Source organism: Neobacillus solisequens, assembly GCF_051233465.1.
Classification (GTDB): domain Bacteria; phylum Bacillota; class Bacilli; order Bacillales; family Cytobacillaceae; genus Neobacillus.
Window position 1 is genome coordinate 57,672 of sequence record NZ_JBKFGJ010000013.1, and the last position, 57,671, is coordinate 115,342.

Annotated in this window: 63 protein-coding genes and 1 riboswitch (2 of these 64 cut by a window edge); of the genes, 16 read left to right on the forward strand and 47 right to left on the reverse strand. The window is 38.6% G+C overall.

Translation table 11 applies throughout. The annotated features are described in order from the left end of the window. Positions 1–16, forward strand: the 3' end of a protein-coding gene (locus tag ACI3K6_RS14015) for an SIMPL domain-containing protein (protein WP_435555316.1). It extends 656 nt beyond the left edge of the window; the window shows 16 of its 672 coding nt (coding positions 657–672); its start codon lies beyond the left edge, outside the window; its stop codon occupies positions 14–16. A 53-nt stretch (positions 17–69) separates the two neighbouring features. On the opposite strand, the gene ACI3K6_RS14020 is transcribed toward ACI3K6_RS14015, so the two are convergent. The 17 genes from ACI3K6_RS14020 to ACI3K6_RS14100 form a co-directional block, all read right to left on the reverse strand. Further along, positions 70–576: a TlpA family protein disulfide reductase gene (locus ACI3K6_RS14020; RefSeq protein WP_335476238.1), complete on the reverse strand. Its 507-nt coding sequence runs from the start codon at positions 574–576 to the stop codon at positions 70–72. Between the two features lie 30 nt (positions 577–606). Then, entirely contained in the window at positions 607–738 is a 132-nt protein-coding gene (locus ACI3K6_RS14025; protein WP_335476240.1) for a CcmD family protein, read from the reverse strand. Between the two features lie 12 nt (positions 739–750). Further along, positions 751–1,512 carry a cytochrome c biogenesis protein gene (locus ACI3K6_RS14030; protein ID WP_435555317.1) on the reverse strand — a complete coding sequence of 254 codons (762 nt, stop codon included), beginning with the start codon at positions 1,510–1,512 and terminating at the stop codon, positions 751–753. Positions 1,513–1,515: 3 nt separating this feature from the next. Then, on the reverse strand, positions 1,516–2,196 hold the full coding sequence (locus tag ACI3K6_RS14035; RefSeq protein ID WP_435555318.1) for a heme exporter protein CcmB: 681 nt from the start codon (positions 2,194–2,196) through the stop codon (positions 1,516–1,518). Then, positions 2,193–2,897 (reverse strand): heme ABC exporter ATP-binding protein CcmA, encoded by a 705-nt coding sequence (gene ccmA, locus ACI3K6_RS14040; RefSeq protein WP_335476246.1) that lies wholly within the window; start codon positions 2,895–2,897, stop codon positions 2,193–2,195. The genes ACI3K6_RS14035 and ccmA overlap by 4 nt, the downstream gene beginning before the upstream one ends. A gap of 25 nt (positions 2,898–2,922) precedes the next feature. Beyond that, complete coding sequence (locus ACI3K6_RS14045) at positions 2,923–3,915, reverse strand: hypothetical protein (RefSeq protein ID WP_435555319.1); 993 nt, start codon at positions 3,913–3,915, stop codon at positions 2,923–2,925. Further along, the gene (locus ACI3K6_RS14050; RefSeq protein ID WP_435555320.1) at positions 3,912–4,286 is read right to left on the reverse strand and encodes a hypothetical protein; all 375 of its coding nucleotides are present in this window, start codon (positions 4,284–4,286) and stop codon (positions 3,912–3,914) included. Before ACI3K6_RS14050 ends, ACI3K6_RS14045 begins: the two co-directional genes overlap by 4 nt. Before the next feature lie 12 nt (positions 4,287–4,298). Next, positions 4,299–4,799 carry a cytochrome c-type biogenesis protein gene (locus ACI3K6_RS14055; RefSeq protein ID WP_335476252.1) on the reverse strand — a complete coding sequence of 167 codons (501 nt, stop codon included), beginning with the start codon at positions 4,797–4,799 and terminating at the stop codon, positions 4,299–4,301. Between the two features lies 1 nt (position 4,800). Then, positions 4,801–6,783: a heme lyase CcmF/NrfE family subunit gene (locus ACI3K6_RS14060; protein ID WP_435555321.1), complete on the reverse strand. Its 1,983-nt coding sequence runs from the start codon at positions 6,781–6,783 to the stop codon at positions 4,801–4,803. A gap of 21 nt (positions 6,784–6,804) precedes the next feature. Continuing rightward, the gene (locus ACI3K6_RS14065) at positions 6,805–7,260 is read right to left on the reverse strand and encodes a cytochrome c maturation protein CcmE (protein ID WP_335476256.1); all 456 of its coding nucleotides are present in this window, start codon (positions 7,258–7,260) and stop codon (positions 6,805–6,807) included. A gap of 13 nt (positions 7,261–7,273) precedes the next feature. Continuing rightward, a complete protein-coding gene (locus tag ACI3K6_RS14070) occupies positions 7,274–8,326 on the reverse strand; it encodes a hypothetical protein (RefSeq protein WP_335476258.1) in 1,053 nt (350 codons plus the stop codon). 213 nt (positions 8,327–8,539) lie between these two features. Continuing rightward, entirely contained in the window at positions 8,540–9,202 is a 663-nt protein-coding gene (locus tag ACI3K6_RS14075; protein WP_335476260.1) for a c-type cytochrome, read from the reverse strand. A 3-nt stretch (positions 9,203–9,205) separates the two neighbouring features. After that, positions 9,206–9,661 carry a PCYCGC motif-containing (lipo)protein gene (locus ACI3K6_RS14080; protein WP_435555322.1) on the reverse strand — a complete coding sequence of 152 codons (456 nt, stop codon included), beginning with the start codon at positions 9,659–9,661 and terminating at the stop codon, positions 9,206–9,208. A gap of 185 nt (positions 9,662–9,846) precedes the next feature. After that, positions 9,847–10,335: a DUF6803 family protein gene (locus ACI3K6_RS14085; protein WP_435555323.1), complete on the reverse strand. Its 489-nt coding sequence runs from the start codon at positions 10,333–10,335 to the stop codon at positions 9,847–9,849. Between the two features lie 137 nt (positions 10,336–10,472). After that, complete coding sequence (efp, locus tag ACI3K6_RS14090; RefSeq protein ID WP_435555324.1) at positions 10,473–11,030, reverse strand: elongation factor P; 558 nt, start codon at positions 11,028–11,030, stop codon at positions 10,473–10,475. A 20-nt stretch (positions 11,031–11,050) separates the two neighbouring features. Then, on the reverse strand, positions 11,051–12,112 hold the full coding sequence (locus ACI3K6_RS14095) for a M24 family metallopeptidase (protein WP_435555325.1): 1,062 nt from the start codon (positions 12,110–12,112) through the stop codon (positions 11,051–11,053). Positions 12,113–12,191: 79 nt separating this feature from the next. Next, positions 12,192–12,686: a YqhR family membrane protein gene (locus ACI3K6_RS14100; protein ID WP_435555326.1), complete on the reverse strand. Its 495-nt coding sequence runs from the start codon at positions 12,684–12,686 to the stop codon at positions 12,192–12,194. Positions 12,687–12,961: 275 nt separating this feature from the next. On the opposite strand from ACI3K6_RS14100, the gene ACI3K6_RS14105 reads away from it, so the two are divergent. Together ACI3K6_RS14105 and ACI3K6_RS14110 are read left to right on the forward strand one after the other, a co-directional pair. Further along, a complete protein-coding gene (locus tag ACI3K6_RS14105; RefSeq protein WP_435555327.1) occupies positions 12,962–13,909 on the forward strand; it encodes a DUF1385 domain-containing protein in 948 nt (315 codons plus the stop codon). Positions 13,910–13,965: 56 nt separating this feature from the next. Further along, positions 13,966–14,355 carry an SA1362 family protein gene (locus ACI3K6_RS14110; RefSeq protein ID WP_335476273.1) on the forward strand — a complete coding sequence of 130 codons (390 nt, stop codon included), beginning with the start codon at positions 13,966–13,968 and terminating at the stop codon, positions 14,353–14,355. A gap of 19 nt (positions 14,356–14,374) precedes the next feature. Here ACI3K6_RS14110 and ACI3K6_RS14115 read toward each other — a convergent pair whose 3' ends face one another. After that, on the reverse strand, positions 14,375–15,259 hold the full coding sequence (locus tag ACI3K6_RS14115; protein ID WP_435555328.1) for a patatin-like phospholipase family protein: 885 nt from the start codon (positions 15,257–15,259) through the stop codon (positions 14,375–14,377). A 489-nt stretch (positions 15,260–15,748) separates the two neighbouring features. Between ACI3K6_RS14115 and ACI3K6_RS14120 the strand changes: the two genes are divergently transcribed. After that, a complete protein-coding gene (locus ACI3K6_RS14120) occupies positions 15,749–17,554 on the forward strand; it encodes an urease accessory protein UreH domain-containing protein (RefSeq protein ID WP_435555329.1) in 1,806 nt (601 codons plus the stop codon). 59 nt (positions 17,555–17,613) lie between these two features. Here ACI3K6_RS14120 and ACI3K6_RS14125 read toward each other — a convergent pair whose 3' ends face one another. The 20 genes from ACI3K6_RS14125 to ACI3K6_RS14220 all read right to left on the reverse strand — a co-directional run bounded on the left by ACI3K6_RS14125 (position 17,614) and on the right by ACI3K6_RS14220 (position 36,711). Further along, positions 17,614–18,987 (reverse strand): sensor histidine kinase, encoded by a 1,374-nt coding sequence (locus tag ACI3K6_RS14125; protein ID WP_435555330.1) that lies wholly within the window; start codon positions 18,985–18,987, stop codon positions 17,614–17,616. Continuing rightward, positions 18,987–19,673 carry a response regulator transcription factor gene (locus ACI3K6_RS14130; RefSeq protein WP_335476281.1) on the reverse strand — a complete coding sequence of 229 codons (687 nt, stop codon included), beginning with the start codon at positions 19,671–19,673 and terminating at the stop codon, positions 18,987–18,989. Before ACI3K6_RS14130 ends, ACI3K6_RS14125 begins: the two co-directional genes overlap by 1 nt. A 158-nt stretch (positions 19,674–19,831) precedes the next feature. Then, on the reverse strand, positions 19,832–20,098 hold the full coding sequence (locus tag ACI3K6_RS14135) for a hypothetical protein (protein ID WP_435555331.1): 267 nt from the start codon (positions 20,096–20,098) through the stop codon (positions 19,832–19,834). A 386-nt stretch (positions 20,099–20,484) separates the two neighbouring features. Further along, complete coding sequence (locus ACI3K6_RS14140) at positions 20,485–20,754, reverse strand: excalibur calcium-binding domain-containing protein (RefSeq protein WP_435555332.1); 270 nt, start codon at positions 20,752–20,754, stop codon at positions 20,485–20,487. A 612-nt stretch (positions 20,755–21,366) separates the two neighbouring features. Then, entirely contained in the window at positions 21,367–22,101 is a 735-nt protein-coding gene (locus tag ACI3K6_RS14145; RefSeq protein ID WP_335476291.1) for an urease accessory protein UreH domain-containing protein, read from the reverse strand. Positions 22,102–22,126: 25 nt separating this feature from the next. Beyond that, positions 22,127–22,369, reverse strand: coding sequence for a hypothetical protein (locus ACI3K6_RS14150; RefSeq protein WP_335476293.1), 243 nt, complete (start codon positions 22,367–22,369; stop codon positions 22,127–22,129). A gap of 9 nt (positions 22,370–22,378) precedes the next feature. Then, the gene (locus tag ACI3K6_RS14155) at positions 22,379–23,050 is read right to left on the reverse strand and encodes a response regulator transcription factor (RefSeq protein WP_435555333.1); all 672 of its coding nucleotides are present in this window, start codon (positions 23,048–23,050) and stop codon (positions 22,379–22,381) included. A gap of 22 nt (positions 23,051–23,072) precedes the next feature. Further along, entirely contained in the window at positions 23,073–24,458 is a 1,386-nt protein-coding gene (locus tag ACI3K6_RS14160; protein WP_435555334.1) for a sensor histidine kinase, read from the reverse strand. Between the two features lie 148 nt (positions 24,459–24,606). Continuing rightward, positions 24,607–27,021, reverse strand: coding sequence for a heavy metal translocating P-type ATPase (locus tag ACI3K6_RS14165; protein ID WP_435555335.1), 2,415 nt, complete (start codon positions 27,019–27,021; stop codon positions 24,607–24,609). A gap of 28 nt (positions 27,022–27,049) precedes the next feature. After that, complete coding sequence (gene copZ, locus ACI3K6_RS14170; RefSeq protein WP_335476300.1) at positions 27,050–27,256, reverse strand: copper chaperone CopZ; 207 nt, start codon at positions 27,254–27,256, stop codon at positions 27,050–27,052. 150 nt (positions 27,257–27,406) lie between these two features. Beyond that, positions 27,407–28,237, reverse strand: coding sequence for a GNAT family N-acetyltransferase (locus tag ACI3K6_RS14175; protein ID WP_435555336.1), 831 nt, complete (start codon positions 28,235–28,237; stop codon positions 27,407–27,409). 49 nt (positions 28,238–28,286) lie between these two features. Continuing rightward, the gene (locus tag ACI3K6_RS14180) at positions 28,287–29,009 is read right to left on the reverse strand and encodes an amino acid ABC transporter ATP-binding protein (protein WP_435555381.1); all 723 of its coding nucleotides are present in this window, start codon (positions 29,007–29,009) and stop codon (positions 28,287–28,289) included. 50 nt (positions 29,010–29,059) lie between these two features. Next, positions 29,060–29,716: an amino acid ABC transporter permease gene (locus ACI3K6_RS14185; protein WP_435555337.1), complete on the reverse strand. Its 657-nt coding sequence runs from the start codon at positions 29,714–29,716 to the stop codon at positions 29,060–29,062. A gap of 12 nt (positions 29,717–29,728) precedes the next feature. After that, complete coding sequence (locus tag ACI3K6_RS14190) at positions 29,729–30,517, reverse strand: transporter substrate-binding domain-containing protein (RefSeq protein WP_435555338.1); 789 nt, start codon at positions 30,515–30,517, stop codon at positions 29,729–29,731. A 23-nt stretch (positions 30,518–30,540) separates the two neighbouring features. Next, positions 30,541–31,689, reverse strand: a complete 1,149-nt coding sequence (locus ACI3K6_RS14195) for a M20 peptidase aminoacylase family protein (RefSeq protein ID WP_435555339.1) — start codon at positions 31,687–31,689, stop codon at positions 30,541–30,543. Positions 31,690–31,706: 17 nt separating this feature from the next. Beyond that, entirely contained in the window at positions 31,707–32,837 is a 1,131-nt protein-coding gene (locus tag ACI3K6_RS14200) for a mandelate racemase/muconate lactonizing enzyme family protein (RefSeq protein ID WP_435555340.1), read from the reverse strand. A 94-nt stretch (positions 32,838–32,931) separates the two neighbouring features. Further along, the gene (locus ACI3K6_RS14205) at positions 32,932–34,266 is read right to left on the reverse strand and encodes a hypothetical protein (RefSeq protein WP_435555341.1); all 1,335 of its coding nucleotides are present in this window, start codon (positions 34,264–34,266) and stop codon (positions 32,932–32,934) included. Between the two features lie 116 nt (positions 34,267–34,382). Further along, the gene (locus ACI3K6_RS14210) at positions 34,383–34,835 is read right to left on the reverse strand and encodes a C40 family peptidase (protein ID WP_435555342.1); all 453 of its coding nucleotides are present in this window, start codon (positions 34,833–34,835) and stop codon (positions 34,383–34,385) included. 117 nt (positions 34,836–34,952) lie between these two features. Continuing rightward, positions 34,953–35,765, reverse strand: a complete 813-nt coding sequence (locus tag ACI3K6_RS14215; protein WP_435555343.1) for a lipid II flippase Amj family protein — start codon at positions 35,763–35,765, stop codon at positions 34,953–34,955. 259 nt (positions 35,766–36,024) lie between these two features. Further along, a complete protein-coding gene (locus ACI3K6_RS14220; protein ID WP_435555345.1) occupies positions 36,025–36,711 on the reverse strand; it encodes a TetR/AcrR family transcriptional regulator in 687 nt (228 codons plus the stop codon). A gap of 139 nt (positions 36,712–36,850) precedes the next feature. Between ACI3K6_RS14220 and ACI3K6_RS14225 the strand changes: the two genes are divergently transcribed. Further along, a complete protein-coding gene (locus ACI3K6_RS14225) occupies positions 36,851–38,203 on the forward strand; it encodes an MATE family efflux transporter (RefSeq protein ID WP_435555346.1) in 1,353 nt (450 codons plus the stop codon). Between the two features lie 70 nt (positions 38,204–38,273). On the opposite strand, the gene ACI3K6_RS14230 is transcribed toward ACI3K6_RS14225, so the two are convergent. From ACI3K6_RS14230 to ACI3K6_RS14240, 3 genes are all read right to left on the reverse strand, one after another. Beyond that, positions 38,274–39,368: an NADH-dependent flavin oxidoreductase gene (locus tag ACI3K6_RS14230; protein WP_435555347.1), complete on the reverse strand. Its 1,095-nt coding sequence runs from the start codon at positions 39,366–39,368 to the stop codon at positions 38,274–38,276. A gap of 228 nt (positions 39,369–39,596) precedes the next feature. Beyond that, the gene (locus tag ACI3K6_RS14235) at positions 39,597–42,155 is read right to left on the reverse strand and encodes a vitamin B12-dependent ribonucleotide reductase (protein ID WP_435555348.1); all 2,559 of its coding nucleotides are present in this window, start codon (positions 42,153–42,155) and stop codon (positions 39,597–39,599) included. A gap of 319 nt (positions 42,156–42,474) precedes the next feature. Next, on the reverse strand, positions 42,475–43,311 hold the full coding sequence (locus ACI3K6_RS14240; RefSeq protein ID WP_435555349.1) for a lipoate--protein ligase family protein: 837 nt from the start codon (positions 43,309–43,311) through the stop codon (positions 42,475–42,477). Positions 43,312–43,495: 184 nt separating this feature from the next. On the opposite strand from ACI3K6_RS14240, the gene ACI3K6_RS14245 reads away from it, so the two are divergent. Then, on the forward strand, positions 43,496–43,879 hold the full coding sequence (locus ACI3K6_RS14245; protein ID WP_335476315.1) for a rhodanese-like domain-containing protein: 384 nt from the start codon (positions 43,496–43,498) through the stop codon (positions 43,877–43,879). A gap of 48 nt (positions 43,880–43,927) precedes the next feature. Here the strand turns inward: ACI3K6_RS14245 and gcvPB are convergent, their stop codons facing one another. From gcvPB to gcvT, 3 genes are read right to left on the reverse strand one after another with little or no spacing between them, the layout of a single operon-like run. Then, positions 43,928–45,385 carry an aminomethyl-transferring glycine dehydrogenase subunit GcvPB gene (gcvPB, locus tag ACI3K6_RS14250; RefSeq protein WP_335476317.1) on the reverse strand — a complete coding sequence of 486 codons (1,458 nt, stop codon included), beginning with the start codon at positions 45,383–45,385 and terminating at the stop codon, positions 43,928–43,930. After that, the gene (gene gcvPA, locus ACI3K6_RS14255; protein ID WP_435555351.1) at positions 45,378–46,724 is read right to left on the reverse strand and encodes an aminomethyl-transferring glycine dehydrogenase subunit GcvPA; all 1,347 of its coding nucleotides are present in this window, start codon (positions 46,722–46,724) and stop codon (positions 45,378–45,380) included. Before gcvPA ends, gcvPB begins: the two co-directional genes overlap by 8 nt. Before the next feature lie 18 nt (positions 46,725–46,742). Beyond that, positions 46,743–47,846 (reverse strand): glycine cleavage system aminomethyltransferase GcvT, encoded by a 1,104-nt coding sequence (gcvT, locus tag ACI3K6_RS14260; protein ID WP_435555352.1) that lies wholly within the window; start codon positions 47,844–47,846, stop codon positions 46,743–46,745. A 223-nt stretch (positions 47,847–48,069) separates the two neighbouring features. Beyond that, positions 48,070–48,158, reverse strand: a riboswitch (glycine riboswitch). 166 nt (positions 48,159–48,324) lie between these two features. On the opposite strand from gcvT, the gene ACI3K6_RS14265 reads away from it, so the two are divergent. Both ACI3K6_RS14265 and ACI3K6_RS14270 read left to right on the forward strand, forming a co-directional pair. Further along, positions 48,325–50,013 (forward strand): DEAD/DEAH box helicase, encoded by a 1,689-nt coding sequence (locus ACI3K6_RS14265; RefSeq protein ID WP_435555353.1) that lies wholly within the window; start codon positions 48,325–48,327, stop codon positions 50,011–50,013. Then, positions 49,991–50,782 carry a YqhG family protein gene (locus ACI3K6_RS14270; RefSeq protein WP_435555354.1) on the forward strand — a complete coding sequence of 264 codons (792 nt, stop codon included), beginning with the start codon at positions 49,991–49,993 and terminating at the stop codon, positions 50,780–50,782. The genes ACI3K6_RS14265 and ACI3K6_RS14270 overlap by 23 nt, the downstream gene beginning before the upstream one ends. Before the next feature lie 59 nt (positions 50,783–50,841). Here ACI3K6_RS14270 and ACI3K6_RS14275 read toward each other — a convergent pair whose 3' ends face one another. Together ACI3K6_RS14275 and ACI3K6_RS14280 are read right to left on the reverse strand one after the other, a co-directional pair. Then, the gene (locus ACI3K6_RS14275) at positions 50,842–51,084 is read right to left on the reverse strand and encodes a DUF2626 domain-containing protein (RefSeq protein WP_335476328.1); all 243 of its coding nucleotides are present in this window, start codon (positions 51,082–51,084) and stop codon (positions 50,842–50,844) included. Positions 51,085–51,170: 86 nt separating this feature from the next. Next, positions 51,171–51,866: a helix-turn-helix transcriptional regulator gene (locus ACI3K6_RS14280; protein ID WP_335476330.1), complete on the reverse strand. Its 696-nt coding sequence runs from the start codon at positions 51,864–51,866 to the stop codon at positions 51,171–51,173. Between the two features lie 259 nt (positions 51,867–52,125). On the opposite strand from ACI3K6_RS14280, the gene comGA reads away from it, so the two are divergent. Genes comGA through ACI3K6_RS14320 form a run of 8 tightly spaced genes read left to right on the forward strand, consistent with a single transcriptional unit; the run spans position 52,126 to position 56,383 of the window. After that, on the forward strand, positions 52,126–53,208 hold the full coding sequence (gene comGA / locus ACI3K6_RS14285; protein ID WP_335476332.1) for a competence type IV pilus ATPase ComGA: 1,083 nt from the start codon (positions 52,126–52,128) through the stop codon (positions 53,206–53,208). Continuing rightward, positions 53,195–54,226: a competence type IV pilus assembly protein ComGB gene (comGB, locus tag ACI3K6_RS14290; RefSeq protein WP_435555356.1), complete on the forward strand. Its 1,032-nt coding sequence runs from the start codon at positions 53,195–53,197 to the stop codon at positions 54,224–54,226. Before comGA ends, comGB begins: the two co-directional genes overlap by 14 nt. Before the next feature lie 17 nt (positions 54,227–54,243). After that, positions 54,244–54,561 carry a competence type IV pilus major pilin ComGC gene (gene comGC / locus ACI3K6_RS14295; protein WP_335476336.1) on the forward strand — a complete coding sequence of 106 codons (318 nt, stop codon included), beginning with the start codon at positions 54,244–54,246 and terminating at the stop codon, positions 54,559–54,561. After that, complete coding sequence (gene comGD / locus ACI3K6_RS14300) at positions 54,558–54,998, forward strand: competence type IV pilus minor pilin ComGD (protein WP_335476338.1); 441 nt, start codon at positions 54,558–54,560, stop codon at positions 54,996–54,998. Before comGC ends, comGD begins: the two co-directional genes overlap by 4 nt. Continuing rightward, entirely contained in the window at positions 54,985–55,320 is a 336-nt protein-coding gene (locus tag ACI3K6_RS14305; protein ID WP_335476340.1) for a hypothetical protein, read from the forward strand. Before comGD ends, ACI3K6_RS14305 begins: the two co-directional genes overlap by 14 nt. After that, positions 55,268–55,741 carry a competence type IV pilus minor pilin ComGF gene (comGF, locus tag ACI3K6_RS14310; RefSeq protein ID WP_435555357.1) on the forward strand — a complete coding sequence of 158 codons (474 nt, stop codon included), beginning with the start codon at positions 55,268–55,270 and terminating at the stop codon, positions 55,739–55,741. The genes ACI3K6_RS14305 and comGF overlap by 53 nt, the downstream gene beginning before the upstream one ends. Then, positions 55,741–56,118, forward strand: a complete 378-nt coding sequence (gene comGG / locus ACI3K6_RS14315; RefSeq protein WP_435555358.1) for a competence type IV pilus minor pilin ComGG — start codon at positions 55,741–55,743, stop codon at positions 56,116–56,118. The genes comGF and comGG overlap by 1 nt, the downstream gene beginning before the upstream one ends. Before the next feature lie 22 nt (positions 56,119–56,140). Then, entirely contained in the window at positions 56,141–56,383 is a 243-nt protein-coding gene (locus ACI3K6_RS14320; RefSeq protein ID WP_435555359.1) for a YqzE family protein, read from the forward strand. A 287-nt stretch (positions 56,384–56,670) separates the two neighbouring features. Here the strand turns inward: ACI3K6_RS14320 and ACI3K6_RS14325 are convergent, their stop codons facing one another. Beyond that, a protein-coding gene (locus ACI3K6_RS14325; RefSeq protein ID WP_435555360.1) for a class I SAM-dependent methyltransferase crosses the window boundary here: on the reverse strand, positions 56,671–57,671 show its 3' portion. Its footprint extends 79 nt past the window's final position; the window shows 1,001 of its 1,080 coding nt (coding positions 80–1,080); the start codon falls outside the window, past its right edge; it ends in the stop codon at positions 56,671–56,673.

Below are 57,671 nucleotides of genomic sequence, written 5' to 3' on the forward strand. Positions count from 1 at the left end.
TAGAGCGACCCAATAAAAAAGGGAATGAACCCGTGATGAAGGTTCATTCCCTTTTTTTAGTCTTTATTACTAATCATATTTTTTTACCCATTTGTAAATCTGCATTTCCGTTACTGGTCCATTATAATGTTCTCTGATGACCCCCTGCTTATCAATTACAAATGTTTCAGGCTGGCCAGTAACATTAAATTTTTTGGACACCTTGGCATTATAATCAAATAAATAAGTCATTCCATCCTTATTATTCTCGGATTCTTTTTTTATACGATCAATTGTTTCACCGCGATTGATCATGAGTAAAGGGTATTTGTCGCCATAATCCTTTTGGTAGGCAGCCAGTTCTGGAAATTCTTCCTTACATGGGGCGCACCAGCTTGCAAAATAATTTAAGATTACTACTTTGCCCTTGTAATCAGATAGTTTGGTTGTTCCACCATCATAATTGGGCATTTCAAAATTATACGCTCTATCACCAACATCTGTGTGCTTGCCGTTTGTCACCATGCTATAACCAAAAAAACTGAACAACCCAACTATGCCAATCAACACGAGTGATTTAACCACACGCATGTTCATCGAAACTCCTCCTGACAACCTCTACCTAGTTTACTTTTCAATTTGCTTTAAAAATTCTATTTCTTTCTTAAGCTTGCTTTGTTTACGGTCTAAAATGAATAAATAAGCAAAAATGATCACCCAGGCAACAGAATAGGCAGCATACATAAATTCGTAGTTCATCCGAAATTCCTCCTACCGTTCTATACTTTCTCTGATTCTTTCTTTATACTGTTCTACTTTAATTTTCATATTTTCAAGCGTAACGCCCTTGTTTAATAAATAAGCATAAAGGATTGTAAATGTGGCGATCGATACTAATAAGGCCACTAACATCGAAGAAGTAATCCCTCCACCTTGTTGGTTTACACCATCACCGAATACAATGGGGTGTAATTTCGTTTGCCACCAGCGAATCGCAAAGAATACGATAGGAACATCAACAAATCCGATTACGCCAAAAACAGCAGCGAGCCTTGCTTTCTTGTCCCAAGCTCCATCCATATGGCGAACCATGATGTAGGCAACATAGATAAAGAAGAGGATTAAAGTTGTAATTAACCGCGGTTCCCATACCCACCAAGTATTCCAAGCTGATTTGGCCCAGATCGGCCCTGTTGTTAATACGATTAAGGTAAATACGATCCCAATTTCGGCAGAAACATAGGCATAGGTATCATATATTCTTTTTCGCTTTATTAGAAACAAGACACTAAAAACACACGTGACAAAGAAGGCAAAAAAGGCAACCCAAGCTGAACTTACATGAAAATAAAAGATTTTCTGAGCAGCGCCCATTGTTTTTTCTTCTTCCGCATAAAGGAAAATTAAATAAAGGGATGCCAACATGGATATAACGGTTCCACCAAATAAAATTTTAGGTAAATTGGAAAACCTAGTTTCAGGCAAAGCTGAATCAGGAATTTCCGAATTCTCCCGTTCAAGATTTATACTCATGGCCTATACCTCCAGCACATAATCAATTAATAAAAGTGAAATCACAAAGAAAATAATATCGTAGGCTGTTACCATTTGTGTCCAAGCCAAAGCGCTGGATAATTTGCTCATATCTGATAAGATAATCCTGGTTGCTTGTGTTACACCAATCAGGATGGGGCTTGTAATTGGAAAAAGCAATAATGGAAGGAGCATTTCACTGCTTTTAGAATTGGCTGCTAAAGCAGCCAAGAACGTTCCAATTGAAACAAACCCAAAGCTTCCTACGAAGATGACGAGAATGAAATATGGGATGCTACCAAGCATTTTAAAATCAAATAATAAGAACAAAAAAGGAATTGAAACAAGCTCAACGACTAAGATCATGACGAAGTTGGCTAAAAACTTCCCCAAGAAAATGCTGGCAGCTTCCATTGGTGCGACTAACAAGCCTTGAATGGTATCATTTCGCTGTTCTGTGATAAATGAACGATTTAACCCCAAAATGCCGGCAAATACGATAATGACCCAAATAACCCCTGGAATCACTGCTCTCATCGTATTGTTGGAGGGATCAAGGGCAAAGCTGAAAACAACGATGACCAGTGCTGCAAAGATAATTTGCGTGACAAGGATTTGCTTTGTTTTTAACTCAGAGAGTAGATCCTTTTGCGCAAGAATGAAGGCTGACTTTAAGAGATTCATGATACCCCCTCCATCAGCTGTTCATATTTTTCGGATACAATATGTAATGCTTGTTTTTCAATCTTGAAATCGTCTACCATTTTTCCGTTTTTCAGAATGATAATTCGGTCGCAAATCTCGGCCGCTTGTTTAAAATCATGCGTTACCATTAATGTGGTTGTTCCTTTTTCTTTCATATTCAGAATGACATGATTTAGAATGGCAATAGCTCCTTGGTCTAAACCAGTATGTGGCTCGTCGAGGAGCAGAATTTTTGGTTCGTGAATAATCGCCCGTGCAATCGCAATTCTTTGAATCATCCCCCTTGAAAAGTTCTTAACAGGTTCATTTAAAAAGAAGGATAAGCCGACATCTTTTACTAGACTAATAGCTTTTTCTTCCACATTATGAACCCCGTAGAGCTTTCCGTAAAAAACAAGATTTTCTAAAGGAGAATAATGATCATATAACAGGCTGGAATGAGGTAAATAACCTAATAATTTTTTAATTTCGTTTTGTTGCTTTTTTAAGTCCAACCCATTCATTCGGATCGTTCCTGAAGTTGGCTTGATTAAGGAAGCAAGCACCTTTAAAAGGGTACTTTTACCTGCACCGTTTGGCCCCAATAAAGCTACCGTTTCTCCTTTTTGAATCGAGAGGTCCACGCCACGTAAGATCAGCTTATTATCAGCCTGCTTCGTTAGCTTGTTTATCTCTATCATTTTCAGTCCCTCCCCTTCGGAGCTGTTACTCTATGAAATTGCGCAAATTCATTTTTACTTGGACTAAATGTTGTTTATAAGCTTCTAGCTTTGCGTGGTATTCTTCCTCTGTCAGCTTTCCATCTCCAAAGGTTTCTTCAAGTTCTATAATCTTATCCATAATCGCCTTTTGCTTCGCCATCAATAGCTTAAAGGCTTGTTCTTCCTTGTCTGCTCCAAGTCTTTCCTCTTCCAGTTTTGCTTTTCTTCTGAAATAGATATAGTAGGAAATGCCTGCAAGCATCACCACACCAATGATGATGAGGAAAATATGCGGGTTAAATCGGCGCAATGGTGATTGTTCCCACATTCTTATATGACCTGGATTATGGAAAGCCGGTGCTGTATGAGTTACAGAGCTATTACTAGAGTTTGTGCTTGTGTCTGTTTGGGTTGTGGTACCTGCCGGCGGCTGTTTATCCTTGTCATATACAAGTGTGAAGGCTTGCTTTGCCTGCAAGTTTTCAATACTGTACCCGTTGTAATTTTGGTCCTCAAACTTGAAAAGTCCTTGATTGGTCGCCTGTACTCCGTTTACTTCAATGCTTCCTCTGCCTTCCGGAACAAGAATTTGCAAGGTTTGGACAGGATAGTCGACTGTTAATTTGATTTCCTTGCCTTTAGGAATTCGGTAGCTGTATGGCAGAACAGTCGTTTGATTTCCAGGTACCGGAGTTGTTGTAATAAACCCTCCATCTACCTGTTTAAAAGCTATTTGATTATCAAGGAAATTTAAGTCCTTGGCACCTTGAGGAAGAGTGACGTTTAAGACTGCCTCCCCCTGTCCATCACCTTTATATTCGTCTGCAGATGTATTGGTGTAATTCACCATGTTCATCATATTGGTAGACCCATCTTCAGCTGGGCTGACAACAATATAATGCATATCAATCAGAATTTTTGAATCAGTTGCTGCTAAACTATTCATCGGGATCAGCAGCATCAATCCTAGGAGGAGAACGGTGATTTTCCTGATCACTTTCCTTCCCCCTTTTTATGTTTATACATCTTCATTTGCTCTTCAATTTCACGTTCAACCTCTGCCATTAAGTCTTTGTCGGCTCGAACATGGGTCAGTTGCTCTTCTTCTTTCATGATATTGGCAACTTCAGTTTCATATTGTTTTTTCAAAATTTTATAATCTGTCGGTGAGATTTTATCCATCTTAAACTCAAATTCCAGTTCATTTAAAGTTGTTAACAACGATTCTTTTGTGGAAAACAAATTTGGATGATTGACCTTGTAACTAAATAATGGTTGCCACTTAAAAAACGGAGTCAAGATTAGAAATATACAAATGAGCGCCAAAGCGGCGGTGAAAATGATTGAGACAATCGTGATATCGTGCATCTGGTTCACATCCTAAAGATACTTTTTGCGTTCCTCGTCAATGATGGAAGAAAGAATTTCTTCTTCAATTTCAACCTCGGTAGTTTGATTTTCAACAAGTTCCTCAGGCCCTTTCTTTTTCACCCATTTACGAATAACAAAGAAAAGAGCTGCAGCTGCTGCACCTAAAGCGGCAAATGGCAAAATCCAAGCGGTTAAACTAAAACCGCTTTTTTCAGGAGCTGTGAGGATTTCTTCCCCGTAGATTTTGACATAGTAATCTCGGATTTTGTCCTTGTCCCAGCCCTTGTTCATCATGCCAGCAAGATCCTTTTTAAACTCTTTGGTTTCATTACAGGTATTGGGATCACATTCGAAATGATCCTGTCCACATCCGCATGTACAACGAAACTGCGAAGCCACCGCTTTAAATTCCGCCGATTTATAATCGAACTCCTTAGCTTCTACCCGAAGAAATGATCCCTGGAAGATAACTACAAAGATGAATAGTCCTATATAAAATTTATATTTCATATTAAGACACCTCTTTACGTACCCCAGTATATCTAGGAGTAACATTTCCATATTTTCCATTCCAAATAGCAAAAAGTGCGCCAATCACGATGATAAAGGAACCAAACCATAACCAGTTCATCATTGGATTTACCTTAACTACAAAGGTAGCTTTTCCGTCATCTTCCCAAGCACTCAAAACAATGTATAAGTCTTCCTTCCATGAGGATATAATGGCTACCTCTGAGGAAGGCTGTTCCCAGTTTCCGTAAAACACTTTTTCTGGCTGATAAATACCAAGCTTTTTACCATCTCGAAATACGGTAATATCCGCATAGACAATATCGTTGATGCCTTCTTTCTTCTGATCCAGGCGTTCATAATTTAAACGATAATTGTTAATTTCAAGCGACCCGCCTAACGGAATGGTTTTCATCGTTTCTACATCATAATTTTGAGAACCGATGATTCCCATTGTGATGAAGGCAATTCCCAAGTGAACCATATATCCGCCATATCTGCGGCGATTTCTAATCATTAAGCGATATAAGGCAACGAGTGGCTTTTCCTTCGTCATTTTTCTTCTGGCCTTTACACCACGGTAAAATTCCAAAAAGTGAGTAATAAATAACAAAATAATAACTCCGTACCCAATGACAGCCCATGCTTTTTGTATGCCGAGAACCACCATTAGGACCATACCTGCCACCGCCAGGATTGCTGGGATTAAAAAGTTTTTTCTTAGATTTTTAACAGTCGATCTCTGCCAGGCCAACATTGGGCAAACCGCCATGACAAACATCATCGATAATAGGATGGGTGCTTCTACTTTATTAAAAAACGGAATACCTACAGTCACTTTTGTACCTCGAACCGCCTCGGATACTAACGGGAAGATGGTTCCCCAGAACACGGCAAAAGCAGCTCCGACTAATAGTAGATTATTAACTAGGAAACTACTTTCTTTCGAAACAAAGGACTGAAATTCTCCTGTGCTTCGCTTTAAGAGACTGTATCTGCTCATTAATACATAAAGCCCGCCAATTACGGCTATTGCCATAAAAATTAAGAAATATAATCCGAGATTGGAATTGGCAAAGGCGTGTACAGATGTTAAAACACCACTTCGAACTAGGAAGGTTCCGAACAAGGTCAAGGCATATGAAACAATAATTAAACTAATGTTCCATACCTTCAGCATATTTTTTCGTTCTTGTATCATCACAGAGTGTAAAAAAGCTGTTGCCGTTAACCAAGGCATAAAGGAGGCATTTTCGACTGGATCCCATGCCCAATATCCACCCCAGCCAAGTTCAACATATGCCCACTGACCACCAAAAATATTTCCAAGACTTAAGAACAACCAAGCAATAATCGTCCACCTTCTGGTCATTTTAATCCAGAAGTCATCTACGTTTTTTAAGATTAGTGCTGCCATTGCAAATGCAAATGGTATAGCAAGTCCAACATAACCAAGGTAAAGTGTTACGGGGTGGATAATCATCCCAGGATTTTGCAGCATTGGATTCAAACCTTTACCTTCGGTTGGAACATGATCTAATAGCACAAATGGCTTTGCGACAAATCCTAGGATAAAGAAGAAAAATACAGCATTAGCCAATAGAATAGAGGAAATGTAAGGAACCATTGGGTTTCCCCTCATTTTTCTAGAAAAGGCAATCATGATGGAATACAGTGTTAAGAAAAATGTCCAGAGAAGCAATGACCCTGCATTACCTGCCCATAAAGCAGTGAGTTTATATATAATCGGTAGTTCACTGCTGGTATAGTCATAAACATATTCATATTGGAATTGCGAAGTGGCTAGCAGGTAGAATAAGGAAATCATCGCCATTGCTGCACAGACAAGTAAAGCAATCATTCCACCTTTACCACTGTTAATCAATTTCTGATTCTTTGTACTGATCCCCAGTGTCATGATGAGGAGTGAATAAATCGCAACAGCTAATCCAATAAAGATTGTTGCGTTTGCAAATAAAGTCATTTCGTCACCTTCTTATGTTCGCTATTGGTTTTCTTTCGGTGGCTTATTCAAAAATTTTTCATGCTTTTTAGGATCATAATTTTTCATATCCTTGCCTTCGTATTTAGAAGGGCATCTTGTTTTAACCGATTCGGCTTTAAAGGTGTCCTTTTTAGTTGGAGACCCTTGAAGGATACAAATAACGCCATCTGAGAAGTTGTCTGGTTTTGTACCGTGATACACTACATGCATAAGGCTTCCTTCTGTGTCTTTCACATCAAACTTCAATTCAATTTTGTCGGGATTCCATTTGATTGAGTCTTCTACTAACAATCCCTCTACGGTAACAAAATCATCTTTATGATCCTTTTGAGTGGCTAATAGATCGTTAAGCTTTAATTCTACACCGCTTGAGCCGGGAGTAGCAGCCATTAGTAAGAATACAATAGCTCCGGCAATAAGAAAGCCCCCTAGTAAAACTAGCGTATTTTTCTTCATTCCCCTCACCCCATTAGATTAATTTTTTCATTTCTTCCTCGTACATTTCTTGATCAATTTTCCCCGTTAACAATTTTTTGCGCAGTTCTTTTTTGGCCTCTGCATTAACAGCTTTGTTATCTTTTTTGCCTGGTGTTGATTTATTCTGATGAGACTTTGGATGTTTACCTGATTGTGCTGGTCTCTTTGAATTCCCTTTTAAACCTAAATAGACAAAAAGACCTGCAATGATAATGGCAATTCCGATAATAGATGCCCCACTGGCACTGATAATGGGCCGGCTGCTATTATCTTTACTGTTCTTTGTGATTTGATCAGTTGCGGTACCGTTTACACCTGTGTGGTTTTTATCGTTAGGAGGATTCTTCTTACTTATTGCCTCCATGGATGATTCCGTGCCGTCCTTTTTATAAGCGAAGGTATATTTTAAAGGCTCGCCTATTTTCACATTTTTATATTGATAAAAATATAATTCTTCACCATATTCGTTTTGGCTATTTTCTTGGGCCTTTGGCTCAATTTGAATATTTTTAGCATTCATGGGTGCATAGAAAACTACATCTAATTGTTCAATTTCTGCATTATTCGTAAATTGGTATGTAAAATTTTTTTGATCCTTTACACTAATTGATTGTGTGTAATATTCAATGACAAAGCTGTATGTAGCATTATTCTTGAGCGTGCTTTTTGGCTTCCAAGTAATAACTCCTTTCTCCTTATCAACATCGAAAGGGCGTTGGACTTCGGGTTCATTTTCTTTTGGAAATTCGGCAACTAACGCTGTTTCAAACCCTTTTTCATTTACCGGGACAGGGATTTCTACCTTTCCATCAAAATCTTGACCACTATTATTCGTAATCGTACCGTACATTCCCACCAGTAAAGAAGGAACATTTCTGGATGACCAATCTTCGGGATAATCAAATTCTGGCATCACTTGAATCTGCATGGACTTATAAGGGAACTTCTCCGCAGCGAAAGCGCTTTCCGCATTGGCTTTTGGGATAGCCAAACTGGTTATAAAAGCTGTAATGATGAATAAGGCCAAAATCTTTTTTTTAAGCATCGTAATCCTCCTTGGTAAAAAACAACTTCCATTTTTTACTATAGTCCTCTTAGAAAAAATATAATCCTTATCTCCCTTGAGTTGTTACCTCACTATTGAACATTTTGTTAAAGGATACAAAACGTTTTGTTTTTGACAAAAAATAACCACAAAAAGTTCACATTTCCCAAAATTGGGTTATTTTCGCAGAAAAACCTTGAGCCCTTTTAAGAGTCAAGGTTTTTGAATTTCTTCTAATGAACGAAGGTAGGAAACAATATCACTAATATCCTGTTGGCTTAATTGGCGTACTCCCTCCAGACCTTTTAGTGATGGTCCCATCCTAGTATCTTCACGACCGTAAGCGGTCCAGATCCAAAGTTGTTTATCGGTGGTGTATTTCAAAAATTGCGGGTTTGCGAGAGCTGTACCCATCTTTATTTTCCCTGCTCCTGCTTGTCCATGGCAGGTAAGACAATAGACATTATATTGTTTCAGCCCGCGGTTCGGGTCACCGGCAACCGTTTTTGGCACTTTATATTTAGTATCCTCAGATTGCCAATCCCTCATAAAAGCAACGACATTCTGGAGCTCTTTTTCAGATAATCGTGGCCCATATTCCGGCATTCCTGTCCCCTCACGACCGTATTTAACATAATGATAAAGATCTTTGTCGGAAACAGAATTCAAAAAGACTTGATTGTTGATGGCAGTACCGGCTTTTGCCCCCTCCCCTTTTCCAGTTTCGCCGTGGCAGATTAAACAATTTTGATTATAGGTTTTTTCCCCGGCCGCAACAGCTTTTTTATTACCGCTTCCAAAAATAGGGGTATTACTTATTGCAAAAATAATTCCAATAATAATTAGAATGTAAAAACTAATTAATATTTTTTTCATGGGTTACTCCTTCGGTTCGGGTGTTGGAGTTGGTTCCCCTTGGTTTCCGTATTTTCCAGTGATCAGTTCATAAATCTTCTTAGGACTTTTTCCGTCAAGATGCATATCTACCGCCTCCCGGGCGATATCGACACAAACGTCTCACGATATACCCATCGAGTCCCATTCTTTAACATCTTTATTTGAGCCAAACTGACCTATAAAGCAGTCAAGATTGCTCTTATGGCCATCTGACGCATAGCATCCGCAATAGCAAGGGACTTGCGCTAGCACTTCAGGATATTTTGAAGCCATCACATACGTTTCTTGGACTTTCTTTGGAGCATTTAAAACAAAATCTGGAAATGGCTCATGTTTTTTATCAAGTGTCCATTTCTGGTCTTCTAATTTTGAACCGCATCCTGCCGCAATTAAAACAATGGCTAGGCAAAGCATAAAAAGAGAGGTTAATCGTTTCACGTTGTCACCCCTTCCAAATGGTTATTTTTACATATATTTTAACAAATAAAACTTTGGTAATAGGTTCACAATTATTACTAAATAGTGAAAGTTTCAAATCTAGTGAAAGTAAAAACATTGAAATCTACATGATAAAACGGCCTTTCCTATTAGGATACAAGCCGCTTTACTCCCTTATTCAAGACTTACATATTCATGCCGCCATGTCCGCTCTGTCCAATCGATGGATCTATCATTCCAAAAATCATCGCAATGTGGGCAACAATTAAAAACATACCGACAAAGAAGGCATGCACTTTCAATTTTTCTTCTGAAGATTTATTTTTGTAAATAACCCCTAAATCCAAAAGTGCCATACCTAGTAGTGGCACAACGCCAAGAAGATAGAAGGTAACTGCGACAACATCGATCCATCCCTTCCAACCTCCATTTACAGTTAGAGGAATATAAGCGGTTTTCATTAAATATAGAAAAATTCCAGTAAAATAGATCCCTGCAAAAATACTGACTGCTTTATTTACCATTCTTAAGGTGCCATTTAAATTTCTCGTGAATAAAATGGCAAGTTCTGTTACTGCTATGGTTTCCGCACAAATAACAGGTACTGCCATAAAAATCAGGAGATTCCAAGGCTGGTTGTCCGCCAAAAGCCCCATATAATGTGTCATGTTCATCAGACATCTGCTCCTTTTATTTGGATTACCCTTTTAATTTAATAAATAAATGTGCAGAAAGTTTGGAGAAACTTTGGATAATTTGTAAATAGAAAAAAGCCTTAGTACCGTAAATATACGGTCTAAGGCTTTTTGGACTAAGCTCTTGATACGTAAGTAGCTTCAGTAGTATTAATAATTAACTTATCTCCCTGATTAATGAAGAACGGCACTTGAACAATTAGCCCCGTCTCAAGAGTAGCTGGCTTGGTACCGCCTGATGCTGTATCCCCTTTAATTCCCGGCTCTGTTTCTGTTACTTCGAGTTCAACTGTGTTTGGTAATTCAACCCCAAGTGTTTCAGTTTGGAACATCAGGATGTGAACTCCCATGTTTTCCTTTAAGAACTTTAATTCATATTCAATGCTTGTTGCAGGCAGTTCAACCTGCTCATAAGATTCCATATCCATGAATACATGCTGATCACCGCTAGCATATAAATATTGCATTTTGCGGTTATCAATTTGCGCCTTCTCGACCTTTTCACCGGCACGGAATGTTTTTTCTTGAATAGCTCCATTGCGAAGATTACGCAGCTTTGAACGAACGAATGCTGCCCCTTTACCTGGTTTCACGTGTTGGAAATCAATGACGCGCCAAATACCGCCGTCTACCTCGATGGTTAATCCTGTACGGAAATCATTAACTGAAATCATATTTGAACCTCCTAAAATAATTACAAAATGATGAGATCTTTAGTTGAATGAGTAAGAGCCTCATTTGAATCCTCTGTGATTAAAGTATCATCCTCAATCCGGACACCGCCAAGCCCTGGGATATAAATTCCTGGTTCACAGGTTACTACCATGCCTGGTTCCAATACAAGATCCGATTTGGCAGAAAGCGCTGGTCCTTCATGAACCTCCAGACCAATCCCATGTCCAGTGGAATGTCCAAAGTAATCTCCATAGCCCTTCTCTGTTATGTAGTCTCTTGTCAAAGCATCTGCTTGCTTGCCGGTCATTCCAGGTTTAATTCCGTCCATACCGCGCAATTGGGCATCTAGAACAATCTGATAAATTTCTTTCAGTTTTGCATCCGGTTCACCAACAGCAACGGTTCTTGTAATATCAGATACATAACCTTTATAGTAAGCACCAAAATCAAGAGTGACCATGTCCCCGTTTTCTATAACCTTCTCACTGGCAACACCATGTGGGAGAGCAGAACGAAATCCTGAAGCAACAATGGTATCAAAGGATGAAGAAGTTGCTCCGGCTTTTCTCATAAAGAATTCTAACTCATTCGTTACTTCGAGCTCTGTTTTTCCTGGACGAATAAAGTCCAAAATATGTTTAAATGCGGCATCAGCTATATCCGCTGCTTCCTTTAATATCTTAATCTCTGCATCAGTCTTTATCAAGCGTAACTTTTCAATAAGTCCTGAAATTGGAACAAGTTCTGTTTCTACTTCCTTTTCATATACATTGTAGGATGAAAAAGTCATGTATTCCTCTTCAAAACCAAGCCTTTGAATCCCTAATTTTTTTGCTTGTTGGGCAATTTCTTTAGGGATTGATTCTGAAAACTTAATAATTTCAAAGCCATCACACTGTTTTGTGGCTTGTTCAATATAGCGGAAATCGGTAATAAATTGCGCCTTTTCCTCACTTATTAATACAACGCCTGATGTTCCTGTAAAATTGGAAATATAGCGGCGATTAAAAGGGCTAGTCACCAGCATACCGTCAATTCCATGTTTTGAAAACTGTGATCTTAAGTTATCTAATTTAGTCATAGGGTTTCCCTCTCCTTCTCTATTCCTATTAAGGACAAAATCATTTTATCATAACCGCTTAATTCAGACTATTTTCAAATTAAGATGCAGCTTCATTTTCTTGTACTATTCTATTCTGGTACTCATAATTAATTGAATAACCGATAAATATTCCATAGAGAGTGTATAAGCAAATAGAACTAATAATGGTGTCTCTGTTCAGATCTCCAATTGGTTTTATTCCTGGAAAAAGTGGATTCAACACAAAAAACACGATCAGGAACAGGAGGATCCCATATCCGATTCCGAACCACATGCCAGGGAATTTCCTTAGCAAAGCATAATAGAAGAATGCCGCCCCAATTGATAAAATTCCAAAAATAACAATTGAAACTACCGTTCCGATCCATCCATACTTCCAATTCCCCATCACCCACTCCTCCAATATCACACTTGGGCGAATCTGAGTCATATTAAAATAATAAGTTATAGATCCTATAGTCCCCCAAAAAATACCTCCAAATAATCCCGTCCAAAAAACCATTGCCGGAAAGGACATAGCTTTTGGATAGACCGATTTCTGTTCATCAAACATCATAAAACCTCCATTTACCAACTATTGAATCTGACCAATTATGATTTTTTGAATATTGAAACTCCATTCTTTTTACAAAATAGATTGGCTCGGTATATTCCGCTTTTATTATGCCCTTTTGCTTTCAATCCCTTTCATAAAAAATTTTTCTTAAATAACTGGAAATATAAAGTCATTTCCTAGAGGTTTTTTCACTTTTCTAGTAGAATTAAAGTAAGTACATACAGATTTTTTTCTGATATGGGCAACTTTGGAATAGGTTGGTGTGAATACAGATGTCTAATACACAAAAGAATATCTATGGCGGCCAGGCGGTCGTTGAAGGAGTCATGTTTGGAGGCAAGTACCATTATGTAACGGCTGTTCGCAGAAAAGACCATTCTGTTGAATATTATCATTTGCCCCGAAAAGCTAATTCTTCATTTTTATCAATAGTAAAGAAAATCCCCTTTATTCGCGGGATCATCTCCATAATTGAAGCTAGTGCGAATGGCTCCAAACACTTGAATTTTTCCACTGAGAGATATGATGTTGATCCAAAAGATGACGAGACAATAAAAGAAAAAGAAGTGTCCAAATTAACTATGTACCTCGGAGTAGCCGTCATTGGGGTTATTTCATTCCTTTTTGGAAAATTTGCTTTTACTCTAATTCCCGTCTTTCTTGCTGTCTTAACAAAACCAATCTTTCCATCCGATTTTGAACAGGTGTTAGTCGAAGGATTATTTAAATTGATTCTATTGCTTGGATATATTTATTTCGTTTCCTTAACCCCTTTAATCAAAAGGGTGTTTCAATACCACGGTGCTGAGCATAAAGTAATTAATACCTACGAAGCAGGAGCGGAATTGACGATTGAAAATGTTCAGGCTCACTCCCGTCTTCACTACCGGTGCGGAAGCAGTTTTATTTTATTTACGGTCATTGTCGGTGTATTTGTTTATATGTTGGTTCCAACGACTCCATTATGGCTACGAATTGTAGATCGCCTTTTGTTAATTCCTGTTGTATTAGGAATTTCCTTTGAAATTCTACAATTGACCAATAAGTTGCGGGATCTTCCTATTTTAAAATATCTTGGTCTTCCCGGACTTTGGCTTCAGTTATTAACGACTAAGGAGCCTAATGATGAACAAGTGGAAGTGGCCATTTTATCATTTAAGGAATTGCTTAGAAGGGAAAATGAATCTCAAAGTAAATGTGACAGCGAAGAAATTGTTTAAACTTTATATTTAAGTGTTTAAAAGATTAAAAAAATGCTTATGATGCTCTTAGGGAGGTGGCTTTCTTGAAAAATCGGACATCACTTTTTGTAGTTTGGGGACTTATTATTTTGGCCTTATTAGGTCTGTTTAGTACCATTACGTCTGACCCGGCTGGTTTTATTCAAAATATAGCCATTTTTGCTGTAATTGGTTTATTGATTTATTTCCTCTTTCGGAAATTTTCAACTTCAACCCCTCAGAAAAAAGAGCAGAGGGCATTTATTAAAGCTGCCAAAAAGTCAAAAAAACGTCTGCATCAAAAGGGTGGAGATACTAATATAAAGACCTCCTCTCTCGGGTCATTAACAACATTAAAGAAAAACAAGACAAAAAAGAAATCCCCTGCACATCTTACTGTGATTGACGGCAAAAAAAACAAAAAGAAAAATCGGGCTTCCTTTTAAAGGGCCCGATTTTTTCTTTTTAATACCCCCACTGATTTAAGAATTTTCTTGCATGCTCCCGCCCTAACTGAACTAACTCTTGCTTCTTGGTTTCTGTTAAGTGAAACTCAATGGAAAGAATTCCGTCAGTGGGTATGAAAATAATATTTGAAGCATGTTTTTTTGATATATACCTAGCATCATGAGCATCTTTCATGGTTTCAAATAGTGCCTCGAAAAGCTCAATGGCATTAGCAATTTTATGTTTTTCATGCTCATATTCATTTGAACTTAGCTTAATTCCCAGTACGGGGCGTACTTTTTTAACATTTTCCTTATCAAATAACCACATGGGAAAATTACTTAAAACACCGCCATCCACTACCATATTCATCCCATCCGCAGTGCGTATTTTAACAGGTTCAAAGAAATAAGGTATACTACAGCTCATTCGAATCGCCTTTGCAATTGAAAATGAACCAGGTGAAATCCCATACTTCTCTAGATCATCCGGCAACACAATCATTTGGCCATTTGAAAGATCAGAGGCAATTACCCTCAATGCTTTTGGTGGTAAGTCAGAAAAGGTTCTTAACCCTTTTGCTTCCAATTTTTCTTTTATCCATTTTTCCAGCTCATTTCCTTTATATAGCCCCAGCTTCCAATATAAAAACATCCATTTTGCCAGTTTGAAAGGAATAATCGTTTTACGTGCATCCAACATTTTAGATAACTCAACAGCATCCACTAACTCGTAAACTTCCTTACTGGTATATCCTGCAGCAATTAATGCTGCAATTATCGATCCGGCACTAGTGCCGGCAACCCTGACAAACCGCAAACCCCTGCTCTCAATTTCTTCATAGGCTCCAATTAAAGCAAAACCTTTGATGCCACCTCCGGAAAAAACACCGTCGATATTCATGGAAGCCACCCCTATTGAATACTCATTGTTACATCTTTAAGCAGAAGCATGCAAAAATAGTACACAGGACAAGGAAAAATATATTATTTTTTAATCAAAAGGCTGTATTAAAGAACAGTGTTGATTTTTTACACTCTGTTGATTGGAGCGGAAGGTGCGAAGATTCCTTGAAAATGCTAACGCATTTCCTTCGTACGTGGGCGAATTCTAAGAAGAAAATCAATGTCCTGTGGGAGTTGGGTTCTGGAGAGACCCCACAGGCGCAAGCGCCGAAGAGCCTCGCCGAAACGCCCACGAACCGCTTGCACCTAGAGCGGAAATCAACAGACAAGTTTAACAAAGCCAATCTAAAAAATTCGTTCATGAAGTGTTACTATTTTTTCCACATTTTGTTCACTGGCAGGCTATATTCTTCATACCGCCAACATATCCATTTCTTATAATTTAATAAAGAAAGATTGTTAAATACATAAGAAAGCAGGGGCTTGTATGAGGCTAAAAAAAATCAAGCTGAAAGTATACGATATGACCTGTAATTCCTGCGAAAACAGGGTAGTTAGAGCAGTTAAGAAATTGAAAGGGGTAACAGAAGCACAGGCAAGTTTTACCGGTCAATATGCCGAAGTTACTTTCGATGAGGACCACTGTAGCATTAGCCAAATAAAAGAAGCCATTCACCATGTTGGTTATAGTACTGAAAATGCAAAAGGCTATAAATTAATTGGAATCTTCATTATTATTGCTGCCGTTGTTTTACTCGGAATCAATACCGGAAGTTTTAATATGGATGATAGACTCAATAATGCCTCCTACGCTGTATTATTTGTTGTTGGCGTGATTACTTCACTCCATTGTGTCGGGATGTGCGGGGGGATTATGCTTTCACAGACGATAAAAAATGAAAGTCAAAGTAAATGGGAAGCCATAAAGCCTGCCCTTTTATATAATCTTGGCCGTGTTGTGGCCTATACATTAATTGGAGGAATCATCGGTGCAATTGGTTCTGTTTTTGCGATGTCCTTAACAGTGAAAGCAGGACTGCAACTATTTGCAGGAGTATTTATGATTATCATGGGGTTCAACATGGCGGGATTTGGTATTTTCAGAAAGTTGAATCTCAAATTACCTATACCTGTGTCAGTAAGAAAAGTAATGCAAAAACCGAAACCGAGAACACCCTTTTTTGTAGGACTATTAAATGGTCTAATGCCTTGCGGTCCTCTGCAAACCATGCAAATTTACGCTCTAGGAACTGGCAGTGCACTTAGTGGCGCTCTTTCCATGTTTATGTTTGCAATCGGGACTGTACCGCTAATGTTAACCTTTGGTGCTTTATCTGGACTGTTGAGTAAGGGTTATACAAAGAAAATCCTCAAATTCAGCGGAATATTAATTGTTGTGCTTGGGTTGATCATGAGCAATCGTGGTCTTGCTTTAGCAGGAATGAATATTGGCCCTACTACAATGCTGTCCAATGTGGGAGCCTTTGGAAAAAATGGAGCCAATTCAAATAATGCCGTTAAAGCTACCATAAAAGATGGCATACAAGTGGTCAATATGAAAGCAAATGTTTATGGCTATACTCCGAATACTTTGTATGTAAAGAAGGGAATTCCGGTTAAATGGGTGGTGGACGCTGAACAGCTTACTGGCTGTAATAATACAATCGTCGTCCCTGATATGAATATCCAACAAAAACTGCAGGATGGAAAAAACATTATTGAATTTACACCTGGTGATGAAGATATACCATTCAGTTGTTGGATGGGAATGAAGCGGGGCACCATTAAAGTGGTCGATGATTTAAAAAATGTATCTGTTACCAAGAGCGATGCAACCGGAATAGATTCTTCGACGAAATCTACTAGCAGTCAAACTCAAGCACAATCAAAACCCAGTATTTATGGAGATGACCTTAGCAAAGTAACTACTGATCGATTGATTAAGAAAGTACAAGTAGTAAATAACGAGAAAAATTTTGTTGTTAAGGGAATCGGATATGAATTAGAGCCCATCGTTATGGTCGTAAATAGAGGACTTAAGACAAAAATGTCATTTGATTTAACGCAGTTTGACCAGAATGATGGATATTTTTTAATCATGAATGCTAATACAAAAGAAATGGTCACTGATTTTAGCGGAAAACAAGGAGTAACAAATGTAGAATTTACGATTGATAAGTCAGGTACTTATGGAATTTATCTTAATGAAGAAGATTTAATTGGGTTGATTGTTGCTGTGGATGATCTGAATGCAGTTAACCTAGAAGAAATCAGAAGTAAATTTCTTAAGTAATCTATCATAACAGAAAAGAGAGCTTTGATTAGGTTGGGTCCTGTTCAAAGCTCTTTTTTCTATACTCTAGTTTTTTGAAAAAAAATAGTAAACCTTGTACCTTTGCCAATGTCACTTTCAATTTTAGAAATAGCATTATGATGTTCTAAAATATTTTTCACAATGGTTAATCCTATTCCAGTACCCTCAATTTGATTTCTGCTCATATCTCCCCGGTAAAGTCTTTCAAATATATATGGTAAATCTTCCTTCTCAATCCCGATCCCATTATCAATTACCTCAGCCACAATCTCATGATCCGTTTCATATAAGTTAACGAGGATCGTGCCACCCTTTTTAGTGAATTTTAGAGAATTAGAAATTAAATTAATAAATACTTGTTTTAATTGATCCTTATCAGCGAAAACTCGGTATTTATTGTTTGGTTGTATCGTATATTGCAATTTAATGCCTTTTTGCTCAGCAACCAAATAAAATTGATTGCATGTATCTGTAATAATCTCATCGAGAAAAGTGATTTCATAATGAAATTTGGCACCTTCAGATTCGAACTCTTTTAATAGATTGAGGTTATTAACTAGTTTACCAAACCGAATCACTTCTTCATTTAAATAAGACAATTTTTCAGTTGTGACAAGAAAAACACCATCGATCATTGCTTCTAGATTATTTTGAAGGACATTTAGCGGAGTCCTTATTTCATGCGAGATATCCGAAACTAACCTTTTCCTAAGCGTATCTTGATATTTTAACTTGGACGCCAAAACATTGATACTATTTCTTAAATCTTCAAGCTCTTTTATGTTACTTTTTTTATGGATCTCTGTATGATAATTCCCACCTGAAAGTCTAACTGACATTTTTGCCACTTCACGAATTGGGATTGAAAATTGTTTGGAAAAATAGAGGCTTAGACTAACAATAATGAACAGTGTTATGACTGCACTGGCTACAATACTTTTATTAATGGATGCCTTAAAGTTTTGATCTTCCTCTGTTAAGAGGACCGATGAATACTGCCCGATACTGACATACCCAACTTTTTTATGATGAACATGAATAGGGTACGTTTTAGTCCTATAAACTCCTGTATTTTTTACAGGCATGGATGCATTGCTCATTTGTTTCTTAATTTCCTTTGGATTCATTCCCCACACCGGATTTTTATCTTGATCCATAAGCGTTAAACAATAATTTCCCATATACGCTTCATGCATTAACTCAATCCCTGTATTCTCTGTCCACTTTCCATCTCTTTTATAGGCGTCTTCAAAATAAGTGACAATCCTTTGATACCGATTATTTTGGATATCTACCATGTATTGATTAAATTTGCTCGTTACAGTGATATTAACGAATAATGTAATAAGAAGAATGGCAGCAAATGTACAAATAAACATTAAAATACTTAGTCGTTTACTGATTGAATGCACTACCCTTCACCACCAAATTTATATCCTGCCTTCAAAACAGTCACAACATATTTTGGATTTTTTGTATCCTCTTCTATTTTTTTTCGGATATTTTTAATGTGGACATCAATGGTTCTATCAAATCCACCATAATCTTCTCCATATACTTGATGAATGAGTTGATCTCTTGATAACACTTTACCTTTATTCATTGCAAGAACCCTTAATATGTCAAACTCATTGGGTGTGAAAGGAATCTCTTCATGTTTAATCTTTATTGCTCTTTTATCACAATCAATTATTAAATAGCCGTCATCATAAACTACACTTGCTGAGGGAACAAGACCATTTAATCTTCTAAAAAGAGCATTTACTCGTGCCGTTAACTCTCTAGGACTCAACGGCTTCACTAAATATTCATCTGCACCAAGATTTAAACCCTCAATCTTGTCATTTAATGAACCTTTTGCAGTTAGCATAAAAATATGAACATCTGAACTGTTGCGAATAATTTTGCAAACTTCCTCCCCACTAATATCCGGAAGCATCAAATCAAGTATGACAAGGTTAAACTCTACTGATTTAAATAGATCTACCCCAATTAATCCCTTAACAGCACAATAGACTTGATACCCTTCTTTTTCCAGATACCCTTTTATGACCTCAGCGACGCTTTCCTCATCTTCAATTAGTAGAATATTGTTCATACTATTCACCTTAAGAATCTGAATTTTTATAACCCTTACATTCAGTATAAAAGTTGTTTATAGTGAATAAATGTAAAAGGACTGACAATTATGTGTCAGTCCCAGTCTAATTACAATTTTTAGCAAAATACCAGTAACTTCTTGTTCTCAAAACCTAGTTAAAACTTGCTCATCATATTGTCCATGTTTTCTGTGCTCATTTTTTGAAACGTCTTGCTGGGCATTGCTCCATTTGTTCCATGACAAGCTTCATACATATCCTTTAACTCTTTTTCCGTTAAATCAGGATGCATTTTTTCCATGTAGGGTTTCATTTGTCCAAAGTTAAAAGTTCCATTTCCATCCCCGTTACTTTGAGCAAAGACCACAGTACCAACTCCCAAAATTAAGCTTGCACTTAAAATACCAACTGCCAACTTTTTCATTTCTTTCATCTCCTTTTCTATTTATAATTCAATTTTATTAAAGGATTATGAAGAAAAAATGGAGTTTTATTGTTTTCTAGAAATATACAATAACCTACCAAAAATAAAATATTCTTTAAAAAAAAGGGAGCTTTAAGACTTTTTCTTAAGATTCTTTTTTGTTTCTCAATATTAACAATTGAACCAGTTTCTTCGATAAACTGTCATTTTCATGAATATAAAAGAGCACAAAATACACAAGTCATGTAAAAAACTTGGATATTTTGTGCTCTTGAACTTTTTCCTTATTATGTTAAACTGACCATTATCTAATTGAATAGCCTCTGAGAAAATAAGCTATTAATTAGTCTTTGGTACGAAAGGAATCTAAAAAAGGTATTAAAATCTTATTTTTCACATGCAATAAAGTCATGATCACGATCTTTACTTTTATTTGCATCATAAAGTGCTTGAGACACAAAAGGTTTATAATAAGTTTTACCACCTTTGTTTTTTACAGAAGCGCTTCGAGCGACTCCACCCCTATAGACTTTGTTTAATTCAGTACAGTTCTTATAGGTAATAATTTTAGTACTAGCTTCAGCAACATTTGTTGATGAATAAGATACACCTAAAATTAGTCCACTAGCTAGTAAAATCCCACATACTTTTTTCATGATTCTCCTACTTTCCAATAAATATCAGTTAAAATATTAATCTATATAAGGGATATTTTCAACTGAGTTTTTAATGAAAAGAGAGTAGTCAAATGTAGAAACCAAATAAGTTAAAGATTACAACATTTTTTATGTGGATAATCACCCCACTATGACATAAAAGTTAGCAGATTTAAAAGAACAAATGCTTTTCTACTTAGATATTATTAAGAAACTTCAGGTCGTATAACACCAGAAACAAGGAGTACGAATATGATCAAACCTACGAGTAGGAAAAGGGTAGAAGCAATAAAGATGGGACCTTTTTTGAATACAAAAGGCTCCTTTTTTTGAATAAGACCAGTTTGTCCACTTAGTTGGGATGAATGCAGTTCCGAAATCTTTCCCCCGCTACTTGAAAAGTAAAAACTAATGGCAGTAAAAAACAAACCTGAGAAAAAACATTAACTCGATAAATCGAACCGAAAATTTTAAGGCAGCAATATATGTGATCGCTCCCTCAATCATTAGAGTCAACAGAATAATGCAAATATTTTTTACGCTCATAAACTTGCCCCTTTCCTAAACGCTAAAATGAATACGGTTCAATTAATCTTTAAAAAATCCCTCACATTACATTGACCAATAGGTTAGGGTATCTAAAAAGCCAAGGATTAGCATAAATATACCCGCGATTCGTTGAACAGTGGTGCCAAATTTTCGGCTTTTTTTCATTAACACGCCACTGCCTCCGAGATACCAGATCATAAGAAGAATTACAAAAAGCGGCAAAGCTGTTCCCAATGCAAAAATGGAAGGGAGAATAAAACCATATGAGTTGGATACTACCACCGGCATTAATGTAACAAAAAACAGAATAAACATGGTGGGACAAAAAGCTAAGGAAAAACTAAATCCAAGCATAAAGGAGCCAAATCTGCTATTACTCTCATACTCTTTCTTTGAATTAAACAGTTTAAATGTTCCTCTTAATTTTATTAACCCCAGCATATAGACTCCCACCATCATTAAGATCGGACCCATAATTTTTCGCATCCAAGGAAAATACAAGGTGAGTCTCTGTTCAATTCCGTTCCCGAGCACCCAAACTAACCCACCTAATAGCGAGAATGCCACTACTTTACCTAAGAGAAAGTGAAATACGTCCTTCCACACAATCTTCCTTTGAAGTGAATGGTTTCCATACAAAGTGATTGCGCTAATATTACCCGTCAATTGACAAGGGGCAAGTGCCCCTACAAGCCCCAATAGTAATGCAAAAACAAGTGGCCAGGATTCTAAACTATTTGCAATCGAAAAAAACGGCTGACTCAGAAAAGTACTTATTTTGCTTAAAACAGTATACATACGATCACCCTAATCGAAGTTGGAATCAACGTTTAGATTTATTCTTGTTTACAAGCTTCCAAACTAAAAAAATCAAAGCAAAACTGAGTGTACAAATAATGAATACCTGAGAAAACCAAAAATACATGTGATGAAACATCATGTCCTTCCCCATCATCATCCCCATGGAAGTTGGCGGAAACCAGGTCATTCTTAATACAAAAATTAATAGTGAGATTCCAAGTACAATTAACAATACGAGAAAAATCATCGGTAATATTTTTTTCATTTCCTCACCTTATTCGACTTTATATCCGATACCCCAGACGGTTTTGATAGGTTGTTGTTCGATACCTGACCATTTCAATTTATCCCGAAGGTTTTTAATATGGGAATCCACTGTGCGATCTTCCCCCATAAACTCAATCCCCCAGATTAACTCAACAAGTTGTTCCCTGGATAACACCTGACCCTTATGTTCAATGAGAACTTTTAATATGTCAAACTCAGTTTGAGTTAAGTTTATTTTCTGGTCTATATACTTAACATCACGGGATGCTATATTTAATGTGATTCCCCTATATTTTAAGATTTCCAAACCTTCCTCCTTTGATAGGGTCCTGCGCAGCAACGCTTTGACTCTCGCCAATAGTTCCTCACCCTCAAAAGGTTTTACCAAATAATCATCTGCACCTCTGGTTAACCCAGTCACTTTATCTTGTACTGTTCCTTTTGCTGTGAGCATGATGACAGGTATATCGGATATTTCTCTTACTTTTTCAATCGTTTGCCACCCATCCAAAAGAGGCATCATCACATCAAGAATCATTAAATCAAAACGGTTATTTTTCACTTTCTCATAAGCTTCCAAGCCGTTTTCTGCTTCATCAATTGAATAGTTATCTTGCTGCAAATAAAGACGGACAAGCTGCCTCATTTCAAATTCATCATCTACCAGCAGAATGTTCATTTTAAAGTTTCTCCTATATGATTTATTTTTCAAGAATCAACCTCTTAAGGGAGATTAAGAAAGTGGTACCGTGATTCAAACTACTTTCAACCATGATTTGGCCGCCATGAGCTTCCACAATTTTTTTGACAACATATAATCCCAAACCTGTCCCTCCCGTCATCCTGGTTCGAGACTGATCTACACGATAAAAACTATCCCAAATTTTCGGTAAATCATCCTGGGGAATTCCAATTCCTGTATCCGTTATTTTCACCTTCACAAAATCCTTTGTCTGATAGGAGCTAATCGTAATCCTGCCTTGAATCGAATATTTAATGGCATTTTCAATTAAGTTGTAAAATACTTGTTCCATTCTTTTTGGATCGATCATGACCTTCGGGAGAGTTGTTAGGTTAACTTCCAATTCCAAGCCCTTCTTTGTTAATTCTGGTTTAAAATTTGCCACAACTTTTTCAATTAAAGGGTTTATATTTGTTAACTCTGTGTCTATTTCAAATTTCCCTGCCTGGAATTTACTCATTTCAAATAAATCATTTACTAGAGCAGAAATTCTTACAGCCTCTTTATTAATAATCTTCAAATAATTACCTTGTTCTTCGGGATTTTTCACCAACCCTTTATTTAGGATATCGCTATATCCTTTCATATAGGTTAAAGGGGTGCGAAGCTCATGTGACACAGATGCCAAGAATTCATTCCTGCTATTCTCATAATAGGCAAGTTGTTCGCCCAACGTCTGTATCGACTTTCCTAGTTGAGCAATCTCATCATTTCCAGTCACCAAAATCTTTTGTTGATATTGCCCCATTGACATTTTATTTGTTGCATCTTTCATCATGAGAAGAGGTTGAGTTAGCCTTCTAGATAAGATCCCTATTAATCCTAAAGCCAAAAATACAATCCCAATACTCGCAATCAACATGAAAACACTTAAAACAAGGACAATTTCTCTTAAAATTTTAGAAGGATAATACATATACACATATCCTTCTGTTTTTCCAATGGGAGAAACAGATATCATATAATCGTGATGTTTCCAATCACTTTCTATCAATAAGCTGTCTTTCACCGTCTTTTGTTTTGGTAATAAATGTTGTTTCATATCTAGATCCAAAGATGTTGAAGAGTCAATAACCCTTTGTGATGGATCAGTAATGACGACTTTTGTCGTTGCCCCTTTTTCCATTCTAATCACATGCATGATTGTTTCTTTATTAAATCTTCCTTCTAGTACCTCAGCGTGATTTTTTCCTCTTACAAGCAAATCCTGTTTAATATAATCTTCGAAAACGTTAAGGAAGACTCCATAAAATATGGATCCCATAATAAGAAGCAATACGACAAAAATTCCGCTGAAAAGCAATCCTAGTTTGGTTGATATTCTTATTTCCATTAATCTTTTCATCTCATTACTCCTTAGATTTAACACACAGGAATTTCAATCTTCATTATAAGCTAATAATATTGAGAATGTATGGAGAAACCTTGACAGAATTATTTTTCAGCATAACAAAAAGGCTGACAATAAATGCCAACCCTTGTTAAACGTATGTTTATAATTTTACTTTTTGCAGTCGTAAAGCATTTAGAACAACCGAAACCGAACTGAAGGCCATGGCGGCACCAGCTAGCCATGGTGCCAAAAATCCAAGAGCTGCAATCGGGATGCCCAAAGAATTATAGGCTAATGCCCAGAAAAGGTTTTGCTTAATATTGGTAATGGTTTTTTTGCTCATGAAAATGGCATCGGCAATGCTGTTTAAGTCACCGCGAATCAGCGTGATATCAGCTGCTTCCATGGCAACATCTGTTCCTGTTCCTATCGCCATGCCAATATCGGCAATCGCCAATGCGGGGGCATCATTGATACCGTCGCCAACCATGGCGACTTTCTTCCCTTGTGACTGCAGGTTCTTAATCTGATCAGCTTTACCCTCAGGTAGAACTTCAGCAATTACATGGTCAATTCCAGCTTGAGAGGCAATAGCTTGAGCTGTTTGGTGGTTGTCACCGGTGATCATGATGACATCAAGCCCCATATTTTTCAGACGCTCAATGGCTGTTTTTGAAGTTTCTTTAATGGTATCTGCCACAGCCACCATTCCAGCATATTTCCCGTCTATTGCCGTTAACATAGCTGTTTTTCCTGTTTTTTCTAGTTCTTCCATTTGCGGTAGGATCCTATTAATGGATATGTTATACTGCTCCATTAACTTTCTCGTTCCGACAAGTAATTGTTTTCCCTCTACAACTGTTTTAATTCCAAAACCCGGGATAGCTTCAAATGCTTCAGGGTCTTTAAGTGAGATTCCTTTATCTTTTATCCCTTGAACGATTGCCTGAGCAATCGGGTGTTCTGATAATTTTTCTCCGGATCCCACCAGCATTAAAAAGTCTGATGTCATAATTGGACTATCAGGAAGTATGTCTGTTAATACAGGTGTACCATTTGTGACTGTACCGGTTTTATCAAGGACAACCGTGGAAATTCGGTGCGTCATTTCTAGGTGTTCTCCGCCTTTAAACAGAATACCGTATTCTGCAGCCCTTCCGGAGCCGGCCATAATCGATGTTGGTGTTGCAAGACCCAATGCACATGGGCAAGCAATTACGAGAACAGCGATTAATTTTTGGAGAGCCTCTGGGAAGTCACCAGGGGCTGCCCATGCGTACCAAATGATAAAGGTGATGACTGCCAGTGAAACGACCACTGGTACAAATATGCCTGAGATTTTATCAGCCAGCCGCTGGATTGGTGCCTTTGAGCCTTGTGCTTCCTCTACGACTTTTATGATTTGAGCTAAAGCTGTATCTCGTCCTACTTTTGTTGCTTGAATCTTTAAGAAACCATTTTTATTAATGGTCGCCCCAATAACGGAGTCTCCAGCTTTTTTATCAACCGGAACACTTTCTCCTGTTAACATTGATTCATCTATTGCCGATTGCCCCTCTAGGATTGCTCCATCTACCGGAATTTTTTCACCGGGTTTTATATAGAGGACATCGCCAACAACTACTTCTTCAATTGGGATTTCCAATTCGACTCCGTCACGATTGACAGTTGCCGTTTTAGCTTGAAGTCCCATTAATTTCTTAATCGCCTCGGATGATCTGCCTTTCGCTTTTGCTTCAAACAATTTACCCAGCAGGATTAATGTGATCAGGACTGCACTGGTTTCATAATACAGGTCAACCATATGCATGCCATCGCCCATTGACAAAAACGTTTGGTATAAGCTGTAAAAATAGGCTGCTGACGTACCTAGGGAAACAAGTACATCCATATTAGCGCTTTTATTTTTAAGTGCCTTATAAGCACCAATATAAAATTGTCCGCCAATGATAAATTGTACCGGTGTGGCTAGTGCAAACTCAAACCATGGATTCATAATGACATTGGGCACCCAGATGAAGGAAGTAAATGAAAAGTGACCAACCATCGTCCACAATAATGGCAATGATAGGATTGCCGCGAAAATAAACTTCCTTGTTTGCTTTTCAATTTCTCGTTGGCGATAATCGACTGCTTCTTTTGCTTCTTCTTTTATGTGAGCCCCGTAGCCTAGTGCTTCGACCTTTTTCACAATGTCTCTAGGTTGGAGAGCGGCTCCATTAAACTCTACGGTTGCTTTTTCAAGAGCCAGATTAACATTTGCTTTAAATACACCATCAAGTTTATTAAGTCCTTTTTCAATCCGGGCCGAACAGGCAGCACAAGTCATCCCCGTGATGTCAAATTCAGCTTTTTCCGTTACAACATCATAGCCCAAGTCCTTGATTTTGTTTTGGATGTCTTCGACTTTTATTTGATTCGGGTCATATTTTATGGCCGATTTTTCTAAAGCAAGATTGACTGTAGCAGACTCGACACCAGCAAGCTTGTTTAAGCCTTTTTCAATTCTGGAGGCACAGGCGGCACAGGTCATGCCGGAAATTTGCAGGTTTGTCTCTTTTACAGATTGACTCATTGGAAGCCAGCTCCTCAATTTTTGGAGATTATACTATATCATATCCTTGATCATCAATGGTTTCTTTGATGACATCTATTGAAACGACTTCTTTATTATATTCGACATCAACAGTAGCTGCATCTAGATTGACTTTTACAGAGCTGACTCCGGCCAGTTTGCCGACGCTGCCTTCTACTGCTTTTACACAATGATTACAGGACATTCCATTTACATTTAGGGTTACTCTTTCCATTTTCTTCTTCCTTTCTTAATTGAATGTTTTTTATCCTTTCATCTAATTTACAATACCCCCCTACCCTATGTAAAGAGGTGTAACGCCGATTTGAGGAAGTTTCATATATTGTTCAAAATATAAGAGGATGCCCTTTTTGGACACCCCCTACTATCGTGTTATTTGTTTAAGTACATAGAAACAAAGGTCAGGTTCAGACTGTCGTCTTACTAAATCAACCGCACTCCAACCATTTTGGAAATAATCGGTAAAAACTTGTCTGGTACTCATTCTCCATGATAATGCCAGTTCTGGACGATCTTTCTTCAACTTTTGTATCTCACTCGGTACTGGGACAAAAAGAACCCCCGATTCTGAATCCTTTCCTAAAACCGTCTCTAATGGTAAGGGATAACCATGGGAATCATAGGATACCTTGATGACAAAGGACTCATTTTCCCAAAACTCTCCCATCTCATATTTGTTTCGCTTTCGATCGTCTTCATCCTGGATCCACCAATCCACTATGAATCGGTCTGTTGGCATCCCCCTATTTAACCCATCTTTCATCTCGCCATAACAGTTTTCTGCATAGACGGAGCATCTCGCTCCAAGCTTATGAAGATTCAAATAACCATTGATTGTTTCCAACGGGTCATAGGTCCATGTAATTAAATCATACCCTTTTTTCAATGACTCTTCTTTTTGCTTTTGCTTTAGTTTTTCTCCAATACCCCATTTTCTATATTCAGGATGGATCCCTAATATATGAGAACATAAATAGGCCTTTTTCCCGTTAAATCCGGGAAAGCTGTATTGAAAACCAATAAGTTCCTGATTTATATATGCCCCTAGTATGATGCCCCCATTTTTTACTACAGTTAGTGTTTGATGAATTGGCGTTGATTCCGACTCACTCCAAATCATCGTTTCTAACTCTCTGACTTCTTCTAGATCATGAATGGTTTCGAGGGCACGTATAGTAATCTCTTCCTTATTCATCCACAATCCCCTTTTCATACCATTTATTAACAACTTCCGTTTTCTGCTTTTATACAACCCTTTTTAAAAAGCTTTTTAACCGCTCGCTTTTCGGCTTCGTGAATAGCTCTGCAGGTGACCCCTGCTCCTCAATGACACCGTCACACATATAAATGACTCTGTCGGCAACTTCTTTGGCAAACATCATTTCATGTGTGACCACCAGCATCGTCATTCCTTCTTCGGCCAAGTTCTTCATAACAGCCAGAACCTCACTCACCAGTTCCGGGTCGAGTGCCGATGTTGGCTCATCAAATAACATAATTTTAGGAGACATCGCCAGTGCCCTTGCTATAGCAACACGCTGCTGCTGACCACCTGAAAGTTTTCGCGGATAAACATCCTTTTTATCTCTTAGTCCAACCTTTTCCAAAAGTGATAACGCTGTTTCAGTCGCTTCCACCTTTGATTTTTTCAAGGCATGAACCGGTGCTTCAATTATATTTTCCAGTACAGTCAGATGAGGGAATAAGTTAAATTGCTGGAAAACCATCCCTACCTCTCGGCGAATCTGTTGAATACTCCTCGAGGAATAATTAAGTTCTGTACCGTCTATATCAATTTTGCCGCTCGTTAAAACCTCAAGACCATTCAGGCAGCGAAGAAGCGTACTCTTTCCGGATCCGCTTGATCCAATGAGGGCCACCACTTCCCCGGGATAGACCTTTAGATTAATCCCTTTTAAAACCTCCAACTGATTAAAGCTCTTATGGACATTTTCTATTTGTATAATGGGGTGCAGACGATCTTTCACTCTATTTGACATCCAATAGCCCTCCTTTTCTAATGTTCACTGATTGACAATTTTAACTCTACCTTGCTTAAGAAGAATGATAGAATGGTTGTCAGAATTAAATAGATCAGTGCTGCAGTAATGTAAAATTCAATAAAGGCATAATTGGAGGCGGCAAATCTTTGTGAGGTCATCATCAGTTCTGATACCGTTACAAGCGATGCCAATGATGAATCCTTTAATAGTGTAATTGCTTCATTGCCAATGGCCGGAATGCTGACTCGGAAGGCCTGGGGGAATATAATTCTTCGCATAATAGTGGGATAGCTTAAGCCAAGGGATTGGGCAGCTTCCATTTGACCCTTTGGAATGGATAAGATCCCGCCACGCAAAATTTCTGCAATATAAGCTCCGGCATTTATTCCCAGTGCCAATACGGAGGCAGGAAACGGAGCCAATTCGACCCCGATTTGCGGAAACCCAAAATAAACCAAAAATAATTGAACTAAAAGGGGAGTCCCTCGTAGTGTCCATATATAGAAGTTTGCAAACAGTGACAAGGGCTTAAATTTCGAAATCTTCATGATGACAATTACGACTCCCATGACTAATCCTAAAGCGATAGAGCAAATAAATATTTCGAGTGTCGTAACGGATGCCTTTAGAAGAAAAGGAACGTATTCTTGTACAAGAGAAAAATCCAGCATTCTTTCAGCTCCCTATCGGATATCTTTTCCGAACCATTTTTTACTGATCGCCTCAAAACTGCCGTCTTTTTGCATCTCGGCTATAACTTTATTAATCTCTTTCCGGAGTTCATGATCTTCCTTTCGGATTGTCATGCCCGCCTTCTCAGTATTTAATAACCCGTTAACTGCATGGAATGTATAATGTCGATCGATAATAATTTTTGCTCCGACTCCCTGGTCTGTTGCCACTCCGTCCAGTCTGCCTGCTGACAAGTCCTCAAAGGCCAGAAAGTCATTTTTATAAAGCTTTACATCAGCCCCATTTTTAGTAGCCATTTCAGCGGCAGTCGTTGAAATCGTTACGCCTATTTTTTTATTCTTCATATCTTTGGGAACTTTGATCGGGGAACCCTGAGGTACAAACAACTGATTGCCTGTTGTGAAATAATTGTTGCTAAAGGAAACCTTCTTTTTCCGTTCTTCGGTGATCGCCATATCAGAAATGATAATATCAAACTTTTTACCCATGAGGGCAGGTATCATACTATCCCATGGAGTGGCAACAATGACAGGATTGACACCTAGCCGCTTTGCAACCTCATTAGAAATGTCCACATCAAAGCCTTCTATTTCGTTACTTTTGTTGATGTAGTTGTAAGGAGGATAGGCTCCTTCTATCGCTATTTTGATTTCGCCCTTGTCTTTTATAGCCTTAAGTGTACCGCCATCTGCAGAACCCTTGGTTTCTTTGCTGGCGCCGCAAGCTGCCATGATCATGATAAAAAAGATTGCCCCAATCGCAAACAGATACTTTTTCATTTACCGTCTCCCCCAAACCATTTTTATCGTGATTTCCCTGCAAAATGTTCAAATGTATTCAGAACTGTCCGCATTAGAATTTCAATTCCATTCAATAAGGCGCTCTGATCAAAGGTCATATTCGGATGATGCAATCCGGGTGCAAGATCACAACCCAATCCAAGCATTGCCGCTTTAATGTGAGGACGCTCTTTTGTATAAAAATGAAAATCCTCCGCGCCAGGTGTAACGACCGGTGGCATGACGTTCTTATCCCCTAATGTTTCAGCAATTGCCTGTCGCATCATTCGTTGGGCTTCTTCATTCAACACCGCAGCATACACCTTTTCTTGATAATCGTAATCTATTTTCACATCGTATAAATAGGCAACATGCTGAATGATGTGGTCCACTTTCTTTACTAGATGATTCATTGTTTCATTGGATTGCGCCCGTAAATCGAGGTGAAATTGGGCAGATCCAGGGATGATATTCTTGTTTTCTCCCCCTGCACTTACTTGAGTCATCTTTACAGAATAGGAATCATACGGGTTTAAACGGATCCCTTTTAATTGTTCAAGAATGGTTGCAACAACTTCAATAGCATTGACGCCGAGGTCGGGACGGGCGCCATGAGTGTCAAATCCGATGATTCTGGCAGAAACCGTTTCGGCGGCTCCATGGATGATGCCTGGTGAAGCAGTTCCATTTGGAAGTTCATGAATCGGGCGCAGATGAACTCCATATAAAAAATCGATATCATCCATTACCTGTTTTTGAATCATTTTTAGAGCACCATCACCCATCTCCTCTGCCGGTTGAAATATCAATTTAAGGCGACCGGGAAGCTTTATATTTAATTCTTTCAATAGAAGTACCATTCCCAATACCATCGTCATGTGCGCATCATGTCCGCAGGAATGGTTTGCCTGAAAAACTCCATTGACTTCTTGCCATAACGAATCCATATCGGCACGAACCCCAACTGTAATTGAATCTCCTGTTTCATCCCCCCATTCCCCGACTACTCCGGTATGGTCCGTAAATGTTCTTACGTGACAACCGTTTTTTTGTAAAAGGTCACAAATGAACCTTGTTGTCTCTATTTCTTGCCAACTTAACTCAGGATGCTGATGCAGATATTCAAATATCTCGTAAATGATTGGTTTCATTTTCTCCAAGGCTGTTCTCATGGTTTCCCTCATTCACTTTATTTGGATTTGAAACTTCCGAATAGTACCGTTTCTTTTTTTACCGTTAATTCTTCAAGTGTATTCGCATCCACGTCAATTCCCAATCCTGGTTTTCCGCTTAGATAGACAAATGGAATACGATACTCTAGGTTGCCAATGTCCTTGCTAAAAAGCAACGGCCCCGTCAATTCGGTGCTGATGATGTTTTTACGGGCAATGGCAGTATGATACCCTGCTGCTGATCCAATCGAAGATTCAACCATAGATCCTACCTGGCACTGGATTCCTGCATATTCGGCTGTTTTTGCCATATGGATAGCTGGATAGATACCGCCGCATTTCATTAATTTAATATTAATTAGATCCGCTGCATGTTTCTTAATGATTTCATTAAGATGGGTTCCATTATGCACACTTTCATCGGCCATTATTGGGATGACGGTTTTCTTTCTAAGTTCAGAGAGTCCGTCGATGTCTTCCATTTTAATCGGCTGTTCCAACCAGGAGATCCGAAGTGGTTCCAGTAATGGCAATGCCTGAGCAGCCGTTGCATAATGTTTCCAGCCTTGATTGACATCCACTCGAATAGGCACTTCATATCCTACTGCTTCACGAACCGCCTTTACCCGTTCCAAATCACTATATAAATCAAACCCAACCTTTAGTTTTAACGAACTGTAGCCTAGTGCAACCGCCTGTTTTGCCTTCTCGGCCATGATTTCAGGCTCTTCAATGCTTAATACTTTGGCAAAGGTAAGCTGTTCATGAAATTTGCCTCCAATTAAATCATAGATGGGCTTGTCCGTATATTTCCCCATTAAATCATAACAAGCAATATCTATTGCTGCCTTTGCAGCCGGATTGGCATAAATTCGTCCGTCCATGAGGTGGTGAATTCTTTCAATGGCAAAGGGACTTTCACCCATTATAGCGGGTAATAATTGATGCTTTAACACTTCGATTGTGCTGAAAAAAGATTCACCTGTCACATGTTCATCAGGTACAGCCTCACCATATCCAGCCAATCCATCATCCGTTTCCAGTCTTACAATAACTGATGCCATGGAGCCATACGTATCATATGAAATGATAAAGGGTGTTATTAATGGCAAGTGAATACCAACAATATCCGCTTTCACAATTTTCAATGGTCATTTACCCCTTCTCTACTATTTATGTCGTTTTAATGTCGCTAATTAATTATTTTTATAATATGCTGTAAATTCTAAAAAATCAATCTTTTTAATTAACTTTAAAAAAAATCTTCAGTTTAGAAGAAATATTATAGAGTGCGCGCGGACGCCCTTGGTCATATGGCTGTTCTTCACCCGAAATATACAAACAATCTGATTCGAGCAATCGCTTAATCAGCCTTTCAGCAGACCTTCTGCTTACAGTCAAGTAATCTGCAAATTCCTGTGCGGAGAAGGAGCGGAAATGGTTAAGCCTTAAGAAATCAAAAAATCTAAGTAACGTTTTCGCATTCATTTTCAATTGCTCCGCCAATAGTTGAATCTCTTTATCTTCGTTTTTTAAAGAAAGTTGTTTTTCCTCTTCAAAAAAAGGCCCTGTTAGTTTTTTATCTTCATCAAGCAAGAAAACGATTGTTTTATCCTCAGAGTGTTTTTCAGTAAAATATAAGGCTTGATTGGCATGTTTTTCAGCATCATTCATGGTATAACCATAGCCAATCCCAATTTTTAAGGTAGAATGTATTCTCCCTTCAAGTTCCAGAATTTTTTTCAACCGTTCTTTTTGGACAGCTTCCAATGATCCCCGGTTTGTATAGATTAGAAAAGGCTGGCAGTGGTCATGTGATACTCTTGCATTTAGTTGTCTTGCCACGTCATCGAGAATGTGGAGAAATTGCTGGTGAAATACAGGCTCTTCCTGATGAACAGGATATTGATTAACTTTTATGGAGAGTACAGCAATTTGTGATTCTTTCGTTTTCTTGTACTTTGTCAACGTTACCGTTTTTTCCAATGCTTCTTTTAACGATTGCTTTGTTTGAACCATATAGATTGACGGAATTCCTAATTTCTGCAGTTCTTCATGAACCGCATGGATACTGGTTAAGGCGAATCGTGTTTTTTTCTCCTTATACAGTTCGGAGTGGAACTGTACAAATTTAGAAAAATCAAACGGTGATACTTCCTTGTCAAGATTAAAAATCCAAGGATATTCTTTAATAAAAATGGGGCCACTTGCTATCTGAAGTTCTGTCAAGACCTGATCCAAAAAAAAGCGCTTTGGTAAGTCAATTGAAATCTTTTCGAGCGGGATGTTTTCATGATAATAAATGATAAATAGTGAAAGGGACACTGCAAACTCATTAAATGGGGCATAGGTAGACAACAAGTTATATTTAATGACTGATTTTTGACCAAAATAATTGGCTATTGCGCCGGAAAACAGGAGAGAATCCACTTCTTTCCCTGCATCTTCAATTAAATGGGCAATTCCCCAAGGCGAATTATAAACATAGTTATTAAACGTAATTTCAGGAAACAAAGGGTAAAATTCAGAAATAGCTTCAATAAATTGGTTAGACCCCAAAACACCAATAACAACCATTTTTGACAACTCCCCTATTTGACTAAAAACATATATTTAAATAGTATATCATATTTTTTAAATTTTTTAACAATTTACCTCTTTATAAAAAAGGCACCGGCCTAAGCCGATGCTCGTTAGATGCGCTTTGCTCCAATATATTTTGGTTTCCAGTAGCTGTTGCTTGTGTAAGTAATCATGACTCCTTTTGAGGATGAAGCCATGATCATTTTACCCTCTCCCACATAGATCGCAACATGGGATGGTTTGCTTGCCTTCGTTGGTGCAAAGAACATTAAATCACCAGTTTGTAATGATCCGACACGGTAGCCTTTTGTGTAGAACATGTCCGCTGCGGTACGTGGCAGATTGATTCCTGCTTTACCAAAAGAGTATTTTACAAGTCCCGAACAGTCAAATCCGCTTGGTGACATTCCACCCCATTTATATGGAACTCCAATATTGGCTTTTGCTACTGAAATTGCTTTTGTATGATAAGTTGCCGCTTCTGCTTTTTCACCCGATGTGGCAAATAATGATGTTGTCAAAGTTGCTGTAATGGCTAATGCTGCGACTAGTTTCTTTAACATATTTGTTATTCCCCCTCTGAGTGATTTGATAATCATACTATACAAGGAAAGGATAACAATGCTGTCACAGCAAGATTACAATTACATTACAATGTTATTCTAATATAATTTTATTCATTAAATCCATTTAGCAAACCAGGCTACATAATAGGCCGCTGGTATGAATAAAAGTTGCGCAACAATCGTGCCTATAAATTTGGAACTAATCATGGTAAGGGAATAACTCTTCAAGTAGATATAATCACTCTGTTTCTTCATGACTCGATCCGCCAATACGGAAGCTTTGGGATCTATAAATAATGTTAATAATATAGTCGCAATACCATTTATGATCCCAGAGGACATAAGTGCTGCCTGGGCATATTTTGGTACTAGCAATGAAGCATATATAGATGATAGAACACCAATTGTAAAAACAGCTGAAATGATGACATTAATCACAAACAGACGTTTAGGAATTGTTTTTAGGGTAATTCCTTTTAAATATGACAATCGTGGCAGTCTGAAACACATGATCACTTTTTTGAAACCCTTAGCATTTATATATTTTGTGAACAGCCCAATAACCGACCCCCGTTGATTGGAAAGCTGAACAATCGCACGGGAAAAGATATTGATGAATGTGGGAAAGAGTAAAATTCCCAACAGAACACCAAGAGATGTGACTCCAATTAAAATTCTGTATTGCTCTTCAATAAAATGTAATTTATGAATGCCTGGTGCCTCAGCAATTAATTTTGCAGTCAAAGGCTGCTGAATCATCGTCGAAAACCTTGAAACAATGACCAAAGTGCTGAACAAAGACAGCGCTGTGGCAATCAATTTCACTCTAGCTCCTGAAATCCTGGTGGAATAAGCTAATGTCTCAATCATGGTAATGATTAATAAAAAAATAGAAATAATGATCACTTTACTTGTAATTAATTCCATAAAAATCCTCGCAGTCGTTATTATCGCTAAATATAAACTCAATTTATTATTTGGAAATTCCTTTAAAAAAGCAACCTTTTTATTTTTATATCAAAAAAATAAAATAGATCAAATCCAATTTGATTTGATCTATCAATCGTGCCTTTTAATGGAATGAATGATTCCGTAGCGTTTTGTTATGAAAAACTAATCGCTAGGCAGTCGTATGCCGCTCCAGTTGCTTACATCACATTGGCCATACTTATTCCAACCCAGGTGTTTACATCGACTTCTCCTGCTCCTCTATCACCCGCTCAACCCCAAATAGAATCAGCTTCAAACCAAAATCAAACGCCTCATCGGTCCCCATTAGCTCAAACAGCCCGTTCGTGAACATCCTGCGGAACAGTCCCGCATCCGTCTCGCTCATGGAGTCAAGAAGGTGAATCATCTCCTCACCTGGAAGCTCTACCTGGTCCTTAAGGATAGCGGAGACATTACGCTCATGCTGATAATCGTCTAAAACGAAGTAGAAAACATAGTTCACAAGCGTAGTAACCACTTGAAATTTCTGCTCTTGCTTAAGTGGTGCATGTTCCACACAGAGCAGCATTCGGTTGGTGAACCGGATAATGTCTGGTTCATGAGGCAGTGTCATCATCATAATCTGCGTGGAGCAGGGGTATCGGCTGAGCACGCTCCGTACTGTTACCGCAAGCCCTGTCAACTGCTCCTTCCAGTCCCCCTCGGAGTGAAACTCCTCTAGTATCATTTTCGACACCTGGTTTGCCAGACGTTGGTAGAGATTCTGTTTGTTCTTGAAGTACCAGTACAGAGATGGAGCCTGAATCCCAAGCCTATCGGCCAATCGTCTCATGCTGAATTTTTCGATGCCCTCCTCTCCAAGAAGCTCCCATGAGGTTTCCAGAATCTTATCCTCAGAAATCTGAGGCTGTTGCTTTTTCATCGTTATCCGCCCTTTTATCTAACAGTGTAAGATTTTGCTTTACAGGTTTCTAGATTGATGATATCATCTAACACTGTAAGATGCAACCTTACACCGTTAGATTGAAGACCATAATATCTGATGAAAGTGGTGATCCATCATGGATAAAGAAACCCTCTATTACTTTGAAAAAGCACCGGTCACAAAAGCCGTAGTTCACTTTGCTGTACCGATGATGCTAGGCACATCAATGAATGTCATATATTCCATCCTGAATGCCTATTTCCTTGGTACACTCCACAATACTGCCATGTTAACCGCACTTGCACTAACCTTGCCGTTATTCGCAATCATTATGGCACTAGGCAACTTGATTGGCATGGGCAGCGGTACATTTATCTCCCGTTTACTTGGAGAAAAAAAATATCATGATGTAAAGCATGTGTCTTCATTCGCCTTTTACAGCAGTTTAATTCTAGGCCTAATCGTGATGGCCGTGGGTCTCCCGTTGATTGATTCAATCGTTCGTGACCTTGGGGCAACGCCTGACTCCTTTAAGTTCACAAAGGAGTATGTAACGATTATGCTTATTGGTTCTCCGTTCGTCGTATTATTCTTCACGCTGGAGAATATCGTTCGCTCGGAGGGGGAAGCAATCACGTCCATGATCGGTATGGTACTCAGTGTTGTTGTGAATATTCTTCTCGATGCGCTAGTCATTTTCGGCTTCCATTGGGGAGTGATCGGCGTTGCGTCTGCTACGGTTATTTCTAACTTGGTTGCGAGTTTATACTACGCCTTCCATATGGGATATAGGAGCCAATTCTTAACTGTCTCCGTAAAATGGTTTATGGTTACCAAGGACATTCTTAGCAATGTATTAAAAATCGGAATTCCCGTCTTTATTATGTGTATCTTTTTGGGGGCAATGTCGCTCATCTTTAACCATTTTCTTGTTGAATATGGAGATCAGGCCGTAGCAGCTTACGGAATTTCATCACGTTTATTGCAATTTCCTGAGTTTATTCTGATGGGCTTATGCGAAGGAGTCGTACCGCTGATTGCCTTCTCTTTTACAGCGAATAAATTGCGTTTGAAAAAGACTATTGGATTTACTTTTAAATCGATTGTGGCGTTAGCAGCCGTGTTCGGCATCATCGTCTATTTGATTTCCGATCATTTAATTGGTTTATTTACTAATGACCCGCAATTAATTGAGATGGGCAGCTTCATTCTACATGTGACGTATTTATCCTTGTTCATTACAGGAATGACTTCATTGTTTACCGGGATCTTCCAAGCAACAGCGCAAGGAACTGCCGCGCTTATTATGTCAATTATTCAAGGAATTACTCTGATACCTGTGTTGGTTATCGCCAATCAAATGAACGGCTTCCACGGGGTGGTTTGGTCACTAGTCATTGCGGATGCTGTCGCATTCCTTGTTGGAGCCATCATGCTGTTTGTTTTACGGAACAAATTGCAGCCGGAATTGGATAGTTTAGTACAGTAGAAAACATTCAAAAAAAATAACCTCTTAAGTAAAGAATACCTAAGAGGTTATTTTTATTAATCTTCTTTCTCTATTTAACACCAGCTACCCAACCAGGGTGTGCTTGCATCATGCGCATCAATGGACTAGGAATGACATTATCTCGTGTCATATCCATTTCGGTAATGATTTCTTCCCCTGCAATAATTTTTTCAACCCAATGCGGTTCAATTAATAATTCTCGGCCCAATGCTACTAGTTCTGCACCTGTTTCCATAGCTTCTAAAGCATCTTGTTTCGTACAAATTGAACCTACACCGATAAGCGGGACACGTCCGTCAATGACACGATGGATTATTTTGACACGTTGTTCTTTTTCACCTTCATAACGGCGGGCTAATGAACGGAAATCTCCAAGTGAAATGTGTAAATAATCGAGTGGTTCATTTGCTAATCGATCAACAAGCTGTACTGTATCATCGAGGGTAATCCCCTCTTCTTCCGGCTCTTCCGGGCTGAATCGATAGCCAACGATAAATGAATCATCTGCGTATTGGTGTTTTATACGATTCACTTCTGTTATTACTTCTAATGGGAATCGCATCCGTTTTTCAAGTGTACCACCGTATTCATCTACTCGTTTGTTTGTTAGACCAGAAAAAAATTGTTGAAGTAGATACGTATTTGCACCGTGTATTTCAACGCCATCAAAGCCTGCTTCAATAGCGCGGCGGGTTGTTTCACCAAATGCCTTCACGATATCTTGAATTTCCTCCATTGTTAATGCACGTGCCTTGCCTCCATCTGCCGCAATTGTATCACTTGCACTGACAACATCGCCGTTTGGAACAAGTTCACGAGGCGACTGGCGACCACCGTGATATATTTGTAAAATCGCCTTGGCACCACCTTTATGTATCGCCTGTGCTACTTTCCGTAAACTGTTAATATATAAATCCGAATGTGCAGCAAATTGGCCCGGGAAGCCTTTGCCGTTTGCGATCACGTATGTACACGCCGTAATCACTGCCCCTACCCCATATGAGCGCTCTTCGTAATATGCTAATTCTTCATCCGATACTGTATCATCTGGATTTGCAGAATATGTCGTCATCGGTGCCATTACAATACGATTCCGAAGCTCGATACCATTCTCAAATGTAAATGGTGATAAATAAGTTGTCATTTTTCTTCACTCCTTATAATTTCATAGTAAACAAATCGCTTTTATTTGTAAAAAGGTCTGCTCTCACCTTCAAGATTTTCGCATTTGCTTTTTTATTTTAGATTTAGGAAACACTCATCTATATTTTTTCAGAAATATAAAAAATAACCTCTTACGGTCATCACACCGAAGAGGCTACTTTTTATCAAACTTTATTACAAAGCCACATCAGATTAGCTCAAACCTATTTTATAGGCCACATTTTAATTGCGCACCACAGTTAGTACATGTATTGCAGCCGCCAATTTCTTTTACTTTACCTTTACGGCAAACTGGGCATGTATTGCCTACCTCAGAACCGATTGTGACATCAGTTGAACGAAGATCTGTGATAGTGTCTACTAAAACTACATGCTGCTTTGGTTTTTCAGTAAAAATAGACAGTTGTTCATCTTGATTTTCTTCGGCTTTCAGTGTTAACACCTGAGAATCACGAGAACCATCTACATATACGGTGCCGCCTTTTGCTCCACCGCGGTAAAGCCGCTCGTATACTTTTTCCACCTGCTCTACGCTATATCCCTTTGGAGCATTAACCGTTTTACTGATAGAACTGTCAATCCAACGCTGGATGACACACTGAACATCAGCATGTGCTTCTGGAGCAAGATCCATTGCTGTTACAAACCAGTTCGGCAGGTTATTAGGGTCAGCCTCTGGATGCATATCTAAATATTCTTGAACGATATCTGCTTTCACTTCGATAAATTTACCTAAGCGTCCACTTCTGAAATAAGAGAATGAGAAATAAGGCTCAAGTCCTGTGGATACGCCAACCATGGTTCCAGTGGATCCCGTAGGAGCAACCGTTAATAAATGCGAATTTCTAATTCCATTTTCCAAGATGGATTCACGGATGTCTTCCGGCATTTTTTTCATAAATCCTGTGTTGATAAAGGCATTGCGCAGACGATTGGTTTCTTCAAGAGTATCCCCTTCTAAGAATGGGAAGTTTCCTTTTTCCTTCGCCAATTCAACCGATGTTCTATAGGCGGTTGTTGCGATTGTTTCAAACACTTTATCAACTAGTTCATTACCTTCTGGTGAACCGTATTCTGTTTCACAGTAGATGAGTAAGTCATGCAAGCCCATTACTCCTAGTCCGACACGGCGTTCGCCTAAGGCTTGTTTTTTATTTTGCTCTAAGAAATAAGGCGTTGCATTGATGACGTTATCCTGCATTCTGACACCAACAGCAACAGTTTGCTTTAACTTTTCATAATCAACCATTCTTGTTTCTTTATCAGCCATTTCAGCAAGGTTAACAGCTGCAAGGTTACAAACAGAAAATGGTGCAAGTGGCTGCTCTCCACACGGATTTGTGGCTACAACCTGTTGACCATAAGCTTTTGCGTTGGTCATGTCGTTAGCATTGTCGATAAAGAAGATTCCTGGTTCTGCGGAGTATGTGGCACAAATGTTAATAAGGTTCCACAATTCCTTAGCTTTAATCTTCTTGTAGACACGTACTTTGTGGCCCATTTTTTCCCACTCACGCACATCTCCAACTTCATGCCATTTTTCATTGTAAATCTTCATTTCCTCAGGATCGTATCCCTCAACATATGGGAAACGAAGTTCATACTCACCGTCGTTTTCAACAGCATCCATAAACTCTTTGGTTAAACAAACGGAAATGTTTGCTCCAGTTAAGAACTCAGGGTTATGAACCGTATAATTTCCGCCTGTTGCCAGTTTTTCTTCTGCATCAGCGATAATCGACTCACTAAAACCGCCATAACCAGGAATGGTTTTGTAGTTCACAATTCCTTGGTACATCGCTGTTTCTTGCATTGTCAACGGAGTGAATTTTAATTTGTCTTTAGCTAGCTTTTTAATCGTTTCATCTTTTGTATTTTCAATTAAGAATCTGAGGATTCTTGGGTTCTGCATTTTTGAAATAATAAATTCAATAATATCAGGATGCCAGTCGGCCAGCATGATCATCTGGGCCCCTCTGCGACTCCCACCCTGCTCAACCAAATGCGTCAATTTTGCGATATCATCCAACCAGGATACTGATCCTGATGATTTGCCATTTACGCCTCTGGCCAAGGTGTTTCTTGGTCGTAAGGTAGAACCATTTGTACCAACGCCGCCGCCGCGGCTCATGATTTCCATTACCTGCTTGCGATGGTCAGAAATGCCTTCACGTGAGTCTGCCACAAAAGGCATTACGTAGCAGTTAAAATAAGTAACATCCGTTCCCGCACCTGCTCCATAAAGAACACGGCCGGCTGGAATAAAGTTTGAGTTTACCAGCTCTTGATAGAACTTCTCCGTCCATTCAATCCGCTTATCTTCTGTTTCCTCAACAGCCGCTAGGCCAGTTGCAACCCGTTTGGCAATTTGCTCATAGAAAAGCTCCAAAGGCTTCTCGATAATATCAAGCGAGCGCCAAATCGCACCGGTTTCTACTTCTTGCTGATCATCCAATACGCCTCTGAATTCTTCTTCCACCAAAACTTGCGCTTTTTTATTCTCCCAATCAATTTCTAAGATGTATCCTAAGCCTCGTGCCGGGAATTTGGGATCTTCTTTAATCGTAAGAACAACAAAGTCGCCTTTTGTGAGGGTAATTTTTTCAGTATCTTTAAAGGTGTAGCGATCCAACATGACTAACCGCGAAACACCCTTGTGAGTTATTTTCATATCCGGGGTAACTGGGTGTACCTGGGGAAATAGATGGATATCCTCATTCAACCTTTCCACATCAATATTCATTTTTGGTCTAAAAACAACCGACATGAGAACAACTCCTTCAAATTAAAAATCTATATATATACGCTAGATTCTAGTAGACTATGTCAATCTAGCTGACTCATGAATTAAGGTTAACAAGAAAAGAATAATAAATCAATATATAGTACCGAAAATATTTTTAACACCACTATATATTGTATCGAGAACAAATGAAAACTATTTTGTCAAACCTAAAAAAAACTAGTATTAAGAGAAAATAAAAGATATTCTATGATTTTCTACACAAAACAAGAAATTTTAACAAATTTCGCCGCTTGATTATTAAAAAAGAAAAATGATAAAAAGCAGAGCTTGCCGCTTCTCATCATCTTTTATAATTCCATTCATCGTTTTCATAACGATCTTTTGCTAGTTTTTGCACATAAGCGAGCTGTTCTTCTGTTAATTGATAGGGCTCCAGGTCTATATTTAGACCTTCTGCAAATCCTCTATAAAAAGCAGCCTTTGCTTCATCGAGTGTGATTTTACGAGGACTTATATCATTGATTGCGACTGCCTTATCCCTGAACCCTTTTTTCATCCGTTCCTTTACCCGCTCATTTGGATATTTGAATAAACTAAACAGCTTATCCTCGTCCAAATCCAGTAGGATTGAACCATGTTGTAGAATTACCCCTTTCTGTCTTGTTTGGGCACTCCCTGCTACCTTCCGCCCTTCAACAACCAGCTCGTACCAGCTAGGGGCATCAAAACAGACTGCAGATCTTGGATTTTTAAGAGCATCGCGCTCTTCAGCCGTTTTTGGGACTGCAAAATAGGCATCCATCCCTAAATGAAGGAATCCTTTTAAGATCCCTTCCGAAATTACACGGTAGGCTTCTGTGACTGTTTTTGGCATCTCTGGATGATCCTCAGAAACGATGACACTGTATGTAAGCTCGTGTTCATGGAGAACGCCACGACCGCCTGTAGGCCGTCTTACAAACCCCAACTGATGAGCCTTTACAGCCTCCATATCAATTTCTTTTTCGACCTTTTGAAAATATCCAACAGACAATGTTGGAGGATTCCATCCATAAAAACGAATCACCGGTGGTATTTTACCCTCACTATGCCAATCAAGCAACGCTTCGTCCATTGCCATATTAAATGATGGTGCACTCAACCCTGTATCTATAAAAAGCCATTTCTCTTTTTCCATCCCCAAAACCTCATTAGTATAAATTTTATTCGAAATTTAGTCTACCAAAATCAGCAAGGAATTCAAAATAGATTGTTTCTGGTATAATTTTATTATAAGAAATTTACGGTTTCTTCTTTATCTTTGGAAGAAGGACTACTATAATAAAAACTAGTGTAGAAAAGCTTGAAAGGGGCAAGAAGAAGTGAATTCACTTTATACATTACTCGTCATCATTGGTGCTGTTATCATTTATACGGTTACAAACTACTTCTTTCAAAAACGAATTGTTAAAACGGTAACAGAAGAGGAGTTTCGTGCGGGTTATCGGAAGGCACAGCTTATCGATGTCCGTGAACCGAACGAGTTTGAAGGGGGACATATTTTAGGAGCGCGCAATATTCCTATGTCTCAATTAAAAACACGCATGAAGGAAATTCGACCTGATCTTCCGGTTTATTTATATTGCCAAAGCGGGATGCGCAGTGGTCGTGCTGCTCAATTTCTGCATAAAAGAGGCTATAAAGATCTTACCCAGCTTCAAGGCGGGTTTAAAAAATGGACAGGTAAAGTCAAAACAAAAAAATAATAGAATGTAGAAAAGGGATGGTCCACCGAAGTGAACCATCCCTTTTTATTATGCTTGATAGCGTAAAATGGGTTTTCGTGCTGCTGTTGTTTCATCCAACCGCCCAACAACTGTTGTATGAGGAGCTTCCTGAACGATTTCCGGATTTTCTTCCGCTTCCTTGGCTATTTGGATCATGATATCAACAAAGGAATCGAGTGTTTCTTTTGATTCTGTTTCTGTTGGCTCAATCATAATACATTCTTCCACGTTTAGTGGGAAGTAAATGGTTGGCGGATGGTAGCCGAAGTCTAACAGGCGCTTCGCAATGTCAAGTGTCCGAACACCAAGTTTTTTCTGACGTCTTCCGCTTAAAACGAATTCATGCTTACAATGACGATCAAATGGCAAGTCATAATATTCTGCCAGACGACGCATCATGTAGTTAGCATTTAAGACAGCATATTCTGTGACAGCCTTTAAGCCATCTGGACCCATGGAACGGATATAGGTATAAGCACGAACATTAATTCCAAAGTTTCCATAGTATGGCTTCACACGTCCAATGGATTGTGGACGATCGTAATCAAATACATACTCTTCACCCTGCTTGGTGATGACTGGTTTTGGTAGGAAAGGAATTAGGTCTGCTTTAACCCCAACTGGACCTGAACCAGGGCCACCTCCGCCGTGTGGACCAGTAAATGTTTTGTGAAGATTTAAGTGTACCACATCAAAGCCCATATCTCCCGGACGTGCTTTAGAAAGTACTGCATTTAAGTTTGCACCATCGTAATATACCTTACCGCCTGCTCCATGGACGATTTCGGCAATTTCGACAATATGTTCTTCAAATAAACCGAGTGTATTTGGATTTGTCAGCATCAAGGCCGCAGTATCTTCGCCTACAACCCTTCTTAAGTCATCAAGGTCAACAAGGCCTTTTTCATTTGATTTAACAGTTATGGTTTCTAGACCTGCAACTGTTGCAGACGCCGGGTTAGTTCCATGAGCGGAGTCAGGAATAATTACCTTTGTACGTTTTAAGTCCCCATTTGCTTCATGGTAGGCACGAATCAACATTAACCCTGTCCATTCGCCATGTGCGCCTGCAGCCGGCTGAAGAGTTACTTCATCCATACCGGTAATTTCTTTTAAATGTTGCTGCAAATCATATAACAGCTCAAGGGCCCCTTGAACAGAGCTTTCATCCTGAAGTGGGTGTATATGAGCAAAACCATTAAAACGGGCAACATTTTCATTAATCTTTGGATTATATTTCATGGTACAAGAACCAAGCGGATAAAATCCGGAGTCGACTCCATGATTGCGTTTAGAAAGAGCGGTATAGTGGCGCATGATATCCAATTCAGATACCTCTGGAAGAAGCGGTTCCTCCTCGCGCAGATACCCCTCTGGAAGCAGACCTGTTACGTCAATCTCAGGGATATCCATTTCAGGCAGGCTGTATCCAATCCGACCTGGTGTGCTTAATTCAAAAATGAGCTTCTGGTCTTGATTATGCATGCAAATCCCTCATTTCTTTTACAAATGTATCAATTTCTTCCTTTGTCCGTTGTTCTGTAACAGCTACAAGCATATGATTGGCAAGTTCAGGATCATCACGGCCAAGGTCATATCCACCGATTATGTCTTTTTCAAGCAGCAGTTGATTTACTTCCTTCACAGGCTTATTTAATTTGACGACAAATTCATTAAATGAGTATCCATCATATACAATTTCGAATCCAGCTTCTTTAAAAGCGTTTTTAGCGTAATAAGCCTTCTGAAGATTGGCTGATGCTATTTCACGTACACCTTTTTTACCAAGCGCAGTCATCGCTACAGAAGCAGCCAGCGCATTTAATGCTTGATTAGAACAAATATTAGATGTAGCTTTATCACGTCGGATATGCTGCTCACGTGCTTGCAGTGTTAATACAAATCCGCGGCGCCCTTGGTCATCTGTTGTTTGTCCGACAAGTCGTCCTGGAACTTTACGCATTAACTTGTTTGTAACTGCGAAGAATCCGCAATGAGGTCCGCCAAAAGCTGTTGGGATCCCAAACGGTTGGGCATCTCCCACGACAATATCTGCTCCAAATTTCCCTGGTGGAGTTAATAAACCTAGTGCAAGTGGATTGCTGGACACAACAAACATGGCTTTTTGTTCATGAATCACTTCCTCTAGCTCTTTTAAAGGTTCGATTCTGCCATAAAAGTTTGGATATTGAACAATGACGGTCGCAACAGAATCATTCACTAATTCCTTTAACGAATCAAGATCAGTAACGCCATCTTTTACTGGCACTTCTACTACCTCAAGATATTGACCTTTCGCATACGTTTTAAGAACCTCACGGGATTCCGGGTGTACTGCCTTTGATACTAGGATGGTTTTTCGTTTCATATGTCCGGCGCTTAACATGGCTGCTTCAGCAAGTGCTGTTCCGCCATCATACATGGAAGAGTTGGCGACATCCATTCCAGTCAGTTCGCAGATCATGGTCTGGAATTCAAAAATGGCTTGCAGCTCTCCTTGAGAAATCTCCGGCTGGTAAGGTGTATAGGCTGTATAAAATTCTGATCTTGATAGGACATGGTCAACGATTACCGGCATATAGTGATCGTATACACCTGCACCCAAGAAAGAGGTATTGGTTTTTAAATCAGCATTTTTACTTGCCATTTTAAATAGTTCCTTCATCAAAGAAGGTTCCGACTTAGCCGCAGTTATGTTATATTCACCTTTAAATCTCACTTTTTCAGGAATATCACTGAATAACTCATCGATGGTGGAAACACCAATTTTCTCAAGCATGGCCTGTTTATCTTGTTCTGTCATTGGTAAATAGCGATGTTTCATCTTTCTTACTCCCTTCTACTATTTCTTTTCTTTTTTATAAAAAGGTGTCGGAATGACTTTAGCTTTTAATCGTTTTCCGCGAATTTCCACTTCTACTTCTGAATCAACAGCAGTAAATTCTGTTGAGATTAGGGCTAGACCAATATTTTTCTTTAATGTTGGTGACTGTGTTCCGGTAGTGACCACACCGATATGGTTAGTACCCGCATATACCGGGTAGCCATGGCGCGGGATACCGCGGTCAATCATTTCAATACCAACAATCTTTCTCGATAATCCCTTTTCTTTTTGTTGCACTAACGAGGTTTTTCCAATAAAATCTGCCTCTTTTTTCAACTTTACTGCAAAACCAATACCTGCTTCTAATGGGGAAATTTCTGGAGATAATTCCTGACCATAAAGAGCCAAATTAGCTTCAAAACGAAGGGTATCACGAGCACCTAAGCCACAGGCCACCACTCCATCTTCTTTTCCAGCATCGAGAATTACATTCCAAAGGTCAACGGCATCTTCAGATGAACAATAGATCTCAAAGCCATCTTCTCCGGTATATCCTGTTCTGGAGACCAAGGTTTTTCTTCCATTTATATCAACTTCCTGTTGAAATTTGAAAAAGCGAATTTGACTTAAATCTGCCTTGGTCAACCTCTGTAACACAGTTTCCGCCAGCGGACCTTGGAGGGCAAGCTGAGCCATTTTTTCTGATAAGTTTTTTATTGAGACGTCACCTTCAATGTGTGCTTCTAGCCAGCTATAATCTTTTTCGATATTAGATGCGTTCACTACAAGGAGGTAATGGTTATCCTCAATTTTATAGACAAGCAGATCATCTACTGTCCCCCCGTTTTCATAGCACATGGCTGTATATTGGGCACCACCGTTAGGGATCTTTGAAATGTCGTTTGTCATCATTTTTTGTAAATAGGCCAAGCTGTCAGTTCCTTTTACTTCGACTTCACCCATGTGGGACACATCGAATAGACCAGCTTTCGAGCGAACAGCTTCGTGTTCTTCCTTAATGCTGGAGAATTGTACCGGTAACTCCCATCCACCAAAATCAATCGTTTTCCCGCCATATTCTTTATAAACCTCGAAAAGCGGAGTACGTTTTAATTCAACCACTTAATCATCCCCCTTGAAATTCAAATTATTATGAAACTGCCTTTTTCAAAAGACACAAAACCACTTTTTCAATCACTGGAAATTCTTTCTCCGAATGAGAGGACACAAAAAAGGACAGACACCCCCCTTTGTAAAAAAGAAGGTCCCTGTCCTTTCACCTGAAAGTTTACCTTTGATGGCTTTCCCCTTTGGTGGCTGCACGAGGCAGCGCTCTCCAGAGCCGCGTCAAACAAGAGTTCTTTTGCCTGAGAGATTCACATTACATGCTTGCTCCTTCGGCGCTACCAAGGTAGTCTCTCCTCTTGTTGTCATCCGCATTTATAATATTTTCCAAATTGGTGATACTAAACATACTTATAAAATTTATTTGCTAATGCAAATATTTGAAACTTTCAAAGCTATTATCATCCTACCATTAAAGCAATGCTTCGAGCAATCATTTTTTAGTGCTGAACAAGTATTAAAAGGAGATGAAAATATGAAGGTTGAAATTGAATTTGATTCCTCTTGGCAGGATGATTTTTTACATAGAGTCGAGCATGATGGACCATGGGGAAACTGGGAGCTTTTTAAGTTGGCGATTGAGGTGGAGAAACATTTGGTGATTCCGGATTTTGAAGGTTTGCAAGCCCCTTCACATCTTCCCAACTTAACTCCACTCCCTCATCAACTTGAGACAGCTAAACAAGTTATTGAAAATATGAATGGCAAAGCCATTCTTGCTGACGAGGTTGGATTAGGAAAAACGATTGAAGCAGGATTAATTTTAAAAGAATACATGATTCGCGGCTTGGTAAAGAAAGTACTCATCTTAGTCCCTGCATCATTAGTCACCCAATGGGCTCAAGAATTAAACAGCAAATTTTTCATACCAGCCATTACTCAACGAAAAAGCTATGTTTGGGAAAGTTGTGATGTTGTTGTGTCTTCCATCGATACAGCCAAGCGGAATCCACATCGTGATATCATTTTCCAGCAGGACTATGATCTGATTATTATTGATGAAGCACATAAACTAAAAAATAATAAAACCAAAAACTACGAATTTGTTCAAAGTCTTAAAAAGAAATTTTGTTTGTTATTGACAGCAACTCCCATCCAAAACCGAATAGAAGAGATTTTTAACTTGGTATCACTATTAAAGCCGGGTCACTTAGGAAGTGAAACTACTTTTTATGAAAAATATAAACGGGATTCTCGCTCGTTAAATGATGATGAACATCTAAAAGAGTTGGTAAATAAAGTCATGATTCGAAATCGGAGGGCCGATACCGGGATTGAGTGGACGAAAAGACATGTGGAAACCATCCCAATCGAATTTACTCAGCCTGAAAAAGAGCTATATGAATCCATCACATCTCTAAGAAACGAAGGCGATTGGGTTCAGGCGAGCAGCTTTTCAGTGATGACTTTACAGCGCGAAGCATGCAGCAGCAGGGAGGCCGTTTTTTATACGCTTAAAAATATGCTTCAAAAAAAGGAGAACCCTCCTCGTGCCTATGAAGAGCAAATTGAATTTTTAATAAAAAAAGTGGAAGCTGTGCAAGCCAATTCAAAAGCAGAAAAGGCGCTTGAACTAATACAAAAGATCAATAATAAAGTGATTATCTTTACAGAATACCGTGCCACTCAGCTTTATTTACAATGGTATTTAAAGCAGCATGGCATTACATCAGTGCCATTCCGAGGTGGGTTTAAACGCGGAAAAAAAGACTGGATGCGGGAATTATTCCAAAAGCATGCTCAAGTCCTTATTGCTACTGAAGCAGGCGGCGAAGGAATTAACTTACAATTTTGTCATCATATCATTAACTTTGATTTGCCTTGGAACCCGATGAGACTTGAACAGAGAATTGGTCGGATTCATCGCTTGGGTCAGGAAAATGACGTGATGATCTATAATTTTGCTATCAAAAATACCGTCGAGGAACATATATTAAAGCTTCTTTACGAAAAAATTGAACTATTTGAAAAAGTAATTGGGGAGCTTGATGATATATTAACAAAGCTGGAGTTTGGTAATATTGAGGATCATATAATGGATATTTTCGGAGGTTCTAGCACTGAAGGTGAGATGCGGATCAAAATGGAAAATTTAACCTCAATGATAGAATTTGCAGAGAGTATGAAGAAAGGAGAATCCCATGCAGCAGCAGGAAATTCATAATTTTCTTTTAAAGTATTTCCAAGCGAACGAATGCCCGATCCTGGATAATGCCCCAGGCTATTTAGATGTCCAATTAACCATTGATTTAGATAAAGAACTGATGAATCGCCCCTTTTACTGGCACTATTTGGAAAAAACAAGTGGCGTTCCTAATCCAATGAAGCTGACATTAATTACGAATCCAGACGCAACACCTGATCACATAAAAGGTGAAACGATTCATTTTGGATCTCCAAGACTGCATCAAATCTTCGGCTCAACCAAAAATTTATCAAGATATATTCGTCTTTATGAAAATCATGGCCACGTTAAAAGTCAAACTGCTTTGATGCCCTGGTTATGTATGAATGTCAAACTATCCTACCAATGTGATCGGAAGCGTGATGTGTTCAAATCAATTGGTTTACAATTGATTAACGGAATGATGGTAGAGAATTTTCATGAACGTCTGCTGAACATTTCCTTAACACCTAAAATTCCGGATTACTCCTTCACTCTTTCACCATTAGTAAAACCAAAAAGCGGAATGGTACGAATCGAAAATTATCTTAAATCAATCATTGAAACAGAGGATCACTCATGGGCTGATAAAGCTAGAGAGCGGTGGGATAAGGATTTAAAATTACTGGAGCATTTTTATGAGGATGTAGAAGAGGAAAACGAAAGTTATGAGACAGAAAAACAGGCCTTAAGAGAACAGTATGAACCAAGAATCCATATTTCATTTATTAATGGCGGTCTTTTTTATTTGACAGAGAATGCCGTTTAAAAAAGAAAAAAGAAGAGGGTGCCCCATTTGCTGGTCACCTTCTTCTATTTTTAAATCGCTTACTCTCCGCCTCCAAGCGGCATCATGAACGTTGTCCAATATGTAAAACCGGCGAAGAAAACTGTCAGATATGCTCCAAAAACATACATATACATACGTTCAGAAAGCTTTAGATAGCTAAGCAGGACAAAAAATCCAGTTTGGGCTAAGAAAAGCATTGCTGTTCTATCCATATCTCCAAGATAAAACATTACGGTAAAAATACCCGTCCAGAAACCTAATACTCTGAACATCCGATCCATATGTATCCCTCCTTTACCCCTTATGAATACCATTCATTACAATATTATAAAGTATCAGGAGGTATAATGTAAATAATGGTTTCACATTAGTTTGTTACGACTGCTTGGTATGAACATGTATCGCATCCAGTGAACATATTATCCTTTTCAATTAGTTCAATAGAATCAAATAATGTTTCAAACATTCCTTTAAGGAATTCGCGATGCATACTGCATACTGTCTCATGTTCTTCGGCCACTTCTTTAAATGGACAATTGAAGATTTGGAAATAGATCTTAGTATGATCCCCATTAGCTTCAAATTCAGGATAGAAACCTGCAAGAGTAGCAGCGTTTTTTAATATACTTAGCTTTTCATCGAAATTTAATACATCGCCAAGCGATCTTCTTGCCATTTCCTGTTCTACAATCTCAGCACCAAAACGCTTCCCAGTTAAGAACAGTGCATCACGGCCTACATCTCCCAAAGAGATCATCGTTTGGATGGCCACTTTTGATAAAAGCATATAATCACGGAATGGGAAATGAAGCTGAATCACATCATCCGATAAACGATACAATCGGCTTGGTCTTCCACCTTTACCCGTTTTCTTTGTTTCTGAAACTAACATGTTTACATCTTCAAGTTTGGATAAATGTAATCTAGCCACGTTTGGGTGGATGTTAAAGTTATCAGCTACTTCTTGTACAGTCACTTCTTTGTGGCGTTTAGTAATGTATTGATAAATGTAGTAACGCGTTGGATCTGATAATACATTGGTTATCTTTAATGTTTGTTCCATCTTGGCTCACCTCGGACCCCCATAATTTCCTTTATTATAATACAGCTAAAATAAAGTGGGAATGAGGTTAACACTGTATACACTATATGTTTAGAAAATGTTCACAATTACAGACTCAATATTGTAACAATATCCTGAAAATATGACAAATTTTGGTTAAATAGGATTCATTTCGAAAAAAATAAATAAAACATTTCAAAAATTAAGAAGAATATGATAGAATGATGTCGAATTACAGTTTAGACCAATAAATAAGGCGGTGATTACGATTGTAAATTCGATTGAAATTTTGGCAAACCGAATCATCACAGATGCTGCAAAAAATCAGGCCTCAGATATTCATATTATTCCCCGGATGAATGACACCCTCATCCAAATCCGTTTAACTAACAAACTGATCCCCCGCTTAACACTACCAAAAGAAGAATGCGACAGACTCATTTCTTATTTCAAATTCACAGCAAATATGGATATCGGAGAAAGAAGACGTCCTCAAAGCGGAGCAATCTTTCGTGAACTAAACGGACAATTAATAGGCCTCCGGCTCTCGACACTTCCCTCTAACAACCGAGAAAGCCTCGTAATTAGACTATTACCTCAACAGGAACAGATCCCTTTTCATCAACTTTCATTGTTTCCATCGATGACTAGAAAACTTCTAACGCTACTGAAACATGCTCATGGGCTTGTGATCCTAACAGGACCGACAGGCTCAGGAAAAACCACCACCTTGTACTCCCTTTTAAATGAAACAGCCCACCTATTTCATCGAAATGTAGTAACTCTCGAAGATCCTATCGAAAAAAATTATGATTCCGTTCTGCAAGTACAAGTGAATGAAAAAGCCGGCGTTACTTATGCAACAGGTCTTAAAGCCATACTCCGGCATGACCCGGATATCATTATGGTGGGAGAAATCAGGGATGCTGAAACTGCAAAGATCGCTGTGCGTGCAGCGCTGACAGGGCATTTAGTATTGAGTACTATGCATACACGCGATGCACAAGGAGCAGTTTATCGATTACATGAATTTGGTGTCAATTGGCTTGAAGTAGAACAAACTCTTATTGCTGTTACAGCACAAAGATTGGTGGAGTTAACATGTCCCTTCTGTGAAGGAGATTGCTCGCCACAATGCTACTCTTACGGAAGATGGAAACGAGCCAGCGTGTTTGAGCTGCTGTCAGGGAGAAATTTAAGCTCTGTCATGAAAGCAGCAAAGGGTGAAGAAGTGACATTAAACTATAAGACATTAAAAGAGGTCATCAGAAAGGGGATCGCCTTAGGTTATGTTCAAGAGGAAGAATATGACCGGCTGGTATTTGAAAATGAAAAAACGTAAATGGTCTTTACATGAACAGGCAAGTTTTTTAAAGAGAATTGGGGAATTGCTAGCTCGTGGATATCCTATATCCGAAGCCATTGAATCTATCTCCTATCATTTAGCAGCCAACCGAAGGGATGAACTTCTGAAGTGTTTACAAGAACTAAAAAAAGGTCTGCCCTTCCACAATGTCCTTGAAAACCTAGGATTCCAAAAAGAATTAGTTGGTTATGTTTACTTCGCTGAACAACACGGCAGCTTCGCAGATGCTTTGCTTGAGGGAAGCCATCTTGCACTCGTGAAAGATCGGGATCTACGAAAGCTAATTAAATTACTACAATACCCCCTACTATTAATAATCCTTACTGGCTTTTTAATTTTGTTTCTTGAAAAAACATTATTGCCCAGATTTATCACTCTTTTCTCCTCATTAGGGTTGGAACCTAATTTTTTCACAAAAGTGATTTATGGATTTGATCGCCTTTTTCCTGTAATTCTTGAACTAATGATTGCCTTACTGATCGTATCAGGGATTTATTACTACTTCCTTTTTAGAAAATTTTCCGCCATAAAACAACGAGAATTGCTCGTCCGCTTGCCAATGCTCGGCAAAGTCCTCAAATTGCTGTTTACCCACTACTTTTCCATTCAATTTAGTTTTTTATTATCAGGGGGAATCTCCATCGCTGAAGCTCTTCTATTATTTGAAAAAAATAAGCAACAGCCATTCTTTAGTCAATTGGGAGAAGAAATTAAAGAAAAGCTCGTGACCGGGGAAAAATTAGAAACGATTCTAGCTTCCTACCCATTTTTTGAAAAGGAGTTTCCCATGATTGTGAAACATGGACAAGAAAATGGAAGGTTGGAACAAGAACTATTATTTTGCAGTAAGTATTGCATGGTAAATATGGAGGATTTAATTGAGAAAAGCTTAAAAGCAATTCAGCCTATACTTTATCTCTTTATCGGCTTTTTAGTAGTTTCGATGTATTTAGCTATTTTATTACCCATGTTCCATCTATTAGACGGTATATAATGACTGGAGGTCACATAATGAAAAATCGCAAAAACGATCTTGAACAAGGTTTTACTTTAATAGAAATTATGATTGTAATGTTAGTGATTTCCATATTATTAATTATTACGATCCCCAATATAGCCAAGCACAATAAAAATATCAATAATAAGGGCTGTCAGGCATATGTACGAATGGTAGAGGCACAAGTTCAAGCCTACGAAATGGATTTACATACAACACCGACAATGGCTGACTTAATCAGAGAAGGGTATTTGAATGAGAATGTGAAGGGCTGTCCAAACGGCAAGACAGTAACAATTGGTTCAGATGGGAGTGTCTCTGCAGCAGAATGAACGGTCAAAAGGGGTTCACACTAGTAGAATCATTAATCGTTTTAGCGGTGTTCATGATTATTTCAACGGTGACCGTATTCTCATTAAAACCGCAAAACTCAACTATACAAATTCAAGCCTTTTTAACCCAATTAAAAACAGATCTTTATTATGCCCAAAACTATGCCCTAACGCATAACCAAGATGTATCGGTTGTCATTACTCCCAGTAAATATAGGTACATCGTGTATGTTTATAGTGCAAACCAGGAGAAAATTATTCAACGAAATTATGACACCAGTTTCTACTTTATTCCGGGATCCCTTCCTTTAAACTTCACCTATCAGGCTAACGGAAATGTTAATAAGTTCGGAACTTTCTTTATAAAAGCCAAAAAGAAGACCTACCAGATCACATTTTTAATAGGGAGAGGGAGATTTTACTTTGTGGAAAAATAAAGGCTACTTTTTGCTCGAATTGCTGCTGTCAATGTCTGCTTTGTTTATGATCTGTTTAACGTTCATTCCTTTATTCATTCAATTAAAAAAGCAATCTGATCAATTTGCCATTGAAAATAAAGCAAGACACCTACTGTTTAATGAATTACATGAAAAATTAAGTGGCTCTACAGAATTTAATAATACCTCCATTAAGGAGAACGGCATTGTTTATACCATCTCTTGGGACAATGCAGGGACACCCGAGAAGAAGGAGGCATGTATCAAAATTGATAAAACCATTTACCGCAATGAACCTAAAATATGCGAGACCCTTGAATGAACAAGGTTTTACTCTAATTGAAGTACTTTTCTCTTTAATGATCTTCAGTACCATCATCTACCTAATTGCCCCAATAATTCAAATCGCCATTGAAAATACACAAACAGATGCCCAATTGCAATCCATGGAATGGGAAGTGTTCAGCAATGAAATCAAGCAGGAAATCCGCATGTCAACACAAGCTGACGTCATTTACGATAAGCTATACGTAACGAAGGATGGCGTAACGATTACCTATGACAAATATGGAAACAATATCCGCAGAAGAGTAAACTTTAACGGCCATGAGATTGTTCTTCAAAATGTATCGAAATTGAGCTTTATTCGTACAGATCAACATATAAAAATTGAAGTGACCGATGTTTATGGGAATCATTATGATGTTGTTGTCCATGCATTTGTGGAGTGGAAACCATCATAATGATTAAAAACGAGCATGGATTTACATACCCACTGACATTATGTCTGTTGATTCTTTTTCTTACGTCCTTTTCTTTCTATGTTGAACACTTGTTGGTTGAAAGAAAGTTTTTTTCGGATACAGCCGAAAATCTTACCGCAGAATACTATTTTCATTCAACATTAAAAAAAATTGAATCAACTGTTCAAACTACTGGGAGTGTCCAGACAAACGGAACTTTTTATTTCCAAAAAGGAGTGGTCGTGTTTAGGGCCGAACCCGCAGGAGAGACATCCCAGACTGTAAATATATCACTTTCTCTTCAGTCAGGTGTTAGGATTAACGGGAAAGCAACATATGATCTGCAAACAAGAAAATTAATGAAATGGACAGAATAAACAAGGTTGAAGAGGTTTAAAATTGGGCATACTTGTGGTGAAATGTAAGGCAGGTGGTATGATGAAAACAAACGATTATGTTAAATATATGACCCAAACCTTCGTCAAGTATGTCGATCAACCCAAAGATGAACGGAAGCGTCTTCGCCTTGAGCGTAAACAGGAAAGAGCCTCGTTTTGGTATCGCTGGTTTGGCATTTTACCTTATGTCCTTTATATAGAGATTCAACGAAGACGTAAGGTTAGAGGTAAGCATAGTAACTAATGAAGATCCCCAAAATCCCTTTCAAGCAGGTAGGAATTTGGGGATTCTTTTTAAAATGGCTGTGTTAAAGGAACCCTGTTGATTGGAGCGGAATGTACGAAGACTCCTCGAAAATGCTAACGCATTTCCTTCGTGCGTGGGCGAAATCTAGGAAGAAAATCAATGTCCTGTGGGAGTACGGTTCTGGAGAGACCCCGCAGGCGCAAGCGCCGAGGAGGCTCGCCGAAACGCCCACGGAAAGCGAAGTGCCTAGAGCGGAAATCAACAGAACTGTTTAAACAAAACCTTTAAAATATTTCATCAACCTTAAGATTCTTTTGTTGAATGATAATCTGAAAGGCCGTACTCATTCCCCCTGGCATAATCAAGCTTCTGATTGCTCGATTGCGCTTGCTCTGCTCTGAAAATGGATTAGGGTCATAATGGTCTTCTAGCTCCTTAAGGATTCCCGCATTCAGTAAGAATTCATCCTGCCCATACTTAGAAACAAATTGTAGCCCAACCTGGGTCCCATTTTGGATCAGATAATCCAAATGAATATGCGAAGTAATATCCATTTCACCAGGATTTATTAAAACATTGTCTACCATTCGGTGCTGATAATAGCCTCTCAGACTTCCCTTTAATCGTCTAGGATCCATCCATTCCTTATTGGTATATCCATAATCCACAGACACTACAAAACCCTTATTTAAGGTGGCGGAGATGTTTTTAATCATATCATCCATTGCCAAGGGAATCTCGATGCGCTGGCTTTCTTTAAGTTCCCATTTCCCTTCTTGTAAGAAGGAATAAATAGCCGGATTGGTCAATGGAACCGGTCGCTCACATAATTGTTCCTGATCCAAACCAACCATGATTTCAACTAATTCGCCATTTCTTTTTTCAATGACATGGACTGGCAAGGCATCAAACAGTTCATTCGAAAAAATGATTCCTTCAAAATTGTTAATCTCACTTAGACGATCCACTTGAACAAACGAGGGAAAGTCTTGAAGCTTATTTTGCTGCAGCGCTCGATGAAATGGGCTTGATTCAACCATAAAGTATTGAAGTGGTGTTTTTATGGTATCAGACCACTCCTGCAAAAAGGCTTGGGAGAATCGGCCATTTCCGCCGCCAATTTCACAAAAAGCTGCAGGCAGGCCGTACATTTTATGAAGGCTAGCCACCCATTTTGCCACTAACCTTCCATATACATCTGAAATATTGCTTGTAGTAATAAAATCTCCTTGCCGCCCAATTTTTTGTCTTTCCTTCATATAGTAACCATATTCTGGATGATATA

Coding starts and splice junctions, on each gene's coding strand:
- ACI3K6_RS14070 (WP_335476258.1), bottom strand. CDS start 8,326: ATGCTTAAAAAAAAGATTTTGGCCTTATTCATCATTACAGCTTTTATA.
- ACI3K6_RS14120 (WP_435555329.1), top strand. CDS start 15,749: ATGAGGCTAAAAAAAATCAAGCTGAAAGTATACGATATGACCTGTAAT.
- ACI3K6_RS14215 (WP_435555343.1), bottom strand. CDS start 35,765: ATGGAATTAATTACAAGTAAAGTGATCATTATTTCTATTTTTTTATTA.
- ACI3K6_RS14235 (WP_435555348.1), bottom strand. CDS start 42,155: ATGTCGGTTGTTTTTAGACCAAAAATGAATATTGATGTGGAAAGGTTG.
- ACI3K6_RS14220 (WP_435555345.1), bottom strand. CDS start 36,711: ATGAAAAAGCAACAGCCTCAGATTTCTGAGGATAAGATTCTGGAAACC.
- ACI3K6_RS14135 (WP_435555331.1), bottom strand. CDS start 20,098: ATGAAAAAGTTGGCAGTTGGTATTTTAAGTGCAAGCTTAATTTTGGGA.
- ACI3K6_RS14050 (WP_435555320.1), bottom strand. CDS start 4,286: ATGCACGATATCACGATTGTCTCAATCATTTTCACCGCCGCTTTGGCG.
- copZ (WP_335476300.1), bottom strand. CDS start 27,256: ATGGAAAGAGTAACCCTAAATGTAAATGGAATGTCCTGTAATCATTGT.
- ACI3K6_RS14270 (WP_435555354.1), top strand. CDS start 49,991: ATGCAGCAGCAGGAAATTCATAATTTTCTTTTAAAGTATTTCCAAGCG.
- ACI3K6_RS14210 (WP_435555342.1), bottom strand. CDS start 34,835: ATGTTAAAGAAACTAGTCGCAGCATTAGCCATTACAGCAACTTTGACA.
- comGC (WP_335476336.1), top strand. CDS start 54,244: ATGAAAAATCGCAAAAACGATCTTGAACAAGGTTTTACTTTAATAGAA.
- ACI3K6_RS14165 (WP_435555335.1), bottom strand. CDS start 27,021: ATGAGTCAATCTGTAAAAGAGACAAACCTGCAAATTTCCGGCATGACC.
- ACI3K6_RS14155 (WP_435555333.1), bottom strand. CDS start 23,050: ATGAACATTCTGCTGGTAGATGATGAATTTGAAATGAGGCAGCTTGTC.
- ccmA (WP_335476246.1), bottom strand. CDS start 2,897: ATGATAGAGATAAACAAGCTAACGAAGCAGGCTGATAATAAGCTGATC.
- ACI3K6_RS14025 (WP_335476240.1), bottom strand. CDS start 738: ATGAACTACGAATTTATGTATGCTGCCTATTCTGTTGCCTGGGTGATC.
- ACI3K6_RS14265 (WP_435555353.1), top strand. CDS start 48,325: ATGAAGGTTGAAATTGAATTTGATTCCTCTTGGCAGGATGATTTTTTA.
- ACI3K6_RS14225 (WP_435555346.1), top strand. CDS start 36,851: ATGGATAAAGAAACCCTCTATTACTTTGAAAAAGCACCGGTCACAAAA.
- ACI3K6_RS14205 (WP_435555341.1), bottom strand. CDS start 34,266: ATGGTTGTTATTGGTGTTTTGGGGTCTAACCAATTTATTGAAGCTATT.
- ACI3K6_RS14130 (WP_335476281.1), bottom strand. CDS start 19,673: ATGAACAATATTCTACTAATTGAAGATGAGGAAAGCGTCGCTGAGGTC.
- comGD (WP_335476338.1), top strand. CDS start 54,558: ATGAACGGTCAAAAGGGGTTCACACTAGTAGAATCATTAATCGTTTTA.
- ACI3K6_RS14115 (WP_435555328.1), bottom strand. CDS start 15,259: ATGAATATCGACGGTGTTTTTTCCGGAGGTGGCATCAAAGGTTTTGCT.
- gcvPA (WP_435555351.1), bottom strand. CDS start 46,724: ATGAAACATCGCTATTTACCAATGACAGAACAAGATAAACAGGCCATG.
- ACI3K6_RS14055 (WP_335476252.1), bottom strand. CDS start 4,799: ATGAAATATAAATTTTATATAGGACTATTCATCTTTGTAGTTATCTTC.
- ACI3K6_RS14030 (WP_435555317.1), bottom strand. CDS start 1,512: ATGAGTATAAATCTTGAACGGGAGAATTCGGAAATTCCTGATTCAGCT.
- ACI3K6_RS14175 (WP_435555336.1), bottom strand. CDS start 28,237: ATGAATAAGGAAGAGATTACTATACGTGCCCTCGAAACCATTCATGAT.
- ACI3K6_RS14280 (WP_335476330.1), bottom strand. CDS start 51,866: ATGGAACAAACATTAAAGATAACCAATGTATTATCAGATCCAACGCGT.
- ACI3K6_RS14065 (WP_335476256.1), bottom strand. CDS start 7,260: ATGAAGAAAAATACGCTAGTTTTACTAGGGGGCTTTCTTATTGCCGGA.
- ACI3K6_RS14105 (WP_435555327.1), top strand. CDS start 12,962: ATGTCTAATACACAAAAGAATATCTATGGCGGCCAGGCGGTCGTTGAA.
- ACI3K6_RS14230 (WP_435555347.1), bottom strand. CDS start 39,368: ATGACAACTTATTTATCACCATTTACATTTGAGAATGGTATCGAGCTT.
- ACI3K6_RS14240 (WP_435555349.1), bottom strand. CDS start 43,311: ATGGAAAAAGAGAAATGGCTTTTTATAGATACAGGGTTGAGTGCACCA.
- ACI3K6_RS14095 (WP_435555325.1), bottom strand. CDS start 12,112: ATGACTAAATTAGATAACTTAAGATCACAGTTTTCAAAACATGGAATT.
- ACI3K6_RS14020 (WP_335476238.1), bottom strand. CDS start 576: ATGAACATGCGTGTGGTTAAATCACTCGTGTTGATTGGCATAGTTGGG.
- comGG (WP_435555358.1), top strand. CDS start 55,741: ATGATTAAAAACGAGCATGGATTTACATACCCACTGACATTATGTCTG.
- ACI3K6_RS14035 (WP_435555318.1), bottom strand. CDS start 2,196: ATGAATCTCTTAAAGTCAGCCTTCATTCTTGCGCAAAAGGATCTACTC.
- ACI3K6_RS14190 (WP_435555338.1), bottom strand. CDS start 30,517: ATGAAAAAGTATCTGTTTGCGATTGGGGCAATCTTTTTTATCATGATC.
- gcvPB (WP_335476317.1), bottom strand. CDS start 45,385: ATGCATAATCAAGACCAGAAGCTCATTTTTGAATTAAGCACACCAGGT.
- ACI3K6_RS14150 (WP_335476293.1), bottom strand. CDS start 22,369: ATGAAAAAAATATTACCGATGATTTTTCTCGTATTGTTAATTGTACTT.
- ACI3K6_RS14145 (WP_335476291.1), bottom strand. CDS start 22,101: ATGTATACTGTTTTAAGCAAAATAAGTACTTTTCTGAGTCAGCCGTTT.
- ACI3K6_RS14140 (WP_435555332.1), bottom strand. CDS start 20,754: ATGAAAAAAGTATGTGGGATTTTACTAGCTAGTGGACTAATTTTAGGT.
- ACI3K6_RS14100 (WP_435555326.1), bottom strand. CDS start 12,686: ATGTTTGATGAACAGAAATCGGTCTATCCAAAAGCTATGTCCTTTCCG.
- efp (WP_435555324.1), bottom strand. CDS start 11,030: ATGATTTCAGTTAATGATTTCCGTACAGGATTAACCATCGAGGTAGAC.
- ACI3K6_RS14075 (WP_335476260.1), bottom strand. CDS start 9,202: ATGAAAAAAATATTAATTAGTTTTTACATTCTAATTATTATTGGAATT.
- ACI3K6_RS14085 (WP_435555323.1), bottom strand. CDS start 10,335: ATGAACATGACACATTATATGGGGCTTTTGGCGGACAACCAGCCTTGG.
- ACI3K6_RS14275 (WP_335476328.1), bottom strand. CDS start 51,084: ATGGATCGGATGTTCAGAGTATTAGGTTTCTGGACGGGTATTTTTACC.
- ACI3K6_RS14060 (WP_435555321.1), bottom strand. CDS start 6,783: ATGACTTTATTTGCAAACGCAACAATCTTTATTGGATTAGCTGTTGCG.
- ACI3K6_RS14195 (WP_435555339.1), bottom strand. CDS start 31,689: ATGAGAACAGCCTTGGAGAAAATGAAACCAATCATTTACGAGATATTT.
- comGB (WP_435555356.1), top strand. CDS start 53,195: ATGAAAAAACGTAAATGGTCTTTACATGAACAGGCAAGTTTTTTAAAG.
- ACI3K6_RS14160 (WP_435555334.1), bottom strand. CDS start 24,458: ATGAAAAGATTAATGGAAATAAGAATATCAACCAAACTAGGATTGCTT.
- ACI3K6_RS14185 (WP_435555337.1), bottom strand. CDS start 29,716: ATGCTGGATTTTTCTCTTGTACAAGAATACGTTCCTTTTCTTCTAAAG.